Consider the following 57,671-nt stretch of genomic DNA (forward strand, 5'->3'; position numbering starts at 1 on the left):
GATCACCCCACAATTCTCTCAGACCGCTTCGCGCCTCCGTTCGCCCGTATCACTGGCTGATACAGGTCCCGGATGTCACACGTGCCCGATAGCTTTCCCATACACGTGGACGACAGCGGAGGGGGCCGCCGTGACCGAGGCGCGCACGGACGAGGAACCGGCGGATCTCACCGCTGCGGAACGCCGCATGTGGGAGGCGTTCCGCACCGGCAGCGTCTGCGATCTCAGCGCCCGCGCCGCCGACCGGGACGATCCGCACGCCGACCACGTCTGGGGGCCCGAGCGCAGCGTCCGCGCCAGGGTCGTCGCCCGGTTGCTGCTGCACGGGCCGCCGCCGGTGCCGGGCCGGGTGGCCTCCCTCAAGCTGCGCGGGATGCGGATCAGCGGGCGGCTGGAACTGTCCGGTGGCGCGGTGGCCCCGTACGTGGAGCTCCAGTCGTGCCGGTTCGACAGCGAGATCCAGCTGTCGGAGGCCCGCGTCGGCACGCTGCGGATGGTCAACTGCGCGATCCCGCGGCTGGAGGCCTCCCGGCTGCACACCGAGGGCGATCTGCACCTGCCGCGCTGCCGAGTGGCGCGCGGGATCCGGCTCACCGACGCGCAGATCGGCACCGACCTGCTGATCAGCCAGGCGGTGGTGCAGCGGGACAGCAAGGGCCGGGCGATCGCCGCGGACGGGATGTCCGTCGCGCAGGACTTACAGGGCGAGCTGCTGGAGACGTACGGCGAGGTGAGCCTGCGCGGCGCCAAGGTCGGCGTGTCGATGAACCTGCGCGGGGCCCGCCTGCGCAACCCGTACGGGCGGTACGCGCTGAACGCCCCGCAGCTGACGGTGGAGCGGACCCTGTACCTGACGTCCATCGCGCTGGACTACGCGGCGTACGGGGGCTCCTCCACTCCCCCGTACGGGCTGGGGCCGACGCCCACCCGCGGTCGGCGGGCCCAGCACTTCGAGTGCCGGGGCGGGCTGCGGCTGGACGACGGCCGCTTCGGCGACGCCATCGACTTCTACGGGGCACGTTTCGCCCTCGCCCCCGACCAGGAGCTGTCCCTGCGGCGGATCCAGACCCCTGAGTTCCGTTTCGTCGGCGAGCGGCCGGAGGAGGGCCGGGTGGTGGTGTCCGGGGCCAAGGTGGTCAAGCTCGTCGACACCTCCACGAGCTGGCCGGGCCCGGGCGGACTGTCCATCGAGGGGTTCGTCTACGAGAACCTCGCGCCCCGGGGTCACTTCCCGCTCTCCCGCCGCCTGGAGTGGGTGGCGGCGGCGACTCCCGAGTACTCGCCGGAGCCGTACGAGCGGCTGGCCGCCGTACTGCGGGCCAGCGGCGAGGACGCGGACGCCCGCGAGGTGCTGCTGGCCAAGCAGCGGCGCCGCCGGGACACGCTGCCGCCCTGGCCGAAGGCGTGGGGCTACCTCCAGGACTGGACGGTGGTGTACGGCTACCGTCCGGGCCGCGCCGCCCTGTGGATGGCGGTGCTGTGGGCGGCGGGGGCGCTGCTGTTCTCCCAGCTCGACCCGCCTGCGATCAAGCAGGACGAGCATCCGCAGTGGAGCGCCGCCCTGTACGCGCTGGACCTGCTGCTCCCGGTGATCGACCTCGGTCAGCAGGGGCAGTGGAAGCTGGAGGGCGGCTGGCAGTGGGGCGCGGCGGGCCTCGTCGTCATGGGCTGGATCCTGGCCACGACGGTGGCGGCGGGGGCCTCCCGGCTGCTTCGGCGGGGGTGACGGCGGCGGGGGTCGTCCGGCCGATCGCTCACATGCCGCCGTCCGCCCCTCAAACGCCGGACACCCGAGAGGGTTCGGGCGATTACCCTGTGCCTCGTGACCACCGTTCGCCTGCCCCTCTTCCCGCTGAACTCGGTGCTGTTCCCGGGACTCGTCCTCCCGCTCAACATCTTCGAGGAGCGTTATCGCGCCATGATGCGCGAGCTGCTGAAGACGAGCGAGGACGAACCGCGCCGCTTCGCGGTCGTCGCGATCCGCGACGGCCGGGAGGTCGCGCCGACCGCGCCCGGCCTGCCGGACCAGACGGCCCTGCCCGAGCGGGGCCCGGCGGCGGGCTTCGGCGCCGACCCGATCCAGGCCTTCCACCGGGTGGGCTGCATCGCCGACGCGGCGACCGTGCGGGAGCGGGAGGACGGCAGCTTCGAGGTCCTGGCGACCGGCACGACGCGGGTCCGCCTGATCTCGGTCGACGCCTCGGGCCCCTTCCTGACGGCGGAGCTGGAAGAGCTCCCGGAGGACGCGGGTGACGGCGCGGGCGTACTGGCCGAGGGCGTGCTGCGGGCCTTCCGCAACTACCAGAAGCGGCTGGCCGGCGCCCGCGAGCGGTCCCTGACCGGCGCGGAGCTCCCCGACGAGCCCTCGGTGGTCTCCTACCTGGTGGCTGCGGCGGCGGTGCTGGACATCCCGGCGAAGCAGCGGCTGCTCCAGGCCCCGGACACCGCGACCCGGCTGGCGGAGGAGCTGAAGCTGCTGCGCACGGAGACGGCGGTGATCCGCCACCTCCCGTCGCTGCCGGCGGTGGACCTGACCCGTGCCCCGACGAGCCCGAACTGAGTGCATACCGATGGCGAAGAAGTCGAAGCAGGCCGCAGGCACCCCGGCGATCGTCGCCCTGACGGCGGCGGGCGTCGCGTTCACCACGCACGCCTACGAGCACGACCCGGCGCATCCCTCGTACGGCGAGGAGGCGGCGCAGGCGCTCGGCGTCTCGCCCGCCCAGGTCTTCAAGACGCTGGTCGCGGACGTGGACGGCGTCCTGACGGTGGCGGTGGTGCCGGTCTCGGGGTCACTGGACCTCAAGGCCCTGGCGACGGCCGTGGGCGGCAAGCGGGCGGCGATGGCCGACCCGGCCCTGGCGGAGCGCACGACGGGCTACGTCCGCGGCGGCATCTCCCCGCTGGGCCAGCGCAAGCGCCTGCGCACGGTGATCGACGCCTCGGCCGCGGGCCACCCGACGATCTGCTGCTCGGCGGGCCGTCGCGGCCTGGAGGTCGAACTCGCCCCGTCGGACCTGACGACCCTCACCTCGGCCACCTTGGCCCCCATCGCCCGGGCGTAAGCCGCTTCCAGCCCGTCCGGCACAACCCAGCCCCGCCGGCGTTTGAGGCGCGGGGTCCGGGGCGGAGCCCCGATCTTTCAGCCCCGCCGGCGTTTGAGGCGCGGGGTCCGGGGCGGAGCCCCGATCTTTCAGCCCCGCCGGCGTTTGAGGCGCGGGTCCGGGCAGCGCCCGGCGGGGTCCGGGGGCGGAGCCCCGGGAAACGGAGAAAGGGCGGGGCGGGGACCGGCTCCGCGCAGCGGCGGACCCGCACCCCGGGAGGGTCAGGCGCGCGGGGACTCCGGCGTGGAGGGGGCGGAGTCGGCGGGCGGCGGCGCCTGGTAGTAGCCGGTCCAGCCGTACACCGGCTCGGGATCCGGATCCCGCGGAGTCCACAGCGCCGTCAGCCCGAGGTGCAGCAGCACGGCCGTCATCGGCCACGCCAGCAGCGCCCCGTGCGCGAGCAGCTCCAGCGGCGCGTCGAACGGGACCCCCTTGCCCGCCCTGGCCGCCGCGGCGACCAGGTCCGACGACGGCCCCAGCCACAGCCCGAACCGCCACCCCACCAGCGCGGCGAAGACGGACCCGACCGCGAGCCCGATCACCAGCGGCACACCGCCGGCCCGGCGCCACAGGAACGTGCCGACGGCGCTGAGCACGCCCAGCCCGAGCGACAGCAGGAAGAAGGTGCCGTCGGAGGCGATCCGCGCCTCGCTCTCGCTGTTGCGCAGGAACACGGCCTCCCCGTTGGAGACGTACTGCACCCGGGGGGCCAGCCACACCCACAGCAGGCCGAGGAGCAGTCCGGCAGCCCCGACGAGCAGGGCGACGACGGCCCCGTCCCGGATGTCCTCCGGGGTGATCGCCCCGGCGGCGGCACCCGGCTTCTCGGGCGGGAGCGGCGGCGGGTCGAGGGGGGACGGCGGGGTCACGGCTTCGGTCACCCCCACATCGTGCCAGGTGTGCCCGCGAGCGGCGTCGGCGGACCGCGTCAGCGGACGGCCGCCCGGCGGTACGCCCAGGTGGCGACGGCCAGCGAGAGGACCCCCACCGCCCCGCACACGCCCAGGTCGAGGGCGACGGCGGACCAGTCGGGCCGCGGAGCGAAGGTACGGGCGAACGCCTCGACCCCGTACGTGGACGGCAGCAGGTCCCGGGCCCACACGATCACGTCCGGCATCCGCTCCGGCGGGAGTACGCCGAGCAGCAGCGCCGCCGACATGCCGAGCTGTCCCGCGAGGGTGGCCAGCTCCTGCCGCGGGGCCAGCAGCCCCAGCGCCGCGCCGAGCCCGGCCAGCGCGGCCCCGGCCAGCGGTACGACGGCGGCCAGGATCCACAGCCCGCTCATCGGCAGCCCGAACAGCAGGCACCCGAAGACCGCGGTGACCAGGGTGCCCGGCAGGGTGAAGGAGGCGTACGCGGCGGCCGCGCCCAGCACCACCGAGGCGGGCGGCACCGGCAGGGTGGCGTAGTGGTCGAGTCCGCCGCCGGCCCGCAGCTGCCCGAAGTACTGGGCGAGCAGGTTCAGCGCGACGAAGGCGACGACGAGCACCGAGGAACCGGCGACGACGGCGCGGGCCTCGGAGCCCCCGTCGACCACGCCCCTCATCAGGATCATGATCCCGACGGATTGGAAGGTGGCGACGAACAGCAGCGGGATCCGTGCCACCCGGGCCCGGGACAGCTGGGCCCGGTACACGGCGGCCAGGGCGGGGAAGAACCGCGCGCCGGGCGCCAGCGGCGCGGGCTGCGGCGCCTGTGCGCGGCCTGCGGCGGCGTCGGTCGACGCGGCGCCCGCAGCGGGGGGCGGCACGGCGTCGGGCGCGAGCGCGGCCCGGACAGCCCCCGTCGAGCGGTCGCTCAAGACTTCACCAGCCCTTTCGTCCTGCCACCGAGGGCCAGGTAGACGTCTTCCAGGCTGGGGGTGGCCAGGGTGAAGTCGTCGAGCGCGGCGAAGGCCGGGCTCCCGGTGACCGAGGCCACCGCCGCCCTCGCCTCGTCCGGCGCCAGCCGGAGCACCCAGCGGCGCCCGGACTCGACGGCCCGGTCACGCAGCCGGGCGACCTCCGGGACCTCCAGCGGAGCGCCCTCGCGCCAGACCAGCTCCAGCCGGACCTCGCCCGCGACGGTGGCCTTCAGACCGGCCGGGGTGTCGCAGGCGATGACCTTGCCCTGGTCGATGACGGCGACCCGATCCAGGACGCTCTCGGCCTCGATGACGTTGTGGGTGACGAGCAGGACCGTGGCGCCGTGCTGCGCGCGGCGCCGGTCGACCGCGGACCAGACCGCGCGCCGGGCGACCGGGTCCATTCCGGTGGTGGGCTCGTCGAGGACCAGTACGGGCCGCTCCCCCACCAGTGCGGTGGCGAAGCAGGCGAGGCGGCGCTGGCCGCCGGAAAGTTTCTTCAGGGGCCGTCCGGCGATCGCGGTCAGTCCCAGTTCGTCCAGTACGGCGTCGCGCGCGGCGCGGGCCGTGCGGAGGTCGAGTCCGCGCAGTCGCCCGGTGGTCTCGGCGGCCAGCGCCACCGTGAGCTCGTCCAGGGCGGTGGATTCCTGTCCCAGGTAGGCGAGCAGCCGGGAGGCCCGCCCGGGGTGGCCCACGAGGTCGTGGCCGAGCAGGGTCACGGAGCCGGAGTCCGGCCGCATCAGGCCGGTGAGCTGGCGGACCAGTGTGGACTTGCCGGCGCCGTTGGGGCCGAGCAGGCCGAAGATCTCGCCGCGCCGGACGTCCAGGGAGATCCCGTCGTTGGCGCGGGTCTCGGGCAGGGCGGGGGCCCCGCGCCGGCCGCGTACCGCGGGATACGTCTTGACCAGGTCACGCACCGCGCAAATGACGTCCGGCGCTGCTCCCGCGGCTGTCGCCGTGCCTTCTCGCGCCTGTGCTGTGCCCGTACTCACGAGGGAGCAGCCTACGGGGTTCCCGCCCCTACTCGGCCGTCGGGGTCGGCGGGGCGGCATGGTCGACGGGGCCGGCTCCGGGTGCCGGGGCGGGTACGGCGGCGACGTGTTCGGCCGCGGCACGGACGTCGATCTCGCGCCAGAACCCGGCACGGATGGCGTACCGGTCGTGCTCGTCGATCTGGTCGTCCTTGTGCGCGAGCAGCCCGAACCGGGCCGCGTAGCGCAGCAGTTCGCCGTCGATCCGGTGCGGGATCCGCGGGTACATGGTGGCCAGCTTCTGCAGGTGGACGGTCTCCGGGAGCCGTTCCATCCAGCGCCGGGCGAACACCTGTCCCACCTCGAACGGGTCGCCGCCGACGGTGGTGATGTCCTCTTCCCGGTCCGCCCAGCGCTGTTCGGCGCTGGTGAGCTGGGCGAGGGTGGGCAGCGAGGCGGTCTCGGCGGGCTCGCCCAGCGGTCCGGCCCGGTCGATCCAGCCCTTGTCGGAGGACCAGCGCAGCGCGCTGGCGGGGGCGTGGGCTCCGCTCGGCCCGCTCTGCGGGGCGCTCTGCTGGCCGGGGGCGCGCAGGGCTCCGGCCAGGTCCTTGGGGGTGGGGACCGGCTTGCCCCCGGGCGTGGCGGGCGCCGGTACGGGGACCCCGTCGCGGTCCGGTTCCCCGGTGGCGGCGGTGCTGTTGCGGGCGGCCTCGGCGAGCGCCGCCTCGGGCAGCGGGGCCGAGAGGATGGCCGCGATGTCGGGGCGCGGTGCGGGCGGCGGGGAGCACAGGCCGGTGAGGTCCTTGGCGCGGACGGCCCGGGTGATCCAGGCCCGGTCCAGGACGCGGCGTTCGTCGGCCTCGGCGACGAGGTCCTCGGACTGGTTGTAGTCCCCGTCGGCGGCTTGAACGGCCCACAGGTGGACGGCGACCCCGTGTTCCTTGGCGGACATCAGGCCGGGCAGCAGGTCTCCGTCGCCGGTGACGAGGACCACGTCGGAGCAGGCGCGGTTGCGGGCGAGCTCGGTGAGCTCGGCGTGCATGGCGGCGTCGACGCCCTTCTGCGCCCAGCGGCCGTCGCTGCGGGTCAGGGCACCGAGCCGGACGGTGACGCGGGGCATGACGCGCAGCCGCCGGTGCTCGGGCTGGGGCACCCGGTCGGGTGCGCCGTCGAACCAGTAGATGCGCAGCAGGGGCTGTTCGGTGTCGGCCTCGGCCCGCTCGCGCAGGCCCTGGATGAGCGCGGCATGGTCGATGGTGATCCGGGAGCGGGAGGGCTCCCCGGCGAGAAGGCTGGCGGCGGCACCCAGCAGGTAGCCGGCGTCCACCAGGACGACGCAGCGGTCCATGCGTTCCACCCTCTTCCCTGGGGGTCCTCTGTGCTTTTCGGCGGGTTCCCCGAGTCTGCCCGACCCCAAGGGCGTTGAAGGCCGGAACTCGATCATCGGCGTGGCGGATCTCACTACGGGTGGAGTGAGAGGCACCGGCTACGCGCAGTAATGATCCAAAATGCGCGGTTTCTGGCCCTGTGTGAGTGTGAAGGCGGTCCTGGCCCCTAGACCCTCACGGAGGCTCCACCATGGCCAAGAACAAGAACCAGAAGCAGCCCGGCAAGCAGCAGCCCCGGTCGCAGGATCCGACCAAGGGCACCTCGGAGACCGAGTCGATGCCCTCCTCCTCGGCGCCGAGCCCGATGGACATGGCGCACAAGCGCAAGGAAAAGAAGTTCGGCCACAACTGACGGCCGTACCTGATGCGGAAGGGCCCGCCCGGTTCACCGGGCGGGCCCTTCCGCGCGTACTGCCGGGGTCGTGCCCCGGGCGGGCACTATCCGGCCAGGCAGGACGGCCCGAGCAGCACCTTGAGGTCGCCGAAGAGGGCGGGGTCGGGCTGTACGCGGTGCTTGTCGAGGCGGAGCACGGTCGTGGTCCGCGGCCCCTGGAGCTTGATCCGCACCTCGGTGTTGCCCCTGTGGTGGCGCAGGATCTCGCCCAGACGGGTCACCATCGGCGGCGTGACCTTGACGGTGGGGATGGTGAGGACCACCGGGGCGTTGGTGCCGGCCGAGGAGAGGTCGGGGACCATCATCTCCATGGCGACGAGGCGGGGGACGTCCTCGCGCTTGTCGAGGCGGCCCTTGACGAAGACGACGGTGTCCTCGACCAGCTGGGTGGAGACGAGCTGGTAGGTCGCCGGGAAGAACATGCATTCGATGGAGCCGGCCAGGTCCTCGACGGTGGCGATGGCCCAGGCGTTGCCCTGCTTGGTCATCTTGCGCTGGAGGCCCGAGATGATGCCGCCGATGGTGACGACCGCACCGTCGGAGTGCTCGCCGCCGGTCAGCTGGGAGATTCCGGCGTCCGTCTTGTCGGACAGCACGTGCTCCAGACCGAAGAGCGGGTGGTCGGAGACGTAGAGACCGAGCATCTCGCGCTCCTGGGCGAGCAGGTAGGACTTCTCCCACTCGACGTCGGAGAACTCCACGTCGAGGCCGAAGCCGGGCTCGTCGCCCGCGTTCTCGTCACCCATTCCGCCGAACAGGTCGAACTGTCCCTCGGCCTCCTTGCGCTTGACCGCGACCACGTTGTCGATCATCGACTCGTGGTGTGCGACCAGGCCCTTGCGGGTGTGGCCCATCTCGTCGTAGGCGCCGGCCTTGATCAGCGACTCGACCGTGCGCTTGTTGCAGACGACGGCCTCGACCTTGTCCAGGAAGTCGGGGAAGGAGGAGAACTTCCCCTTCGCCTTCCTGGTCCTGATGATCGACTCCACGACGTTCGTGCCGACGTTGCGCACCGCGGTGAGGCCGAAGAGGATCACGTCGTCGCCCTGGGCCGCGAAGTTCGGCTCGGACTCGTTCACGTTCGGCGGGAGCACCTTGATGCCCATGCGGCGGCACTCGTTCAGGTAGATCGCGGACTTGTCCTTGTCGTCCTTGACCGAGGTGAGCAGGCCGGCCATGTACTCGGCCGGAAAGTTCGCCTTGAGGTAGGCGGTCCAGTAGGAGACCAGCCCGTACGCGGCCGAGTGGGCCTTGTTGAAGGCGTAGCCGGCGAAGGGGACCAGGACGTCCCACAGGGCCTTGATGGCCTGGTCGCTGAAGCCCTTCTTCTTGGCCCCCTCCTCGAAGATGACGAAGTTCTTCGCCAGCTCCTCGGGCTTCTTCTTGCCCATCACGCGGCGCAGGATGTCGGCCTCGCCGAGCGAGTACCCGGCGATGATCTGGGCGGCCTTCTGGACCTGCTCCTGGTAGACGATGAGGCCGTAGGTGACGCCGAGGATCTCCCTGAGGGGCTCCTCCAGCTCCGGGTGGATCGGGGTGATCTCCTGCTGCTTGTTCTTGCGCAGGGCGTAGTTCGTGTGCGAGTTCATGCCCATCGGGCCCGGCCGGTACAGGGCCGAGACGGCGGAGATGTCCTCGAAGTTGTCGGGCTTCATCAGGCGCAGCAGGGAGCGCATGGGGCCGCCGTCGAACTGGAAGACGCCGAGGGTGTCACCGCGGCCGAGCAGTTCGAAGGTCTTGGGGTCGTCGAGCGGCAGGCCCAGGAGATCGATGTCGATCCCCTTGTTGGCCTTCACCATCTTGACGGCGTCGTCCATGATCGTGAGGTTGCGCAGGCCGAGGAAGTCCATCTTCAGCAGGCCGAGCGACTCGCAGCTCGGGTAGTCCCACTGCGTGATGGTGACGCCGTCGGTGTGCCGCACCCAGACGGGTACGTGGTCGGTGATCGTCTCGCTGGACATGATCACGCCGGCCGCGTGCACGCCCATCTGGCGGACCAGGCCCTCGACGCCCATGGCGGTGTCGATGACCTTCTTGACGTCCGGCTCGTTCTCGTACATCCCGCGGATCTCGCCGGCCTCGCCGTAGCGGGGGTGCTTCGGGTCGAGGATGCCGGAGAGCGGGATGCCCTTGCCGAGGACGTCGGCGGGCATGGCCTTGGTGAGCCGGTCGCCCATGGCGTACGGGTAGCCCAGCACGCGGGCCGAGTCCTTGATCGCGTTCTTGGCCTTGATGGTGCCGTACGTGCCGATCATGGCGACCTTGTCGGCGCCGTACTTCTCGGTCACGTACCGGATCACTTCGACGCGCCGACGCTCGTCGAAGTCGATGTCGACATCGGGCATGGAGACGCGCTCGGGGTTCAGGAAGCGCTCGAAGATCAGACCGTGCGTGATCGGGTCGAGGTCGGTGATGCCCATGGCGTAGGCGACGATCGAACCGGCCGCGGAGCCTCGGCCGGGGCCCACCGCGATGCCCTGGTTCTTGGCCCACATGATGAAGTCGGCGACCACGAGGAAGTAGCCGGGGAAGCCCATCGAGATGATGGTGTCCATCTCGTACTCGGCCTGCTGCATCCGGTCCTCCGGAATGCCTCCGGGGTAGCGGCGGTGCATGCCGCGCATGGTCTCCTCGCGGAACCAGCTGACCTCGGTGTGACCGTCCGGGATGTCGAACTTCGGCATCAGGTTCCGGAACTTGAACATGCCCTCGGTGTCGACCTGGTCCGCGACCAGCCGCGTGTTGGCGCAGCCCTCCTGCCAGGCGTCCGAGGAGTCGATCGCGTACATCTCGTCGGTGGACTTCAGGTAGTAGCCGGTGCCGTCGAAGCGGAAGCGGTCCGGGTCCGAGAGGTTCTTGCCGGTCTGGATGCAGAGCAGGGCGTCGTGGGCGACGGACTCGCTCGCGTACGTGTAGTGCGAGTCGTTCGTCACCAGCGGCGGGATGCCGAGCTTCTTGCCGATCTCCAGCAGCCCGTCGCGGACCCGGCGCTCGATCTCGATGCCGTGGTCCATCAGCTCCAGGAAGTAGCGCCCCTCGCCGAAGATGTCCTTGTAGTCCGAGGCGGCCTGCACGGCCTCGTCGAACTGGCCGAGGCGCAGCCTGGTCTGCACCTCGCCGGACGGGCAGCCGGTGGAGGCGATCAGGCCCTCGGACCACTTGGAGATGGTCTCCTTGTCCATCCGCGGCCACTTCGTCAGCCAGCCCTCGGCGTACGCGTCGGAGGACAGCCGGAAGATGTTGTGCAGACCGGTGGCGTTCGACGCCCAGATGGTCTTGTGGGTGTAACCACCGGAACCGGAGACGTCGTCCCGCTTCTGGTGCGGCTGGCCCCACTGGATACGCCGCTTGTTGCGGCGGGACTCGGGGGCGACGTACGCCTCGATGCCGATGATCGGCGTGATGCCGGCCTTCTGCGCCGTGTGGAAGAAGTCGTACGCGCCGTGCAGATTGCCGTGGTCGGACATGGCGATGTGCGTCATGCCCATCTCGTTGCACGCGTTGAACATGTCCTTCAGCCGCGCGGCACCGTCCAGCAGCGAGTACTGGGTGTGGACGTGCAAGTGCGTGAACGGCGGCTTTGTCACGGCGCGGGTCCTCCGGGGGGCGAGGTGAGGGGGCAGCTTCGAATCCTACGTCGGCCGGGTGACAGATCACGGGCACTGAGCGGTACGGTCGGGCGTTGCAGAACCAGGAGGGCCGACCCGGCGTCCAGTCGGTCGGAACCTGAAACAGCCCGTGCACCAGGAGGCACCCGCCATGGCGGTCCCCGAGACGACCGACGAGCAGCGCGCCGAGCAGATCCTCGACGTGTTCGACACCGCGTTCGGTGAGCTCCTCGCCGCCGACCCCGCTGCCTTCCAGGTCAAATTCCGCAAGATGGCGGCCTCGGCCTTCGCCTTCTACCGGGGCACGGCCTGCCTCTTCTACTCCGACCTGGAGCGGGACCGGCACGGCGGCCCGTACCTGGACGAGCGGACGGGCCGGGTGTGGATCCACGGCGATCTGCACGCCGAGAACTTCGGCACGTACATGGACTCCAACGGCCGGCTGATCTTCAACGTCAACGACTTCGACGAGGCCTATGTCGGCCCCTTCACCTGGGACCTGAAGCGGTTCGCCGCCTCGGTCGCCCTGATCGGCTACACCAAGGCGCTCAGCGACGACCAGATAAGCGAGCTGGTGCGGATCTACGCCGGCGCCTACCGCGAGCGGATCCACCGGCTGGCCGCGGGCGCCAAGCACGAGGAGGTGCCCTCCTTCACGCTGGACACCGCCGACGGCCCGCTGCTGGCCGCCCTGCGCTCGGCCCGCTCCCGGACCCGGTTCTCCCTGCTGGACTCCATGACGGAGATCCGGGACTACGAGCGCCGCTTCACCTCCGGCGGGGGCTCCATCGAGCTGGACGCCGCCACCCGCTACAAGGTGCTGGCCGCCTTCGACGGGTACCTGGAGACCCTGCCCGACGAGTCCCTGGTTCGGCCGGACTCCTACCGGGTCAAGGACGTGGTGGGGCGCCGGGGCGTCGGGATCGGCTCGGCGGGCCTGCCCTCCTACAACATCCTGCTGGAGGGGCACAGCGACGCTCTGGAGAACGACGTCGTGATCTACCTCAAGCAGGCGCAGACCCCGGCGGCCTCCCGGCACATCACGGACCGGGCGGTGCGGGAGTACTTCCGGCACGAGGGGCACCGTACGGTCATCTCCCAGCGCGCCCTGCAGGCGCACGCCGACCCGTGGCTGGGCTGGACGGAGCTCGACGGGGCGGGTCAGCTGGTGGCGGAGGTCTCTCCGTACGCGGTGGACCTGGACTGGTCGGACCTGGACGACCCGGAGGAGATCGCGGCGGTCGTCGCGGACCTGGGCCGGGCGACCGCGACCATGCACGGGGCGGCCGACGCGGACGAGAGCGGGCAGACGCTGGTCCCGTTCTCCACCGAGCGGGCCATCGACGCGGCGATCGCGGCCGACGAGGAGGGCTTCGCGGAGCTGCTCGTGGACTTCGCGCACGCGTACGGGGCCCGGGCGCGCGCCGACCACCAGATCTTCGTGGACCTGTTCCGTAACGGGCGTCTCACTCCCTGAACGTCTGTTCCACAGGAACGCATGGCAGACTCGCCGGGATGGACGTTTCCGGGACGGGACTCAGGGGGCTGCGGGCCGCGCTGTTCAGCGCGCTCGTCGTACTGCTCTCGTCCGGCTCGCACGTCCTGATGTCCCAGGTCCCGCTGCCGCCCGCGCTGGTGGGCGGGGCCTTCGCAGGGGTGTTCGCGATCGCCTACGCACTCGCGGGCCGCGAGCGGGGCTTCGCCCCCATCGCCGGGCTGCTCGTACCGCTGGAGCTGGCCGCCGACACCCTCTTCACCACCGGGCAGCACCTCTGCTACGGCCCGGCCGGCGGCCCCGTCGCGGGTCCGCTGCGCGCCATGGGCCTGGACGCCCTGTGCGGCGGCGCGCCGGTGGGCGGGCCGCTGACCGAGGTGACCGGGCCGGCCGGTGCGGCCGCGCTGCTGTCCTCGCCCGGGCCGTACACGCCCTGGCTGCTGCTCGGCGCCCACGTCTCGGTCGGACTGCTGGCCGCCGCCTGGCTGCGCCACGGCGAACGGGCGCTGGGCCGGCTGCTGCGGGCGGTGGCCGCCTTCGCGTTCCGGCCGCTGCTGCTGGCCGTGGCTTCGGTGGCGGTGGCTCGCCGACCGGCCTCGGCCCTGCTGCGGTCGGTCCTGCCGGGCGCCGGGGCGCGTACGCGCTTCCCCGCACACTCCGTGGGACGGCGGGGACCCCCCGTGCTCGGCGCGCTCGCCCGCGCCTGACGCACGTACGGCAGTCCCTTTCGCACGTCACACCCCACGGAGATCATGATGAGTTCACGCAACAGCCAGGCGAACAAGGCAGCGGCCCGCGAGCGGCTGCGCGCCGAGCGCGAGGCCCAGGCCAAGAAGGACAAGGTGCGCCGCCAGGTGCTCGTGGGCGGCGGGGTCGTGGCCCTGCTCGCGCTGGCCGGCGTCATCGGCTACGGGGTCATGAAGGCCAACGAGCCCGACTACTGGGAGAAGGCCGCCAAGGCCGAGCTGGTCAAGCCGAAGAACACCACGGGCGAGGACGGCACCACGGTCGTCATCGGCAAGGCCGACGCGAAGAAGACCCTGGAGCTGTACGAGGACTCGCGCTGCCCGGCCTGCGCCTCCTTCGAGCAGGCGGCCGGTGCGCAGGTCAAGAAGGACGTGGACGCGGGCAAGTACAAGCTCCAGTACGTCGGCGCCACCTTCATCGACAACGCCGTCAAGGGCGAGGGTTCGAAGAACGCGCTGAGCGCCCTGGGCGCGGCGCTGAACGTCAGCCCGGAGGCCTTCCTGGAGTACAAGGCGGCGCTCTACTCCAAGGAGCTGCACCCCGAGGAGACCGTCGACAGCTTCGCCAAGGACGACTACCTGCTGAAGGTCGCGGACACGGTCCCGGCGCTCAAGGGCAACGCCGAGTTCAAGAATGCCGTCGAGGGCGGTACGTACGACCGGTGGGCGCTGGAGATGTCGAAGGCCTTCGACAAGTCCGGGGTGAAGGGCACGCCGACCCTGAAGATGGACGGCAAGAAGATCGACACCCCGCAGACGGCGGAGCTGTTCACCGCTGCGATCGACAAGGCCCTGCAGGGCTGATTCCGGACGGTCCGGGATACGGTTTCCGGACATGCCGCTTGAACGGGCGGGCGAACTCCCAGAGTTCGCCCGCCCGTTGCATTCCGACACCTGTTCCCAGGGGTGTACCCGTCGGTAATGTGATGGTCCGTGACCAGTCAACTCCCCTCTTCCCGGGCCGCGGCAACCCCCCGCCGCCGTACGGTCGTCCTCGCCGCTGCGGCCACGGCCGCACTGGCCCCCCTCACCTCGCTGGGCGCCTCGGCCGCCCATGCCGCGGGCACCGCGCCCGCCTTCCTGCACGGCGTCGCCTCGGGCGACCCGCTGCCCGACGGGGTCCTGCTGTGGACCCGCGTCACCCCGACCCCCGAGGCAGTACCCGGATCCGGTCTCGGCCCGGCCACCCAGGTGGGCTGGGAGGTGGCCTCCGACAAGGCCTTCTCCCACGTGGTCGCCTCCGGTGCCGTCACCGCGAGCGCCGCCACCGACCACACGGTCAAGGTGGACGTCCGCGGGCTCCAGCCGCAGACGCCGTACTGGTACCGGTTCACCGCCGGCGCCGCCGTCTCCCCCGCCGGACGCACCCTGACCACTCCGGCCCACGAGACGACGACCGCGGGGGTCCGCTTCGGCGTGGTCTCCTGCGCCAACTGGGAGGCCGGCTACTTCTCCGCCTACCGCCACCTGGCCGCCCGCACGGACCTGCACGCGATCCTGCACCTGGGCGACTACATATACGAGTACCAGTCCGGGGGGTACCCGGAGGCGAAGTACGTCGTGCGCCAGCACGAGCCGAAGCACGAGATCGTCTCCCTCGCCGACTACCGCACCCGCCACGGCACGTACAAGACGGACGCCGACCTCCAGGCCCTGCACCACGCGCACCCGGTCATAGCCATCTGGGACGACCACGAGTTCGCCAACGACGCCTGGGCCGGCGGCGCCGAGAACCACACCGCGGGGGCCGAGGGCGAGTGGGCGGCGCGCGCGGCCGCCGCCAAGCAGGCGTACTTCGAGTGGATGCCCGTACGCGCGTCCGTCGCGGGGACCTGCTACCGGAGGCTGCGCTTCGGCACCCTGGCCGACCTGCACCTGCTGGACCTGCGCTCCTTCCGATCGCAGCAGACGAAGGTGGGCAGCGGCTCGGTGGACGACCCGGAGCGCACCATCACCGGGCGCGCCCAGCTGGACTGGCTCAAGTCGGGCCTCGCGGGCTCGCCCGCGACGTGGAAGCTGGTCGGCACCTCGGTGATGATCTCGCCCGTGGCCTTCGGCTCGCTGCCCGCGCACCTGCTGAAGCCGCTGACCAAGCTGCTCGGCCTGCCCGAGGGCGGCATCGCGATCAATGTGGACCAGTGGGACGGTTACACGGACGACCGCAAGGAGCTGCTGGGGCACCTGACGGAGCGCAGCGTCAAGAACACCGTCTTCCTGACCGGCGACATCCACATGGCCTGGGCGAACGAGGTCCCGGTGAACATGGCCACCTACCCGGGCTCGGGCACCGCGGCGACCGAGTTCGTCGTCACCTCGGTGACCTCCGACAACCTCGACGACATCCTGCACGTCCTGCCGGACACCCTCTCCCTGGTCGCCGAGTCGGCCGTCAGGGCCGCCAACTGGCACGTGAAGTGGCTCGACATGGACGCGCACGGCTACGGCGTGCTGGACGTGACGGCGGAGCGCTCGCAGATGGACTACTACGCGGTGTCCGACAAGCGGCAGCCGGGTGCCACATCCGCATGGACCCGGTCGTACCGGACGCTGAACGGGACCCAGAAGGTGGAGCGGGCCTATCAGCCCGTTCGCTGATCCACCGTCAATTCTCTCGCCGCATGGGGCGCCTGGTACATACCAGGCGCCCCATGTGCATCAGAAGCAACAAATCTTTTACGTAAGCCCCTTGACCTGAATATGTCATGAACACATAAGCTTCCCGCCAGCTGAAGAAGATCCTTCAGGCCACCACCCCCCACAACCCCCCACGCGAGGAGCACACGTGCGCGCTTCTGCCCGCATATCCCCCCTTCTCCGCCGCCGCCTGATGGGCACGGCCGTTCTGGCCGGAACCCTGGCGTTCACCCCGCTCGCCGCCCCCACCACGCTCGCGGCCGCCACGTCCCCCGCCGAGGTCTGCGCCGACCAGCCCGCCGCTTCCGGCGCCGCGAACGCCCGCGTCGCCCGCGCTCACGACGAGCACGCGGACGAGCCCAACGCGATCACCGACGCGCAGGCGAAGGCCATGGACGCCGACCTCAAGGCGAAGCTGGACAAGGCCCTCAAGAACCAGCCGCAGCGCAGCCTCGCCGCCGCCGAGGCCGTGGTGACCATCCCCGTGTACTTCCACGTCGTGCACTCCGGCACCACCGGAAAGCTGACGGCCACGGACGTAGGCAAGCAGCTCGCGGTCCTCAACGCGGCCTACGGCGGCCAGGGCACCGGCAACGTCAACACGAACTTCCAGTTCACCCTGGCGTCGACCGACTACACGGACAACGCGTCCTGGTACAACCTGGCCTCCGGCTCCCAGGCCGAGAAGGACATGAAGAACACCCTGCGCAAGGGCGGCCCGGGCGCGCTCAACTTCTACACCGCCAAGCTCTCCGGCGGCCTGCTGGGCTGGGCGACCTTCCCGACCTCCTACGCCTCCAGCCCCAAGATGGACGGCGTGGTCGTGCTCGACAGCTCCCTGCCGGGCGGCTCCGCGGCCAACTACAACGAGGGTGACACCGCCACTCACGAGGTCGGCCACTGGCTGGGGCTCTACCACACCTTCCAGGGCGGCTGTAACGGCAACGGCGACTACGTCTCCGACACCCCGGCCGAGAAGAGCGCCGCGTACGAGTGCCCGACCGGGCGCGACAGCTGCGCCAGCAAGCCGGGCGCGGACCCGATCCGCAACTTCATGGACTACACGTACGACTCCTGCATGTACCAGTTCACCGCCGGCCAGGTCGCTCGCATGTCGAGCAGCTGGACCGCCTACCGCGTGGGCTGACGACTGCGGCAGGGGCCCGGTCCGGCATCCGCCGGGCCGGGCCCCTGCCGTCTCTTCGCCTACAGGCTGTCGAGGAAGCCGATCGAGACCTTCCAGAGCTGCTCGGCCGCCTCGGCGTCGTAGTCCTCCAGCTCCGGGTCGGTGAACAGGTGCCCGGCACCCGGGTAGCTGTGGACCTCGACGTCGGCCCCCGCCCGCTGCATCCGCAGGTACCAGGCCGTCAACCAGTCGTGCGGCTCGAAGGGGTCCGGGTCCGCGATGTGCAGCTGCACCGGCAGCTCGTCCACCGAGGCGCCGTCCTCCAGGTCCGCCGTCCCGTGCAGGAGCAGCAGTCCGCGCGCCTTCTCGTCGGCCATCGCCAGGTGCTGGGCGACGGAACCGCCGAAGGAGAAGCCCGCGTAGACGAGCCCCTGGTCCGAGTAGGGGGCGGAGGCCAGCACCGCGCGCTTCAGCAGTTCGTCACGGCCGATCTCGTCCCGGTGGGCCATGCCCTCCTCGACGGTCCCGAAGGTGCGTCCCTCGAAGAGATCCGGCACCTGGACCTGGTGCCCGGCCGCGCGCAGCCGGTCGGCCGCCGCGTGCACCGCGGGCCGCAGCCCGTACGTCGAATGGAGAAGCATGATGTTCATGCCTCCATCGTGCCAGCTACGTTCATCCCCATGGAGATGGAGAACGTCCTGCGCCCCGTGACGGTCATCGGCGGCGCCCTGGTCGCCACCCTGATCGCGGGCCGGCTGCTCGACCTGCTGCTGCGCCGGGCCGATGCCCGGCACACCGAGACCCCGTTGTGGGGGCTGTTGCGCCGCTGCCGGCTGCCCTTCCAGGTCGTCCTGTGCACCTCGCTGCTCAGAGCCTCGTACCGGCGGGCGGGCATCCTCCCCGACCACCCCGTCGGCGTCGGCCGGTTCCTCACCCTCGTCCTGATCGCCTCCGCGGCCTGGCTGGCCGTGCGCATCGCGACGGCCGTGGTCGACTCGACGTACGCGCGCTACGCGGCCGCGACCGAGGACGACGCCCGGGTGCGCCGGGTCCGCACCCAGGTCACGCTGATCCAGCGGGTGGTCACGGCGGTGGTGGTCGTGGTCGCCGTGGCGGCGATGCTGCTCACCTTCCCGCCGATGCGGACGGTCGGCGCCTCCTTGCTGGCCTCCGCCGGCGTCCTCGGCATCGTGGCGGGCATCGCCGCCCAGGCCTCGCTGGGCAACCTGTTCGCCGGCCTCCAGATCGCCTTCGGCGACACCGTCCGCATCGGCGACACCGTGGTGGTCGACAAGGAGTGGGGCCGGGTCGAGGAGATCACCCTGACCTTCCTGACGGTCCGCACGTGGGACGAGCGGCGCATCACGATGCCGGTCTCGTACTTCACGAGCAAGCCGTACGAGAACTGGTCGCGCGGCGGCGCGCAGATGACCGGCACGGTCTTCTGGCACCTGGACCACAGCGCGCCCCTCGACCTGATGCGGGAGCGGCTCCTGGACATCCTCAAGGAGATCCCCGAGTGGGACGGCCGCGGTGGCGGGCTGGCCGTGACGGACACCACACCGCACACGGTCCAGGTCCGCGCGGTGGTCACGGCGAAGGACGCCGACGACCTCTGGACGCTGCGCTGCGCGGTGCGCGAACGCCTGATCGCCTGGCTGGTGGCCGAGCACCCGTACGCCCTCCCACGCATCGCCACCGCCCCGGCCGCCGAGGCCCCCTAGGGAGCCGTCGGCAGCAGCGCGGCCGCGCACTCCTCGGCGAGGTCCTCGGCGTGCGGCGGCAGCGGTTCGCCCGCGCGCAGGTGGCGGCGGACCACCGAGAGCGGCAGGTCGACCAGGGCCAGGGTGATGCGGTCCCGGTCCTGGGGACCGGTCGCGCCGAGCGACTCGGCGAGCGCGCCGAGGGCGGTGTACACGCGCTGATTGCCGGAATCCGCTCGCGCGGTGTGCTCCTCGGACCAGTCGGCGCGGCCGAACTCCCACGGGCCGTGGAGCAGGAGTGCCGCCTCCTCGGGGTGGGCGCGGCTCCACGCCACGACGTGCCGGGCGGCGGCACGGGCGGCCGGCCGCGGGTCCGGGTCGCTGTGCAGGCTGGCGAAGTAGCCCCGCTGAAACCGCTCGACGGTCCGCAGCCACACCTCGGCGAGCAGGGCGGTGCGCCCGGCGAAGCGGTGGTACATGGAGCCGCTGGGCGCGCCGATCGCCTGCGCGACGGCGGACATGCTCACACCGCCGGGTCCGCCCGAGGCGGCGAGCCGGACGGCGGCGTCGAGGATCTGGTCGGTGTCGAAGCGGGGTGGTCTCGCCATGAATCAGAGAGTACCCTCCAGATTATTAGAGACCTATCTCTAATAATCTGGAGGGGAGCATCCCATGGGTGTCTACAACGTGCACGAGCGTCTGATCGCGGCGAAGGGGAGCGAGGTCGGCGCACTCGTCGACACGCTGTCCCGCGGGGAGGACGACGCGCTGTGGCCCTGGCGCTCGTGGGAGAGCATGGAGCTCGACCGCCCCCTGGGGGTCGGGGCCGCGGGCGGACACGGACCGGTGCGCTACACGGTGGCCGCGTACGTGCCGGGGACCTGGGTCCGCTTCACCTTCACCGGGCCCCGTGGATTCCACGGTTTCCACGAGTTCGCCGTTCTGCCCGTCGATGCCGAGCGCACCGTGCTGCGGCACACCGTCGCGATGACGGTCCGCGGCCTCAGCCGCATCACCTGGCCGCTGGCCTTCCGCCCGGCGCACGACGCCTTCCTGGAGGACAGCCTGGACCGCGCCGAACTGGCGTGCACGGGCACGATCGCCCGCCCGGCCCGCTGGTCGCCCTACGTCCGCTTCCTCCGGGGACTCGAACGCCTCGTGTCCCGGCCCGCCTAGGCCCAGCCCTCAGGGGGCCCGCAGGCTGCGTACGTCCAGGTGCCGCAGCACCCGGTCCACGACCTCCGGGTCGGAGCCGGGTTCGCTGCGGGCGGCCAGGATCTCGTGGCGGGCGGCCGACATCATCTCGCGCTGGATCCGCTGGATGTCGCGCAGCCGCTCCACCCGCTTCGCGTACGCCTCGCGCCGTTCCTCGTCCACCATGTCGGGGCTGATCCTGGCCCCCACGTCGTACGCGCGCCGGTACAGCTGCTCGGTCAGGTCCTCCGGCAGGTCCTCCACCTCCTGGATCTCCCTCAGCCGCTGCTTGGCCGCCTTCGCCGCGCGAATCGCCAGAAGGCGCTCGGCATCCCGGTCGGCGTCCGTGTCGGCCTCCACCCCCAGCCGCCGCACCAGCCACGGCAGGGTCAGCCCCTGGCACACCAGGGTCGTCATGATCACCGCGAACGCGATGAAGATGATCTGGTCCCGCCCGGGGAAGGGCTCACCGGCGTCCGTCCGCAGCGGAATGGCCAGGGCCAGGGCCACCGAGGCCACCCCGCGCATCCCCGCCCACCACATCACCACGCTCTCCCGCCAGCTCAGCGGGATCTCCTCGTCGTAGTCGCGCCGCTGGTGCAGCTTCTGCGCGAGCCAGCCGGCCGGCAGCAGCCACACCAGCCGGACCCCGACCACCACCGCGACCACGATCGCCGCCCAGCCGGCCATCTCCCACGCGCGGTCCTTCGCCGTGCCGAAGACGTTGTGCAGCTCCAGCCCGATCAGGCCGAAGGCCACGCCGGTGACCAGCATGTCGACGACCTCCCAGAAGGTGTGACCGGCGAGCCGCCCCAGTACGTCGTCGGCGTCGCTCGCGTACTCGGCCAGGAACAGGGCCGCCGTGAGCACGGCCAGCACCCCCGAGCCCTGGAGCTCCTCCGCCACGACGTACGCGACGAAGGGCACCAGCAGCGTCAGCCCGATCTGCAGGGTGGCGTCACCGAGCAGGCCCATGAGCCGGTGGGTGGCCCAGCCGAGCGCGAGCCCGACGGCCACGGCCACCACGGCGGAGAGCACGAACTCCCCGAGCGCGTCGGGCCAGGAGAAGCCGCCGCTGACGACTGCGGCGACGGCCACGTGGTACAGCACGATGGCCGTCACGTCGTTGAAGAGTCCCTCGCCCTCCAGGATCGACACCATGCGGCGGGGGAGCCCCAGCGATCCGGCGACGGCGGTGGCGGCCACCGGGTCGGGCGGGGCGACGAGCGCGCCGAGCGCGACGGCGGCAGCGAGCGGCAGACCGGGCACGACGGCGTTGGCCACGGCGGCCACGGCCGCCGTGGTGACGAACACCAGGGCCACGGCCAGCAGCAGGATGGGCCGGACGTTGGCCGCGAACTGCCGCCAGGAGGTGCGCTGCACGGAGGCGTACAGCAGCGGAGGCAGCACCAGCGGCAGGATGAACTCGGGCGGGATCTCGACGTTCGGCACCGCAGGCACCAGCGCGAGGATCACCCCGCCGATGGTCATGAGGACAGGCGCGGGCAGTTTGAGCCGGTCCCCGAGCGGCACCGTGACCACGGCCCCGAGGAGGAGCACGAACAGCAGAGCTAGCTGATCCACTCCCCCACCCTGCCAGTCCGCTGCGCTTGGCGGTGCGGTGATGAACTGCGGGCCCCACGTGTCGGGGTTCCGCCCCGAACCTCTACGGCGCTCCGCGCCCGCGCCTCAATCGCCGGCGAGGCTACAGATAGCCCCGGCCTCCGGCAACGGCGCCGCACCGTTCCGGCTACGGCAGGGGGCGGCGCATGGCGCGGTGGGGGATGCCCGCGTCCTGGAACTCCGGGCCGTAGGCCGCGTAACCGAGCCGCTCGTAGAAGCCCAGCGCATGCGTCTGCGCGCCCAGGTCGACCGCGGTCAGCCCTCTCCGGGCCGCCTCCGCCTCGATCGCGCGGACCAGCCGCACGCCCACGCCCAGCCCGCGCGCGGCCTTCCGTACGGCCAGCCGCCCCAGCGAGCCCACGCCGTGCGCGCCGCCGGTCTTCGCCAGCGCAGCGTCGCCGTGCAGCAGCCGGCCCGTGCCCAGCGGCACTCCGTCCGCGCCCACGGCCAGGACGTGCACCGCGTCCGCGTCGTACGCGTCGTACTCGATCGATTCCGGCACCGACTGCTCGACCACGAAGACCTCGGACCGCACCGCGAAGCAGGACTTCAGGTCCTCCTCCGAGACGGCGACCCGGACCTCGACCGGCGAGGTCACTCGCTCTCCGCCCGGATCACGTCCAGGGCGTGCTGGAGGTCGGCCGGGTAGGTGCTCTCGAACTCGACCCACTGGCCGTCCGACGGGTGCTCGAAGCCGAGGCGGACCGCGTGCAGCCACTGCCGGGTGAGGCCGAGGCGCTTGGCGACGGTCGGGTCGGCGCCGTAGGTCAGGTCGCCGACGCAGGGGTGGCGGTGCGCGGACATGTGCACGCGGATCTGGTGCGTACGCCCCGTCTCCAGCTTGATGTCCAGCAGCGAGGCCGCGCGGAAGGCCTCGATCAGGTCGTAGTGGGTGACGGACGCCTTGCCGTCCTGGGTCACCGCCCACTTGTAGTCGGCGCTGGGGTGGCGGCCGATGGGCGCGTCGATCGTGCCGCTCATCGGGTCCGGGTGGCCCTGGACCAGCGCGTGGTAGCGCTTGTCCACGATCCGCTCGCGGAACTGGTTCTTGAGCGAGGTGTACGCGCGCTCCGACTTCGCGACGGCCATCAGGCCGGACGTGCCGACGTCGAGGCGGTGCACGATGCCCTGGCGCTCGGAGGCGCCGGAGGTGGAGATGCGGTAGCCGGCCGCGGCGAGGCCACCGATGACGGTGGTGCCGGTCCAGCCGGGGCTCGGGTGGGCGGCGACGCCCACCGGCTTCATGATCACGACGATGTCGTCGTCGTCATGGATGATCTCCATGCCGGGGACGGGCTCGGCGACGACCTCGACCGGCCGGGCCGGCTCGGGCATCTCGACTTCGAGCCAGGCGCCACCGTGCACGCGCTCGGACTTCCCGACGACACTGCCGTCGACCGACACCTTTCCCGCGGCCGCGAGATCGGCCGCCTTCGTCCGGGAAAACCCGAACATACGGGCGATGGCGGCGTCGACGCGCTCGCCCTCGAGGCCATCGGGAACGGGCAGGGTGCGGATCTCGGGAATCGTACTCACCCGTCGAGTATGCAGGACGGGGCGGACGCGCCGTCCCGCGATCAGTCCTTGTGGACGGTCCCGTCCGGGTCCAGCCCCTTGAAGGAGAGCAGGACGATCAGGATGCCGCCGCACACGATCGCGGAGTCGGCGAGGTTGAAGACGGCGAAATGGGCCGGCGCGATGAAGTCGACGACCGCGCCCCGGAACACGCCCGGCGAACGGAAGATCCGGTCGGTCAGGTTGCCCAGCGCGCCGCCCAGCAGCAGGCCGAGCGCGATCGCCCACGGCAGGCTGTAGAGCTTGCGGGCCAGCCGCACGATCACCACGATCACGGAGGCCGCGATGCAGGTGAAGATGATGGTGAAGGCCTCGCCGAAGCCGAAGGCCGCGCCCGGGTTGCGGACCGCCTCGAACTTCAGCAGGTCACCGATGATCTCGATCGGCGGCTGGTGCTCCAGCTTCGCCACGACCAGCATCTTCGTGCCGAGGTCCAGCAGGTAGGCGAGCAACGCCACGACGAGCAGAGCCGTGATCCGACGGCGCCCCTTGGGCCCGGCGGACTCAGGCTGGGTGTCGTCCCCGACCTCCGGCGTACCGATGATGCGCTCCGCCTCTGCCACGTGAGTCCCTCGAACTAGCTCGAACCAGGCTCCTCCTGGACCCTGACGGACACGAGGGTACGTCAGGGTCCCCACGCACCGCCTGCCCCACCTCGCCGGACCCTGCTACTGGGGGGAGAGACGACCTAGTGCCTCCGCTCCTGCTTCTGCTTGCAGTCCACGCAGAGCGTGGCCCGGGGGAAGGCCTGCATCCTGGCCTTGCCGATGGGCTGCCCGCAGTTCTCGCAGAGCCCGTAGGTGCCCGCCTCCAGCCGTTCCAGGGCCCGCTCGGTCTGCTCCAGCATCGAGCTGGCGTTCGCCGCGAGCGCCAGCTCGGACTCCCGGGTGATGTTCTTGGTGCCCGTATCGGCCTGGTCGTCGCCCGCACCGTCGCCGGAGTCCCGCATCAGGCCGGAGATGGCCACCTCGGAGGCGTCCAGCTCGGCCCGCAGTCGCAGCACCTCCGACAGGAGCTCCGTACGCGCGTCCTCGACCTCCTTGGGGGTCCAGGGGTCCTCCCCGGGCCGTACGGCGAGCTCGCCGGGGGCCAGGGCCGCCGTGGCCCGTGCCTTGGGGAGCCCGCTGGTGGCGGCCGCGGCCGTCTTCCTCGCCGCACCTGCGCTCTTCTTGGCAACCACTTTCCGGACTCCCGTCTTCTTCGCGGCATGCGCCGCCCCCTCGGCCCCGGCCTTCTTGGCCGTGACCGTCCGCTTCTCGACGGCGGTCGTCTTCTTGACGGCGGTCGCCTTCCCGTCCGGTGCGCGCGCGCCGGCGGCGGTCTTCCGGGCAGCGGCCGCCTTCTTGGCGGGAGCCGCGTCCTCGGAGCCCTCCGCCTTCCCGGCGGCCTTCCCGACAGCCTTCTTGGCAGTACTCCCGGCGGTCTTCTTCGCCACCATGGCCGCGGCCCCTTCACATACTGTGATCTTTGCTCGCGAATCGTGCCGGAACGATAAATCGACACCGGCCCCGCGGCAACGGGGCACGCATCCATCGAGGTCAACCTGCATCCGTTGTGCCCATCAGGAGCCCCGGTAATCCGCCCCTCCCGCCCCACCCGAGTCGAAACCGGCACCCCGGGCCCATTCGGGTCACGCCGGGGGCGTACGGGGGTCGCACGCGGACCCTCCCCGCGGCCCCGCCACGCCGGGCCGCGGGCCCCCGCAAGGGCCCCCGTAAACCGGTCTGCCGCGCACCCCCCGGGCCCGTACACTGGGCCCAGCGAAAGGCATGGACGGGGACGAGTAGCGTCGTACGCAGCCAGGAGCGACCCGGGGACGGTGAGAGCCCGGGGGCGAGCGCGATGTGAAGGATCACCCCTGAGCCGCCGGAAGAAAGCCCGCACGGGATCCCCGTACGGCGAGTAGAACCGGCTTCGCACCCCAATGAGGGGGCCATCGGATCCGTCCGACGGCCAAGGAGGGTGGTACCGCGGGAGCAGGCGTCCTGGATGGTCAGGAACGACTCTCGTCCCTCCGGACGGAAGTGACACCCCGCCGGAGGAAGAGTTCAGCCTCATGACCACACCGCCGCAGTACCGCCCGGTACCCGCCCAGGTCGACCTGCCTGCCCTCGAGCATGCCGTCCTCGACTTCTGGCGCGAGAGCAAGACCTTCGCCAAGACCCTGGAGCAGTCCGAGGGCCGCCCCGAGTGGGTCTTCTACGAGGGCCCGCCCACCGCGAACGGCATGCCCGGCGCGCACCACATCGAGGCCCGCGTCTTCAAGGACGTCTTCCCCCGCTTCCGCACCATGCGCGGCTACCACGTCGCCCGCAAGGCCGGCTGGGACTGCCACGGCCTGCCCGTCGAGCTCGCCGTCGAGAAGGAGCTGGGCTTCAACGGCAAGCAGGACATCGAGGCGTACGGCATCGCCGAGTTCAACGCCAAGTGCCGCGAGTCCGTGACCCGCCACACCGACGCGTTCACCGAGCTCACGACCCGGATGGGCTACTGGGTCGACCTGGACGACGCCTACCGGACCATGGACCCCGAGTACGTCGAGTCCGTGTGGTGGTCGCTGAAGGAGATCTTCAACAAGGGCCTGCTCACCCAGGACCACCGCGTCGCCCCCTGGTGCCCCCGCTGCGGCACCGGCCTCTCCGACCACGAGCTGGCCCAGGGCTACGAGACCGTCGTGGACCCCTCGGTCTACGTCCGCTTCCCGCTGACCTCCGGCCCCCTCGCGGGCGAGGCGGCGCTGCTGGTCTGGACGACGACCCCGTGGACCCTGGTGTCCAACACGGCCGTGGCCGCGCACCCCGAGGTCAGCTACGTGGTGGCCACGGACGGCAACGAGAAGCTGGTCGTCGCCCAGCCGCTGCTGGAGAAGTCCCTCGGCGAGGGCTGGGAGGCCACCGGCGAGACCTTCACGGGCAAGGAGATGGAGCGCTGGACGTACGAGCGCCCGTTCTCGCTCGTCGAGTTCCCGGCTCCGGCCCACTACGTCGTGAACGCCGAGTACGTCACGACCGAGGACGGCACGGGTCTGGTCCACCAGTCCCCCGCCTTCGGCGCCGACGACCTCGCGGTCTGCCGCGCGTACGGCCTGCCCGTCGTGAACCCGGTCCGCCCCGACGGCACCTTCGAGGAGGAGGTCCCGCTCGTCGGCGGCGTCTTCTTCAAGAAGGCCGACGAGAAGCTGACCGCCGACCTCGACGCGCGCGGCCTGCTCTTCAAGCACATCGCCTACGAGCACAGCTACCCGCACTGCTGGCGCTGCCACACGGCCCTGCTCTACTACGCGCAGCCGTCCTGGTACATCCGCACCACCGCCGTCAAGGACGCGATGTTGCGGGAGAACGAGAAGACCAACTGGTTCCCGGACTCCGTCAAGCAGGGCCGCTTCGGCGACTGGCTGAACAACAACATCGACTGGGCGCTGTCCCGCAACCGCTACTGGGGCACCCCGCTGCCGATCTGGCGCTGCGAGGAGAACCACCTCACCTGCGTGGGCTCGCGCGCCGAGCTCTCCGAGCTGTCCGGCCAGGACCACTCGAACCTGGACCCGCACCGCCCGTACATCGACGAGGTCACCTTCACCTGCACCCACGAGGGCTGCTCCCTGGAGGCCGTCCGGGTCCCGGAGGTCATCGACGCCTGGTACGACTCGGGCTCGATGCCGTTCGCGCAGTGGGGCTACCCGTACAAGAACAAGGAGATCTTCGAGAAGCGCTACCCGGCGCAGTTCATCTCGGAGGCCATCGACCAGACGCGCGGCTGGTTCTACACGCTGATGGCGGTCGGCACCCTCGTCTTCGACAAGTCCTCCTACGAGAACGTGGTCTGCCTGGGCCACATCCTCGCCGAGGACGGCCGCAAGATGTCCAAGCACCTGGGCAACATCCTCCAGCCGATCCCGCTCATGGACCAGCACGGCGCCGACGCGGTGCGCTGGTTCATGGCGGCCGGCGGCTCCCCCTGGGCGGCCCGCCGCGTGGGCCACGGCACGATCCAGGAGGTCGTCCGCAAGACCCTCCTCACGTACTGGAACACGGTCGCCTTCCAGGCCCTGTACGCCCGTACGTCGAACTGGGCGCCGTCCGCCTCCGACCCGGCCCCGGCCGACCGCACGGTCCTGGACCGCTGGCTGCTCTCGGAGCTCCACACGCTCGTCGCCGAGGTCACCGACGCGATGGAGACGTACGACACCCAGCGCGCGGGCAAGCTCCTCTCCGCCTTCGTGGACGACCTGTCGAACTGGTACGTCCGCCGCTCGCGCCGCCGCTTCTGGCAGGGCGACGCGGCCGCGCTGCGCACCCTCCACGACGTGGTCGAGACGGTCACCCGGCTGCTCGCGCCCCTCACGCCGTTCATCACGGAGCGGGTCTGGCAGGACATGGTCGTCCCGGTCACGCCGGACGCCCCGGAGTCGGTGCACCTGTCGTCGTGGCCGGTGGCGGACCGGGCGGCGATCGACCCGGCCCTGTCCCAGCAGATGCAGCTGGTCCGCCGCCTGGTGGAGCTGGGCCGGGCGACGCGCGCCGAGTCGGGCGTCAAGACCCGCCAGCCGCTCTCCCGGGCCCTGGTCGGGGCGGTCGGCTTCGACGCCCTGTCCCCGGAGCTCCAGTCCCAGATCACGGAGGAGCTGAACGTCTCCTCCCTGGCCTCCCTGTCCGAGGTCGGCGGGTCCCTGGTGGACACGACGGCGAAGGCGAACTTCCGGGCACTGGGCAAGCGCTTCGGCAAGGGCGTGCAGGACGTGGCGAAGGCCGTGGCCGCGGCCGATGCGGCGGCGCTGTCACTGGCCCTGCGGTCCGGCACCGCCTCGGTCGAGGTGAACGGCGAGCAGGTCGCCCTCACCCCGGAGGAGGTCATCATCACGGAGACCCCGCGCGAGGGCTGGTCGGTGGCGTCCGACTCGGGCGCGACGGTCGCCCTGGACCTGGAGATCACCCCGGAGCTGCGGCTGGCGGGCCTGGCCCGTGACGCGATCCGCCTGATCCAGGAGGCCCGGAAGAACTCCGGCCTGGACGTCGCGGACCGGATCGCGCTGCGGTGGTCCTCCGCGGACGCGGGGATCGTCACGGCCCTGACGGACCACGCGGCCCTGATCGCGGACGAGGTCCTCGCCACGGACTTCGCCCAGGGTCCGGCCGACGGCACGTACGGCGCCGAGTTCACGGACCAGCCCCTCGGCCTGACGTTCCGCCTCCGCAAGGCCTGACTCCGGCCCCGAGCGGCCCGTACCTCCCCCTCCGGGGCGGTACGGGCCGCTCTTGCTTTTCCCCACCCCGCCCTTTCACCGTTTCCTGGGGCTCCGCCCCGGACCCCCGGAGCCGGGCCGCACCCGGGCAGCAAAACGGGCCGGGCCCGAGGTTCCGTAGAACCTCGGGCCCGGCCCGTAGAGCGCGGCTGCCGACCGCAGAGACGGCGGCGGCGCCTAGTTGTCGTCCTCGTCGATCAGGAAGCCCCGCATCGGCGACGGCGCCTGCATCGGCTGCGGCGCAGCCGGCCGCACCGGAGCCATCGGCTGGGTCATCGCCGGGGACATCTGCTGCTGGTTGCCGCCGTAGGACGGGGCACCCATCGGGGAGGGACCGCCCATGGGGGACGGGCCACCCATCGAGGGACCGCCCATGGAGTGGCCCATCGCGCCGGCCGGAGCCATCGAGGGCGACGGCGACGGCGGCAGCGCGGGACCGGCCGGGTTGCGCGGCGGGGCCAGGGAGTCGTCGGCCTGGGTCTCCAGCTGACGCAGCTGCGACTCCAGGTAGGACTTCAGACGCGTACGGTATTCACGCTCGAAGCCCCGCAGGTCCTCGACCTTGCGCTCCAGCGTGGCGCGGGCGGACTCCAGGGAGCCCATCGCGACGCGGTGCTTCTCCTGGGCGTCCCGCTCCAGCGCGTCGGCCTTGGCGCGGGCGTCCCGCTCCAGGCCCTCGGCGCGCGACCGGGCCTCGCCGACGATCTTGTTGGCCTCGGAGCGGGCCTCCGCGATCGCCTGGTCGGCGGTCTGCTGCGCCAGCGACAGGACGCGGGCGGCGCTGTCGCCGCCGGGGCCCTGCTGCGGGAGCTGCGGCTGCTGCATCTGCTGCATCTGCTGGCCCATCGGCTGCATCTGCTGCCCCATCGGCTGCATCTGCTGGCCCATCGGCTGCATCTGCTGGCCGAGCGGGTTCTGGCCGCCCATCGACTGCTGCTGCATCTGCTGCTGCTGCTGGCCCATGCCCTGGGGGCCACCCATGGGGTGCTGCTGCATGGGGCCGCCCATGGGGCCGCCCATCGGGCCGGGGCCCTGCTGGCCCTGGCCGCCGGGGCCCGGCGGGAGCTGCGGCGCGCCACCCGGCAGCTGGGGCGGGCCCATCTGCGGGTTCTGCTGCTGCGGCGGGCCGGATATGGCCGCGGGCACGGGGGCACCGGGGCCGCGCTGGTCCTGGGGCTCGGGCTTGCGCATGCCCTGCTGCTGCTGGTTCTGCGCGGCGGCACGCGTGGCGGCAGCCAGCTTCGCGCGCAGGTCCTCGTTCTCGCGCAGCAGGCGCGTCAGTTCGGACTCGACCTCGTCGAGGAAGGCGTCGACCTCGTCCTCGTCATAGCCTTCTCGGAGGCGGACGGTTGTGAACTGCTTGTTCCGCACGTCCTCGGGAGTCAGCGGCATGTCTTCTTCACCTCTACGTAGTCGTCGGCAGTCGGCAAGACCGTATCGGGATCGTCCCCGCGCGCGCGGAGAAGTTCATCGTTCATACGCTTCTCGCAGCACCGCTGACGAGACTGATGAGGATGTAAACGATGATCATCAGAACGAAGAAGGACAGGTCGAGTGCCACGCCCCCGAGACGCAACGGCGGAATGGCCCGCCGAAGAAGCTTGAGCGGTGGATCGGTGACAGTGTAGGTGGCCTCCAGAACGACCACCATCGCCTTGCCGGGTGTCCATGAACGTGCGAACTGGAACACGTAGTCCATGACCAGTCGGAAGATCAGCACGATGAGGAAGCACATCAGCGCGATGTAGACCACCTGTAGTGCGACGCCCATCCCGCGCTTCCCTCTCCCCGTTTCCCGCTCTGTTCCCGGTCCCGTATCTGACGGATCGGTCTAGCTTTGGTTGAAGAACCCGCCCTCCGCGATGCGAGCCTTGTCCTCCGCCGTGACATCGACGTTAGCAGGCGACAGCAGGAACACCTTCTGTGTCACGCGTTCAATGCTGCCGTGCAGACCGAACACGAGTCCGGCGGCGAAGTCCACGAGACGCTTCGCATCCGTGTCGTCCATCTCCGTGAGGTTCATGATCACCGGAGTGCCCTCACGGAAGTGTTCCCCGATGGTACGGGCCTCGTTGTAGGTCCGGGGGTGCAGCGTCGTGATGCGGTACGGCTCCCGCTCGGAGACGACCTTGGGCATGATCACGGGGGCGTTCTTCTCCAGGTTCGTGCGATCAGGTGTGATGGATGCCACGGGGGCGATTCGCGCAGGACGTCCGTTTTCCACCGGAATTGGGATGGGCTCACGCTGCGCCGGAGGCTGTACGGCTCGTACCGGTTCGTCCGATACGGGCGATTGGTGCACGGGCTGCTGTCGGCGATCCCGCTCCCGAGCCCGCTCCATCTCCGGCTCGGGCTCGAACTCGTCGTCGGGGTCGTACCCCGGGTTGTCGTACCGGTCGTCCTCCACGAGGCCGAGGTAGACCGCCATCTTGCGCATCGCGCCGGCCATTCTCCGAGTCCTCCGCTCTGTGGTGGATCGCCCTGTCGCAGGTGCCGCCGTGTCACGAATGTCACCAACTGCCCGCGATCCACGTGGTCTGCCCGCTCATCAGCGGGAATGACCATATTTTCTGCTGTGGTCCGACTTTCTTCGCGACGTTACCCGAGCCGGGGTCTCGCGCCGAGTACCGCAGTGCCGACGCGTACATGTGTCGCACCGGCCACAACGGCCTGTTCCAGGTCTGCGCTCATCCCGGCCGACACCATCGTGGCAGCCGGATGGTCCACGCGCATGCGGGATGACAATTCCATCAACCGCTCGAAAGCGGCCTGTTCGCGTCCCGCGTAGTGGCCGGACAGCGGAGCGACCGTCATCAGGCCGTCGATGCGCAGTCCGGGGGCCCCGGCGACGAGGTCCGCCAGTTCCGCGAGCTGCTCCGGCGCCGCCCCTCCCCGGGTCCCGCGCTCCCCCGACTCCGCGTCGAGGGCGATCTGCACGAGGCAGCCGAGCTCGCGGTCGGCGCTCACCGCGGCCGCCGAGAGGGCGGTCACGAGTTTCGGTCGGTCGACCGACTGCACCACGTGTGCGTATCCCGCCACAGAACGGACTTTGTTCGTCTGCAACTGGCCGACGAAGTGCCAGCTGAGCGGCAGATCCGAGCAGGCCGCGGCCTTGGGGGCGGCATCCTGGTCCCGATTCTCCGCAACATGACGGACACCCAGCTCCGCCAGCAGTCGTACGTCGCTCGCGGGGTAGGTCTTGGTGACCACGATGAGCGTCACCTCGTCCCGCGCCCGTCCCGCCCCCGCGCAGGCGGACGAGATACGTTCCTCCACCCGCGCCAGGTTCTCGGCGAGCTGCGCCTTACGATCCGTCATTCTTCTTTTCCCCCGGGAGTCCGGGGGTCGCCCCCCGGGAATCCTCCGTCAACCAGACATAACCGGCAAGCCGCCCGGTCACCCGGTCGCGGCGGTACGAGAAGTGGTCCCGCGACTCCAGTGTGCAGACCGGGGAGCGGCTGCTGTTCACCACCCCCGCCTCCGCGAGCTGGGCGTGCACCCCGGCGACCACGTCCACGGCCGGTGTCCCCCAGCCGGTCTCGGCCCGGGCGGCGGGGACCACTTCGGCCACCGCCTCCCGCATCTGCGCGGGCACCTCGTAGCAGCGTCCGCAGACCGCGGGTCCCGTACGGGCCAGGATCCGACCGGGGTCGGCCCCGAGAGCGACCATCGCCTCCACCGCGGCGGGCACCACCCCTGCGACCAGCCCCGGCCGCCCCGCGTGGGCGGCGGCCGCGACCCCGGCGACGGGGTCGGCCAGCAGGACGGGCGTGCAGTCGGCCGTGAGTACCGCCAGGGCGAGTCCCCGACGGGCGGTCACCACCGCGTCCACCGCGGGAACCTGCTGCTCACCGCCGTCGGCGTCCGCGCCCCAGGGCCCGTCCACCACCGCCACGTCCCGGCCGTGCACCTGGTTCATCCAGACCACCCGGTCCGGGGCGAGCCCCAGGGAGCGCGCCGCCCGTGCCCGGTTCGCGAGAACGGCGGCCGGGTCGTCTCCGACCGCGCCGCCGAGATTGAGCTCCTCGTACGGAACGGCGCTCACCCCGCCCCACCGGTCGGTGAAGGCGAAGTGGGCGCCGCCCACGTGATGCTGCTCCGGTGTCACTTCAAGAAGTCCGGGACATCCAGCTCCTCGGCCGGGCTGTCCTGGTACGGGCGGGCCGTGGGGACCTGCGGCGCGGGGGCCTGGACCTCGACCGGAGCCGCCTCGACCGGAGCCGGGGGCTCCTCACGGGGGGTGACCGAGCCGAGTCCGCCGAAGGCCGGGCGGGCCGGCTCGGCGGCGCGGACCGGAGCCGGGGCCGGCTCCTCGCGCTTGGTGGACGCGGCGCCGATGACGTTGTCCCGGCGGGCCGGGGGCTGTCCGCCGTCGAACCCGGCCGCGATGACGGTGACCCGTACCTCGTCGCCGAGCGCGTCGTCGATGACGGCGCCGAAGATGATGTTCGCCTCGGGGTGAGCGGCCTCGCTGACCAGCTGCGCGGCCTCGTTGATCTCGAAGAGACCGAGGTCCGAGCCACCGGAGATGGAGAGCAGCACGCCGCGGGCGCCGTCGATGGACGCCTCGAGCAGCGGCGAGGAGATCGCCATCTCGGCCGCGGCCACCGCGCGGTCGTCGCCGCGGGCCGAGCCGATGCCCATCAGGGCCGAGCCCGCCTCGGACATCACGGACTTGACGTCGGCGAAGTCGAGGTTGATCAGACCCGGGGTCGTGATGAGGTCGGTGATGCCCTGGACGCCCGAGAGCAGGACCTGGTCGGCCGACTTGAAGGCGTCGAGCACGCTGACCTGGCGGTCCGAGATGGACAGCAGCCGGTCGTTGGGGATGACGATGAGGGTGTCGACCTCTTCGCGGAGCTCGGCGATGCCGTCCTCCGCCTGGTTCGCACGGCGCCGGCCCTCGAAGGTGAACGGCCGGGTGACCACACCGATCGTCAGGGCGCCCAGCGAGCGCGCGATGTTGGCGACGACGGGTGCGCCGCCGGTGCCGGTGCCGCCGCCCTCACCGGCGGTGACGAAGACCATGTCGGCCCCCTTGAGGACCTCCTCGATCTCCTCGCGGTGGTCCTCTGCCGCCTTGCGACCGACGGCCGGGTTGGCGCCGGCGCCGAGGCCACGGGTGAGTTCCCGGCCGACGTCGAGCTTGACGTCGGCGTCGCTCATCAACAGCGCCTGGGCGTCCGTGTTGATGGCGATGAACTCGACGCCCTTGAGACCGACCTCGATCATTCGGTTGATGGCATTGACACCACCGCCGCCGACACCGATGACCTTGATGACTGCGAGGTAGTTCTGCGGTGCTGCCACGTCGAAGGCCTCTCGCCTCGAGTTACGTGTCGCCGCCTCGCGGGCCTGCGTTGCGACGACTGATGCCGAAATAGGGACGGTCCGAACGCGCCGACCCGAACCCTCACCCTGAAGTTTAGGGTTAGGGGTGTGTCTGTTCCTCGGACTCTTCCGAACAGGACACTAAGTCGACAAGTAGCGCGTGTTCAACGAACACGCCGAACCTCCCGTTTTTCTTTTCACCCTATGTGATCACCCGTATCGCTGGCCAACCAGGGTGCGCCGCTGTTGGACCGGACGTCAACTCCCGGACACAGCAGGGGCGGTGGGGACGCTCACGTCGAAGTGACCGGCCTTGGGCGCGGCCTTCAACAAAGCGTTCAGCGCGCGCCCCTTCGCGTCGCTCTGTTCGCCGCTCCCCCACGTCACGGAGCGCCCGCCGGTCAGCTCCAGGACGACCGAATCGTAGGAACCCACCTTGACCTGCACGGTTTGCTCGGCGATCGGTTCCGGGAGGGCGCCCGCGACGAGCACGGCCTCGTGCAGCAGCCGCTCCTCGTCGAAGCGGCGGGCACTCGGCGATCGACCGGCGTTCAATTCGAGGACCGGAACACCCGCGGGCGCTTTCGGAACAGTGTCGAATCGCACACCCGATGCGTCCACTTCCACGAAGTCGGAGTCCTTTTTGATGAGCAGGACGGGTTTGCGTTCCGTCACTTTCAGACCGATCCCGTGCGGCCAGGCCCGCACCACATCGACCGAATCGATGCGGGGCAGCCTGCCGCGGACGCGGGCCTCGATCTCGTCGGTGTCCACGCTCACCAGCGGCGCTCCGACGGGAACGGCGGCCGCGCCGAGGACCTGCTCGGAGGTGAGCACGTCCATGCCGGCGGCGGAGACCTTCTCGACGCGGAGCCAGGAGGAGCCGTAGAGGACCCAGGTGCCGCCCGCGACGAGGAGCACCGCTGCGGCCAGGGAGGCCAGCACGGGCCCCCGGCGCAGGCGTGCGCCGGGGCCCCCGGGGCCGGGCCTGCGGGCCGACTTGGTGCCCTCCGGGCCCTTCGGGGCCTTGGGGCGCTTCGGTGGCTTGGGCGGCTTGGGAGCGCCGGCGCCCTTGCGGGCGGACGGGCCGGACCGATCAGAAAACGGTGTTCCGCGCTGTGCGGTCGTCCCTCCGGCCACTCCTGTGCCTCCTACGTCTGCGCTACCCGCCTCAGCGGGACCTGTGGGCCGCGATCGCCTCGTACACCATGCCGACCAGGAGCTCGTCGGCGTCCCGGCGGCCGAACTCACCGGCGGCGCGGGACATCTCGTAGAGGCGGTGCGGGTCGGACAGCACCGGGAGGACCTGGCTGAGCACCCAGTCGGGCGTCAGCTCCGCGTCGTCCACGAGCAGGCCGCCGCCGGCCTTGACCACCGGCTGGGCGTTGAGCCGCTGTTCACCGTTGCCGATCGGCAACGGGACGTAGGCGGCGGGAAGCCCCACGGCGGAGAGTTCGGCGACGGTCATCGCACCCGCGCGGCACAGCATCATGTCGGCGGCGGCGTACGCGAGATCCATCCGGTCCACGTACGGTACCGGCACATACGGCGGCATCCCGGGCATGTTGTCGACACGCGGCAGTTCGTTCTTCGGCCCGACGGCGTGCAGGATCTGGATTCCGGAGCGCTGGAGGGTCGGCGCGACCTGCTGGATCGTCTCGTTGAGGCGACGGGCGCCCTGCGAGCCACCGGAGACCAGCAGCGTGGGCAGGTTGGGGTCCAGGCCGAAGGCGGCGCGCGCCTCGGGGCGGACCGCGGCCCGGTCGAGGGTCGAGATCGAGCGGCGCAGCGGGATGCCCACGTAGCGGGCCCCGCGCAGCTTGCTGTCGGGGGTGGAGACCGCGACGGCGTGCGCGTACCGGGAGCCGATCTTGTTGGCCAGTCCGGGCCGGGCGTTGGCCTCGTGGACGATGATCGGCACCCCGAGCCGCTTGGCCGCCAGGTAGCCGGGCAGTGCCACGTACCCGCCGAAGCCGACGACGCAGTCGGCCTTGGTGCGGATGAGGATCTCCTCCGCGGCCTTGATGGTGCCGCGCAGCCGCCCGGGGACGGTGATCAGTTCCGGGGTCGGCTTGCGGGGCAGCGGTACGGCGGGGATCAGCCCCAGCTCGTAACCGCGTTCCGGCACCAGGCGGGTCTCAAGTCCGCGCTCCGTGCCGAGGGCGGTGATGCCCACTGAAGGGTCCTGCCTGCGCAGGGCGTCCGCGAGGGCGAGCGCCGGCTCGATGTGGCCGGCGGTCCCCCCACCGGCGAGTACGACATGCACCGAAATTCACCGCTCTCCGGACGGACGCTTCTTGACGCGCCGTCTCATCGACTTCCATCTCACCCCGGTCCGCCGCCAGCCGGTCTTCGGCTGCCGCATCGCGAGGGCCGCGCGCGCCGCCGGCTCCTCCCTCGCGAAGGCGATGAGCAGTCCGACCGCGAACATGGTCGGCAGCAGGGCTGACCCTCCGTAGGAGAACAGCGGGAGCGGGACTCCGGCGATCGGCAGCAGGCCGAGCACCGCACCGATGTTGATCACGGCCTGGGCCGTGATCCAGGTGGTCACGCCTCCCGCGGCAAACCGTACGAAGGAATCCTCCGTGCGTCCGGCCACGCGGATACCCGCATAGCCTAGGGCCGCGAACAGGGCGAGCACCGACAGTGTCCCCGCCAGACCCAATTCCTCCCCGGTGATGGCGAAGATGAAGTCGGTGTGGGCTTCGGGTAGTTGCCCCCATTTTTCCACACTTGCACCCAGGCCGGAACCGAACCAGCCGCCCGATGCGAGGGCGTAGATCCCGTGAACGGCCTGCCAGCAAAGGTCGTTCTTGCCCGGTTCTGTCGCGCCGAGGCACTCCAGCCGGTCCATCCGGTGCGGGCTCGTCTTGATGAGCAGTGCGACGATCGCACCCGCGAAGGCGAGCACCCCGACGAACATCCGGGTCGGGGCCCCGGCCAGCCAGAGCAGACCGAAGAGGATGGCGCCGAGGATCATCGCGGTGCCCATGTCCCCGCCCAGCATGATCAGCCCGAGCAGCAGGAAGGCCACCGGGACCAGCGGCACCAGCAGGTGCTTCCACTGGCTCAGCAGCCCCTTGTCGCCCTTGCGTGCCAGCAGGTCGGCGCCCCACAGGATCAGTGCCAGCTTGCCGAACTCGCTGGGCTGGAGCATGAACGGACCACCGAGGGAGATCCAGTTCTGGTTGCCGTTGATCGAGACGCCTATCCCCGGAACCTGGACCAGGACCATCAGGAAGAGCGTGCCGGCGAGCACCGGGTACGAGAGCGCGCGGTGCAGTTTGACCGGCATCCGGGAGGCGGCCAGCAGGAGTGCGCCGCCGATGAGGGCGGCCAGGAACTGCTTCTTGAAGAAGTACGCGTCACCGAGGCCGAGCTGGAGGGCCTTGATCATCGACGCGGAGTACACCATCACCAGACCCAGCACGGTGATGAGCAGCGAACTGCCGAAAATCAGGTAATAGGCCGTGAGCGGGCGGTCCCAGGCCTTCTGCAACTGCCGCTGCGTACGCCGCAAGCCGGCCAGCGGCCCGCGCCCGGCGGGCCGCTTCGAACCCACCGCAGGGCGTTTGCGGCCCTGCGCCTTCACGGCGGACGGCCGCCGCCCCGGCAGCATCTGCTTGGCCGGCATCTGTGATCTTCCCCTCCACTCGTACGAGGCGAGCAGCCGGCCGGAGGGAACCTGTCCCGGAGCTCCCGGCCTAGGCCGTGTCCGCAGCGTTCTCGGCGGCCAGTTCGCGCACTGCGTCGGCGAATGCGTCCCCACGCTTGTTGTAGTTCGCGAACATGTCCATCGAGGCGCAGGCAGGTGCCAGCAGGACCGTGTCGCCGGGCTCGGCGAGCGCGGCGGCTTCCCGGACCGCTGCGAGCATCGCCCCAGTGTCGGTCCGGTCGAGGTCGACGACCGGGACCTCGGGGGCGTGTCGCGCCAGCGCCTCGGCGATGAGCGCCCGGTCGGCGCCGATCAGCACCGCGCCGCGCAGCCGCTTCGCGGACTTCTGCACGAGCTCGTCGAAGGTCGCGCCCTTGGCCAGGCCCCCGGCGATCCAGACGACCGGCTCGAAGGCCGCGAGGGAGGCCTCGGCCGCGTGCGTGTTGGTGGCCTTGGAGTCGTCGATGTAGGTGACCGAGGCGACCTCGTCCACGTACGCGACGCGGTGGGCGTCCGGACGGAAGTCGCGCAGCCCGTCGCGGACCGCGCGCGGCTCCACGCCGAAGGCGCGGGCCAGGGCGGCCGCGGCGAGCGCGTTGGCGATGTTGTGCGGGGCGGGCGGGTTGACGTCCTTGACCTCGGCGAGCTCCTGGGCGTTCTTCTGCCGGTTCTCGACGAAGGCCCGGTCGACGAGGATCCCGTCGACGATGCCGAGCATGGAGGGGCCGGGGGCGCCGAGGGTGAATCCGATCGCCCGGCAGCCCTCCTCGACGTCGGCCTCGACGACCAGGTCCTCGGTGGCCCTGTCGGCCACGTTGTAGACGCAGGCGACCGTGTTGCCCTCGTAGATCCGGCCCTTGTCGGCCGCGTAGGCCTCCATCGAGCCGTGCCAGTCGAGGTGGTCCGGGGCCAGGTTGAGCACGGCCGCCGAGTGGACGCGCAGCGAGGGCGCCCAGTGCAGCTGGTAGCTGGAGAGTTCCACGGCGAGCACGTCGTACTCCTGCTCGCCGAGCACCACGTCGATGATCGGCGTGCCGATGTTGCCGACGGCGGCGGTGCGCAGGCCCGCGGCCTTCAGGATCGACGCCAGCATCTGCGTGGTGGTGGTCTTGCCGTTGGTGCCGGTGATCGCGAGCCAGGGCGCCGGGTCCTTGCGGGGCGCCGAGGCGTCCGCCGCGCCGGAGCGCGCGGCGCGCAGCTCCTGGCCCACCTCGCGCAGCTGCCAGGCGATCTCGACGTCCCCCACCACGTCCACACCGGCCGCGGCGGCGGCCTCGAACAGCGGGCTGTCGGGCTTCCAGCCGGGCGAGGTGACGACCAGTTCGGTGCCTTCGGGCAGGACCTCTCCCGCGTGGCCGCCGTCCTCCAGGCGGCCGAGGCGGACGGTGATGCCCTCCGCTGCGAGTTCGGCGGCCCGGGCGCGCTGCGCGTCGCCGTCGCCGTTGTCGACGACGGTCACCACTGCGCCGAGGCCGGCCAGGGCGCGGGCGGCACTGATGCCGCTCACGCCGAGACCGGCGACGGTGATGTTCTTGTCCTGCCAGGCCGTCACTTGTCGGCTGCCCATCCCGCGTAGAAGAGACCGAGACCCACGATCACGCACATGCCCTGGATGATCCAGAAGCGGACCACGACGAGGACCTCGGACCAGCCCTTGAGCTCGAAGTGGTGCTGGAGCGGCGCCATCCGGAAGACGCGCTTGCCGGTCATCTTGAAGGAGCCGACCTGGATGACGACCGACATCGTGATGAGTACGAAGAGGCCGCCGAGGAGCGCCATCAGGAACTCCGTGCGGGAGCAGATGGCCAGGCCCGCGAGCGCGCCGCCGAGGGCGAGCGAGCCGGTGTCACCCATGAAGATCTTGGCGGGCGAGGTGTTCCACCACAGGAAGCCGAAGCAGGCGCCCATGAGGGCGGAGGCGACGACGGCGAGGTCGAGCGGATCGCGTACCTCGAAGCAGGCGTTCGGGTTCGTGAGGTCGGCCGCCATGGCGCAGGACTCCTGGAACTGCCACACGCCGATGAAGGTGTAGGCACCGAAGACCATCACGGCGGCGCCGGTCGCGAGACCGTCCAGACCGTCGGTGAGGTTCACGCCGTTGGACATCGCCAGGATCATGAACAGCGCCCAGACCACGAACAGCACCGGGCCGATCGACCAGCCGAAGTCCGTGACGAACGACAGCCTGGTGGAGGCCGGGGTCAACCCGCGCGAGTCCTTGAACTGGAGGGCCAGCACCGCGAAGGCGATGCCGACGATCAGCTGGCCGGACATCTTCGCCTTGGCCCGCAGACCCAGCGAACGCCGCTTGACGATCTTGATGTAGTCGTCCAGGTACCCGACGATGCCCATGCCCGCCATCAGGAACAGGACGAGCAGGCCCGAGAAGCTCGGTTCGCTGCCGGTGAGCACCTTCGTCAGGGCGTACGCGATGAGCGTCGCCAGGATGAAGGAGATACCGCCCATCGTGGGCGTGCCCTTCTTCCCGGCGTGGCCGCGGGGGCCGTCGTCGCGGATGAACTGGCCGTAGCCCTTGCGGGCCAGAAGCTTGATCAGCAACGGGGTACCGACAACGGTGAGGAACATGCCGATGACACCGGCGAACAGGATCTGCCTCATCGGTCGGCGACCTCGCCCTCGACAGTGCTGTCGAGCAGCGCCTGGGCCACCCGCTCCAGACCGGCCGACCTGGAAGCCTTCACCAGCACGACGTCACCCGGGCGCAGTTCACTGCGCAACAGGTCGACCGCCGCCTGCGCGTCGGACACGAGCACCGACTCCTCACCCCACGAACCCTCGTTATATGCGCCCAGTTGCAGCCAGGAGGCTTCCCTGCCCCCGACTGCGACGAGCTTGCTCACGTTGAGCCGGACGACAAGTCGTCCGACCGCGTCGTGCTCGGCGAGCGCGTCGTCTCCGAGCTCGGCCATCGGGCCGAGCACCGCCCACGTGCGTCCCCCGTTCGCCCTGCCGGCACCGCCCATCGCGGCGAGCGCGCGCAGTGCGGCCCGCATGGACTCGGGGTTCGCGTTGTAGGCGTCGTTGACGATCGTCACACCGTCCGCCCGCTCGGTGACCTCCATCCGCCACCGGGACAGCGTGCCCGCTCCGGAGAGTGCCGTGGCGATCTCCTGTGCGGACATGCCAAGAACATGGGCGACGGCGGCCGCGGCGAGCGCGTTCGACACGTGGTGCTCACCGTACAGCCGCAAGGTCACGTCACTGCACCCGGTCGGTGTGTGCAGTGTGAAGGAAGGCTGTCCGCTGTCCGTCATCCGGACTTCGGTGGCCCGGATCTCGGCGTCGTCGGCCTCGCCGAACAGGACCGTACGGGCCTTCGTGCGCGCGGCCATCCCGCGAACCAGCAGGTCATCGGCGTTGAGCACGGCGACGCCGCCCTCCGCCTCGGCCGGCAGCGCCTCGACCAGCTCCCCCTTGGCCTGCGCGATCTGCTCACGGCCGCCGAACTCGCCGATGTGGGCGGTGCCGACGTTGAGGACCAGACCGATCCGCGGGGGCGTCAGTCCGGTGAGGTAGCGGATGTGGCCGATGCCGCGGGCGCCCATCTCCAGGACCAGGTGCTGGGTTTCCTCGGTGACGCGCAGCGTCGTGATCGGCAGGCCGATCTCGTTGTTGAGGTTCCCGGGGGTCCACACGGTCGGCGCGTGGTGCTGGAGCACCTGCGCGATGAGGTCCTTGGTGGAGGTCTTGCCTGCGGACCCGGTGAGGGCCACGACGTCGGTGCCCAGGCGGGTGACCACGGCCCGGGCGAGCGCTCCGAGGGCGGCCACCACATCGGGGACGACGACGGCCGGTACGCCGACGGGCCGGGTGGCGAGGACGGCCACGGCTCCCGCGGACACCGCGCGTTCGGCGTAGTCGTGGCCGTCCACCCGCTCGCCCACGAAGGCGGCGAACAGGCTGCCCGGCGCGACCTCGCGGGAGTCGTAGACCACGGGACCGGTGACCTGGACGGACGGATCCGGTATGTCGTGGGGCCGCCCGCCGGTGATGTCGGCGATCTCGGCGAGGGAAAGGGCGATCACTGGTTCACCTCGGCCTGTCGGACCTGAATCTTCCGATCGAGCACGGCCTGGTGCTCGATCGCGGCACGGAGCACCGTGCGGTCGTCGAAGGGGCGGACGACACCGGCGGTGTCCTGGCCCTGCTCGTGGCCCTTGCCGGCCACCAGCACGGTGTCACCGGGCCGGGCGCGGGCGACGGCGGCCGCGATGGCCGCGGCCCGGTCGGCGTCGACGAGGACGGTGCCCCGCTCGGCGGGCGGTACGGACACGGCGCCCTCGAACATCGCGGCGAGGATCGCGAGCGGGTCCTCGGAGCGCGGGTTGTCGGAGGTCAGTACGGCCACGTCGGCGAACCGGGCGGCCGCGGCGCCCATCGGGCCGCGCTTGGTGGTGTCGCGGTCGCCGCCGCAGCCGAGCACGATGTGCAGCTTGCCCTCGGTGACCTCGCGCAGCGCGCGCAGCACCGATTCCACGGCGTCCGTCTTGTGCGCGTAGTCGACGACGGCGAGGTACGGCTGTCCCGCGTCCACCCGCTCCAGCCGGCCGGGGACCCCGGGGACCGCGGCGACGCCGTCGGCGGCGGTCTGCGGGTCGAGGCCGGCGGCGGCGAGCGTGACGATCGCGGCAACGGTGTTGGCCACGTTGAACGGGCCGGGCAGCGGCGCGGTGGCCCGTACGCGCTGTCCTTCGGGGCCCAGCAGGGTCAGGGTGGAGCTCGCCGGTCCGAACACCACGTCCTCGGCACGCCAGTCGGCGGCCGGGTCGCCCGCGGCGGAGAAGGTGACGACCGGGACGGTCGCCTCCTTGGCCAGGCGGCGGCCGTACTCGTCGTCGAGGTTGACCACGCCCAGGCGGGCCCGGCGGGCCGTGAAGAGCCCCGCCTTGGCCTGGAAGTAGTCCTCCATGTCGGAGTGGAACTCCATGTGCTCCGGGCTGAGGTTGTTGAAGACGGCGACGTCGAAGACGCAGCCGTCGACCCGGCCGAGCACCAGTGCGTGGCTGGAGACCTCCATGGCCACGGCCTCGACCCCGCGTTCGCGCATGACCGCGAAGAGGGCCTGGAGGTCGGTGGCCTCGGGGGTGGTCCGCTCGGACTTGATGCGCTCGTCGCCGATGCGCATCTCGACGGTGCCGACCAGCCCGGTGCTGCGGCCCGCCGCGCGCAGACCGCCCTCGACGAGGTACGCCGTGGTGGTCTTGCCGGAGGTACCGGTGATGCCGATCTGGAGCAGGTCCTCGCCGGGGCGGCCGTAGATCGCGGCGGCGAGCTCTCCCATCCGGCCGCGCGGGTCGTCGACCGTGAGGACCGGCAGGCCGGTCGCCGCGGCGCGTTCCGACCCCGCGGGGTCGGTCAGTACGGCGGCGGCGCCGAGGCCGGCCGCCTGGGCGGCGAAGTCGGCGCCGTGGGTCCTGGCTCCCGGAAGGGCCGCGTACAGGTCACCGGGGCGGACCGCACGGGAGTCGTGCGTGATGCCGGTGATCTGCGCCGCACCGGGCGCGGGGATGCCCAGCAGGGTGGCCAGCTCGCCCAGCGGGCTCGGGCTGGCGGACGCGGGCCGGGGCGCTCCCGGCGGCGTTGCCGGGACTTTCTGGGCGGTTCTGGGCTGATCAGCGTGGGGCACGGCGGTGAGCGTACCGGGCGCGGCGGGCCGCCCGCGAAGTGAGGGCCCGGCCTCGGCTTCGCCGGTCGTCCGGTTCCCGGGTTTCGGGGTGATCGTTGTCACTGATGGTGCCTCACGCTTTTCTGGCGGGCCGGTCGGGGCTGTGGGTCACTGACCGGGCTGCGGACTGGGCTGCGGGGCGGGCTGCGGGGCGGCGTCGTAGGTGACGGGAAGCCCGGCGGGTGCGGTTCCCGTGGGGGCCACCTGGAGGGTCTTGAGCGCGAACTCCATGACCTTCCTGTAGATGGGGCCGCAGATCTGGCCGCCGAAGTAGCTGCCCTTCGTGGGGTTCTGGATGGCGCAGTAGACGGTGATGCGCGGCTTGTCGGCGGGGGCGAAACCGGCGAAGGAGGCGGTGTAGCCCTTGTAGCGGCCGGTGGCCGGATCCACCCGGTTGGAGGTGCCGGTCTTGCCGCCGACCCGGTAGCCGGGGATCTTCGCCTTGGTGCCGGTGCCCTCCTGGTCGTCGACGACGGATTCGAGCATCTGGGCGAGGGTCTTGGCGGTCTCCGGGCTGATCACGCGGTTCGTCTCGGGCGCCGGGGCCGGGGTGAAGCGGCCGTCGGGGCCCTTGGTGCCGCGGACGAGGGTCGGCTCGATGCGGACCCCGCCGTTGGCGATCGTCGAGTACACGGAGGCCGCCTGCATGGCGTTCAGGGACAGGCCCTGGCCGAAAGGGATCGTGTACTGCTGGGAGGTGGACCAGTCCTGGGGCGCGGCGAGGATGCCGCGGGACTCGCCGGGGTACTCCAGGCCGGTGGGGCGGCCGATGCCGAACTTGGTCAGGTAGGAGTGCAGGACCTTGTTGGCCTCGGGCTGGGTCGGGCCGAGCTGACCGGTGGCCAGGATGGTGCCGATGTTGGAGGACTTGGCGAGGACGCCGTTGAGGGTCAGGTACCAGGTCGGGTGGTCGATGTCGTCCTTGAACAACCGGTCGCCGCGGTGCAGCCGGTTGGGGACCTCGACGCGGGTCTCCGGGGTGGCCTTCTTCTCCTCCAGCACGGCGGCCATCGACATCACCTTGGCGGTGGAGCCGGGCTCGTACACGTCCTGGAGAGCGGCGTTGCCCATGGCGGCGGAGCGGGCCCGGGTCAGGTCGTTGGGGTCGAAGCCGGGGGCGTTGGCCATGGCCAGTACCTCGCCGGTGAGGGTGTCCTGGACGATGACGTAGCCGCGGTCGGCCTCGGACTTCTGGACCTGCTCGGCGATGGCGCTCTGCGCCGCCCACTGGATGTCCCGGTCGATGGTCAGCTGGATGTCCGTGCCGGGCACGGCGGGCTTCTCGCTGGATCCGGCGGTGGGGACGCGGCGGCCGCCGGACTGGGCGTAGGTGACCTCGCCGTCCTTCCCGGACAGCTTCTTGTCGAGGGAGGACTCCAGTCCGCCGCCGCCCCTGCCGTCGGCGTTGACGTAACCCAGTATCCCGGCGGCGAGGTCGCCGTTCGGGTACACGCGCTTGCTGCTGTCCTCCTTGAACACACCGGCGAGGACGTTCGCACCGGGACCGTTGTTCCGCTTGTCGGCCGCCGCCTTGTCCGCGAAGACCCGCTTGAGGTCCTTGATCTGGTTCCAGACCTGGGGGGTCTGGCGCTGGGCGAGGACGACGTACCGGGAGTTCTTGGCGCTCAGCCGGTCGGTGAGCTCCTTGGCGTCCTTGCCGAGGATGGGCGCGAGGAGGGCGGCGGCCTGCTGCGGGGCGTCCGGCGCCTTGCTGTCCTGCGGGGTGAACATCTTCGGGTCGGCGGTGATGTCGTACGCGTCGACGCTGGTGGCGAGGGCCACGCCCCGGCGGTCGGTGATCTCACCGCGCTCGGCGGCCAGCTTGACGCTGGTGTAGCGGTTCTTGGAGGCCTCGGCGGAGAACGCCGAGGCGTCGACGGCCTGCACCTGGAGCAGCCGGACCACGAAGGCCAGCATGACGAGGGTCAGGCCGACGCTGACCAGGCGCAGCCGGGGGCGCGGGCTGCCGAGCCGGATCGTGTGCGGGGTGCGGGGGCCCGCCGGCCGCCGGGTCGCCGGGCGCGAGGCCGGGCGGGCGTTCGCCCGGGCCCGGTCGCCGGGCCGGGGTGGCCGGGCCGGCCCGGGCACCCGCCGCCGGGGCGGCTCCTGCGGGCTCACGCGGCCACCGCCGCGATGCCGGGGCTCCGCCCCGAACCCCGCTCCTCGAACGCCGGAGGGGCTGGATGGGAACGGTGGATCACGGCGTCACCTTCCGGGGGTCTGGTTTGGCTGCGGGGAACCACTGGTCGCGGGGGGTGCGGCGGAGGGCACCGGCTGGCCCGGAGCCGCCGCGGGGGCGGGGGCCGACGCCGCCGGTGCGCCCGAGGGTCCGCTCGCCGGTGCGGCCGGGGATCCGGCTGCGGCGCTGGGGGTCGGGGTCGGCGACGGCGGGGCCTCGGCCGGGGCCGCGCTGCCGGCGATCCTGCCGTCCGGGCCGATGAAGACCGGGCTGCCGCCGGGGACCAGGCCCAGCTCGTGGGCCCGGCGCTGGAGTGCGTCGGGGGCCGAGTGGGCGTCCACGTCGCGCTGCAGCGCCTGTTCCTCGTCGGTGAGGGCGGTGGTCTCCTTCTTCAGCTTGGTCAGCTGGAAGGAGCCCTCGTTCAGCGCCGAGTTCAGCAGCAGCAGGCTGATCAGGCCGCCGCCGAGCAGGGCCACGACCAGCAGGACGAACGGCATCCGCGCCGCCTGCCCCCCGGGACGCGGGCGGGCCGGGCGGGCGCCGAGCGCCCGGCCGAGGCGGACCGCCTGCCCGCGGGTCAGCGTGGCGACCTTCCCGGCCTTGGTCACAGTCGCGCCTCCCGGATGCGTTCGACCCCGCGGAACCTCGCCGGGGCGGCCCGCCGGTTCTCGGCGATCTCCTCCTCGGTGGGCAGTTCGGCGCCGCGCGTGAGCAGCTTCAGCTTCGGCTGGTACTTCTCCGGCACCACCGGCAGGCCGGGCGGGGCCGTGGAGGTCGCGCCGGCCGCGAAGACCTGCTTGACCAGGCGGTCCTCCAGCGAGTGGTACGAGAGCACCGCGATCCGGCCGCCGACCGCGATCCGGTCCACCGCCGCCGGGATGGCCCGCTCCAGGCCCGAGAGCTCCCCGTTGACCTCGATCCGCAGCGCCTGGAAGGTCCGCTTCGCCGGGTTGCCGCCGGTCCGCTTGGCGGCCTGCGGCAGGGAGTCGCGGATCAGCTCGACCAGCCGGGCGCTGTTGGTGAAGGGCTCCTTCTCCCGCTCCCGGACGATCGCGGACACGATCCGCTTGGCCTGCTTCTCCTCGCCGTACTGGCGCAGGATCCGGACGAGTTCGCCCGGCGCGTAGCTGTTGAGGACCTCGGCGGCACTGATGCCGGTCGTCTGGTCCATGCGCATGTCCAGCGGCGCGTCCTGGGCGTACGCGAACCCTCGGTCGGTCTCGTCCAGCTGCATGGAGGAGACGCCCAGGTCGAAGAGGATGCCCTGGACGGCCGGGATGCCGAGCCCGTCGAGGACCTCCGCGAGGTCGGCGTAGATCGCGTGGACCAGGGTGGCCCGGTCCCCGAAGGGCGCGAGCCGCTCGCCGGAGAGCCTCAGGGCCTCCTTGTCGCGGTCGAGGCCGATCAGGTGGGCCTCGGGGAACCGGGTCAGCAGGGCCTCGCTGTGGCCGCCGAGGCCGAGGGTGCAGTCGACGACGACGGCCCCGGGCCTCTCCAGCGCCGGGGCCAACAGGTCCAGGCACCGCTGGAGCATCACCGGGACATGTCGGGACTCGCTAGTCAAAGCGCCCTCTCAGATAACGGCGCGGCAGGCGTACGCACCCCCGCCTCCCCGCATCCGCGACCGACGCCTGGGAAGGTGGCGCCGGCCGGCCGGTGAGCGGGAGAGGGCCGGGCCGTACGTACGCGCCGCGCACGCGGAGTGTTCATCGGGGGCCGGGCGGCCGGTCAGGGCCGGGCTCCGGCCGGTTCGCGTCACTTTAGTGCAACGGTCGCCGCGGTCAACGAACCGCCCCGCGCGGCGTGCACGGCTCTCGGATCGAACCGGCAAATGCCGCGAATCACCCGGACGGCCGCCTCACCCCCACCCCTGTGGGTTAGCTCACAACAAGCCTCGTTGACGTTCTTTGTCCGCTCTCACGCGAGGCCGAGGGCTGCGGTGACCACTAACGTCGTACCCATGACGACTTCCGCATCCCTGCCTGCAGAGTCCGCGCCCGAGGCATCCGTCGGCGGATCCGTCACCGACCGACTGGTCGAGGCGAATCAGCGCTACGCGGCACAGTTCTCCGACCCCGGCATGGACGCCCGGCCCGTCCTCAAGGTCGCGGTCGTGGCCTGTATGGACGCCCGTCTCGACCTGCACAAGGCCCTCGGCCTGGAACTCGGCGACTGTCACACGATCCGCAACGCGGGCGGTGTGGTCACCGACGACACGATCCGCTCCCTCACCATCAGCCAGCGGGCGCTGGGCACCCGCGCGGTGATACTCATCCACCACACCGGCTGCGGTCTCGAAAACCTGACCGAGGACTTCCGGCACGAGCTGGAGGACGAGGTCGGTCAGCGTCCCGCATGGGCCGTCGAGGCCTTCCGGGACGTGGACCAGGACGTCCGCCAGTCCATGCAGCGGGTCCGCACCAACCCGTTCCTGCCCCACAAGGACGATGTGCGAGGCTTCGTCTTCGATGTGCACACCGGGCTCCTGCGGGAGATCGATCCCAGCTCTTGAGTGACACAAGGCCTTAACGCCGTCAAGAATGCGGGGTGGCACCACCCGGGATCCTCCCGGGACGGTGTCCGTGTTTCGGGGTGGGCCGGTTCATGCGCCAAGGGCGTCGGCCCTGGGAATGGGCCGAGGAGAACCAGGTGACGACGTACGACGACCGAGCGAGCCTCGCGGATCTGACCAGCACGGCGGAGCGGGTGCGCCAGTCGGTCGAGAGCGTGATCGAGGGCAAGCCCGAGGTCGTTCGCCTCGCGCTGACCGTGCTGCTCGCCGAGGGACACCTGCTGATCGAGGACGTACCCGGCGTCGGCAAGACGATGCTCGCCAAGACGCTCGCCAAGTCCATCGACTGCTCGGTGCAGCGCATCCAGTTCACCCCGGACCTGCTGCCCTCCGACATCACCGGCGTCAGCATCTACGACCAGCAGCGCCGCGAGTTCGAGTTCAAGCCGGGCGCGATCTTCGCGCAGATCGTCATCGGTGACGAGATCAACCGCGCCTCGCCCAAGACCCAGTCCGCCCTGCTGGAGTCGATGGAGGAGCGCCAGGTCACCATCGACGGCACCACCTACGCGCTGCCCAGCCCCTTCATGGTCGTCGCCACCCAGAACCCGGTGGAGATGGAGGGCACGTACCCGTTGCCCGAGGCGCAGCGCGACCGCTTCATGGTCCGCGTCTCCGTCGGCTACCCCAGCCCCGAGGCCGAGCTCCAGATGCTCGACGTGCACGGCGGGGTCTCCCCGCTGGACGACCTGACGTCCGTCGCGCACTCCCACGAGATCGTCAAGCTCATCGAGGCGGTCCGCGAGGTGTACGTGGCCGAGCCCGTCCGGCGCTACGTCGTCGACCTCGTCTCCGCCACCCGCAGCCACCCCGACCTGCGGCTCGGCGCCTCGCCACGGGCCACCCTTCACCTGCTGCGGGCCGTGAAGGCCTCCGCCGCGCTCGCCGGCCGGGACTACGTCCTGCCCGACGACGTCCAGACCCTGGCCGGCCCGGTCCTCGCGCACCGGCTGCTGCCCACCGCCCAGGCCCAGCTGAACCGCCGCACCGCCGAGCAGGTCGTCGCCGACATCCTGCAGCGCACCCCCGTCCCGGCCGCGCACGCCCGCGGTGAGATGCCGCCCGGCGCGGGCATCCGGGGCTTCTGATGAGCGCCGGTGCCCCGCGCGGCGCCGGTGGCCCGGGGGACGGCGGCGGACTGCGCGCGTCACTGTCCGGGCTGACCACCCGCGGCCGCTCGTTCCTGGCCGCCGGAATAGCCGCCGCTGCCTGCGCGTACGTCCTGGGCCAGGGCGAGCTGCTGCGGGTCGGCCTGCTGCTCGCCCTCCTGCCGCTGATCTGCGTCTACGCCCTGCACCGCACCCGCTACCGGGTCTCCGGCAGCCGCCGGCTCAGCCCGGACCGGGTCCCCGCGGGCACCGAGGCCCGCGTGCAGCTGCGCATGGACAACGTGTCCCGGCTGCCCACCGGCCTGCTGATGCTCCAGGACCGGGTGCCCTACGTACTGGGCCCGCGCCCCCGCTTCGTACTGGACCGGGTCGAGCCCGGCGGGCACCGCGAGGTGTCCTACCGGGTCCGCTCCGACCTGCGCGGCCGCTACCCGCTCGGCCCGCTCCAGCTGCGCCTGTCCGACCCCTTCGGGCTGGTCGAGCTGACCCGCTCGTTCAGCACCTACGACACCCTCACCGTCATACCGCGCACCGAGCCCCTGCCGCCGGTCCGCCTGACCGGCGAGTCCAACGGCTACGGCGACGGCAGCCGCCGTTCCCTGGCCCTGGCCGGCGACGACGACGTGATCCCCCGCGGCTACCGGCGCGGCGACGACCTGCGCCGCGTGCACTGGCGTTCCACCGCCCGCTACGGCGAGCTGATGGTCCGCCGCGAGGAGCAGCCGCAGCGCAGCCGGGCCACCGTCCTGCTGGACACCCGGCGCCTGGCCTTCGACGGCGCCGGCCCCGACTCCGCCTTCGAGTGGGCCGTCTCGGCGGCCGCCTCCAGCCTGGTGCACGTCCTGGAACAGGGCTTCTCCGTCCGGCTGCTCACCGACACCGGCGATTCGGTGCCCGGCGAGGGCGGCGGCGGTTTCTCCTCCGGCGGGCAGGAATCGGCTGAGGCCGCCGGGCTGATGATGGACACCCTCGCCGTCGTCGGGCACTCCGACGGGGCCGGGCTCTCCCGCGCCTACGACGCGGTGCGCGCCGGGGGCGGCGGTGGCTTCGGCGGAGGCGGCGGTGACGGGCTCCTCATCGCCTTCTTCGGCGACCTGGACGACGTACAGACAGAACTGGCGGCCAGGATGCGCCAGCGCACCTCGGGCGCGGTGGCCTTCGTACTGGACTCCGCGAGCTGGGGCGGACAGCCGGCCCCGGGGCATGCCGTGCCCCCGCTGGAGGAACGGCTGCGCAGACTGGGCGACGCGGGCTGGACGGCACTGGCCGCCCCGCCCGGCGTGGCCTTCGGCGAGCTGTGGCGCCGGGCCGGGACCGCGCGCGTCGCTACGGGAACCACCGGAGGTCGGGAATGAGCGGGCGGGCGAAACTGACGCTGTTCGCGGCACTGGCGACGCTGCTCACCGCGTGGTCGCTGAGCCCGCTGGTGGACTCGCAGGCCTGGCTGCTCCAGGCCGGGCTGCTGCTGATCGTGCAGAGCGCGGTGGGCGCCGGGGCCCGGCGGGTTCCGCTGGCCCGGACGCTGACCGTGGCCGCTCAGCTGCTGGTGTCGCTGCTGCTGCTCGCGTTCCTGTACGCCGGCAAGGGAGAGTCCACCGGGGACGGGCCGTTGGCGTACCTGGTGACGGACTTCGGCGCGCTGTTCGGTCAGGGCGTCCGGGACGTGGGCGAGTTCGCGATCCCGGCCCCGCTGACGGACGGCATCAAGCTGCTGCTGGTGTCCGGCGTGCTGCTGATCGGGCTGGCGGTGGACACACTGGCGGTGACCCTGCGCACGGCCGCCGCGGCCGGACTGCCACTGCTCGCGCTGTACTCGGTGGCCGCGGGCCTGTCCGGCGGCGGGGACGCCTCCTGGATCTCCTTCCTGCTGGCGGGCTGCGGCTACCTGTTGTTGCTGCTGTCCGAGGGCCGGGACCGGCTCGCCCAGTGGGGCCGGGTCTTCGGCGCGGCTCCGCGCCGGGGCGCCGCCGACTCGGGCCTCGCGGGCGGGGCCGGCGGCCGGGCGACGGCCCCCGTGAAGTTCGGGCGGCGGATCGGCGCGGTGGCCCTGGGGCTGGCGCTGGTGGTGCCGGCCGTACTGCCCTCGCTCGGCGGCGGGCTGCTGGGCGGCACGCAGGAGGGCGACGGGAGCGGCAGCGGTCCCGGCGGGACGATCACTGCGGTCAACCCGCTGGTCTCCCTGCAGAGCAACCTGAACGCGCAGGACAACCGCGTGATCCTGAAGTACCGGACGAACAACCCGCAGCAGAGCGAGCAGTACCTGCGGATCCTGGCTCTGGACGAGTTCAACGGCGTCAAGTGGGAGGCCTCCGGGCGGCCCCTGATCGACGTGCCGGAGCGGCTGCCGGACCCGCCGGGGCTCGGCACCCAGGTCCGCGGCACCGCGACGGAGGTCACCACCTTGGTCAACGCGGCGGACAACTACACCCAGCGCTACCTCCCCATGCCCTATCCGGCGACGTCGGTGGCGATCCGCGGCAAGTGGCGGTTCGAGCCGGCGGGCCGGTCCCTGGTCGGCGACCAGCTGGGCAGGGACCGCTTCCAGAACGTCCAGGGCGCGGAGTACGAGGTGCGCAGCCTCCAGCTGAACCCGACGCCTCAGCAGCTCCAGCGGGCCGGGGAGCCCGAACCGGCGATCCGGGACGAGTACACGAAGCTCCCGGACAACCTGCCGCCGGTGGTCGCCGAGACGGCCCGCCAGGTGACTCAGGGGGCGAGGGACGACTACGCGCGGGCCGTGAAGCTCCAGGACTACTTCGCCGTGAACGGCGGGTTCCGCTACAACACGCGGACGGCCTCGGGCACGGGCCCGCAGGCGGTCGCCCGGTTCCTCGCCGACAAGGAGGGCTTCTGCGTCCACTTCGCCTTCTCGATGGCGGCGATGTCCCGCTCGCTGGGCATCCCGTCCCGGGTCGCGGTCGGCTTCACCCCCGGCGAGAAGCAGTCGGACGGCAGCGTGAACGTGTCGATGCGCGACGCGCACGCCTGGCCCGAGCTGTACTTCCAGGGCGTGGGCTGGACCCGCTTCGAGCCGACGCCCCGCTCCGGCATCAACATTCCGGACTACTCGCGGGCGCAGACCCCGGCCACCCAGCCGTCCGCCCCGGCGCCGCTGCCCTCGCAGAGCGCGGTGCAGCCGTCGACGGCTCCCACCGGGACCCCCGAGTGCCCGCCGGCCCTGAAGAAGCTCGGCGAGTGCGGCCCGGTGACGCCCGCGCAGAGTGCGGGCCCCGATGACGGGCTGTCGGTGACGACGGTCCTGGGCTGGGCGGCGCTGGTGGTGGCGGTGCTGGGGCTGCCGCTGCTCCCGCTGCTGTGGCGGACCCGGCTGCGGGCCCGCCGCCTGGCGACCGGTGAGGTCCTGACGGCCTGGCGGGAACTGGGCGACGCCGCCTGGGACGTGGGTGTGGCCCCGGACGAGGCACTGTCCCCGCGCCGGGCGGCGAGCCGGATCGTGGACCTGGGCCGCCTGGATCCGGAACCCGCGGCGGCCGTGCACCGGGTCGCCGGTGCCGTGGAACGGGCCCTGTACGCACCCCCGGGCGCGGAGGTCTCGTACCCGGAGCTGGCGCAGGACGTACTGCTGGCCCGTACGGGGCTGCTGGAATCCGCGGACCGGCTGCCCCGGCTGCGCGCCCTGCTGCTGCCGCGCTCGGCGACCCGTATCTCCTGGGCGCTCTCCGCCCGCTGGGCAACGGTGGCCGGGGCGGTCTCGACCCGCCTCGCGTCCCTCCGCTCCCGTCTGCCCCTGCGCAGCCGCGGCTGAGGTGCGCAGTTTCAGCCTCGCCGGCGTTCGAGGCACGGGGTGCGGGGCGGAGCCCCGGCAACGGCGGCGCGGACGACCGCGCAGAACCGCCGACCCCACAGACGTGAAACGGCGAGGCTCGATCCCCCCGAGCCCCGCCGCATCACGTACTGCATCACCGGTCCGCCGATCCCCCGTCCCGGTCACGGGAGGAGGTACCCGGTCCGCTCCGCAGCCCCGTGTCGGCGGTGCGGACCGGGTCTCCTGTCCGTTGCTCCCAGTCTGGCGTCTGCGCAGGTGGGAGCCCATCCGCGTACGTACTCATTTCCGCGCCTAGGTACGGATACTCAGCCGTCGCGGCCGGCCCCACCAGTTCTACGGGGCGGCGCGCCCCCGCGGCACCGCCGACTGGGGTACCGCGCCGGGTTCGCCGGGGTTCAGCGGTTGCCGCTGACCCGGCCCCGCAGCAGCAGCGACAGTGCCGAGTGCACGTCGTCCAGGGACCGCTCGCTCTGGAAGGACTGCCAGTCGAGGGCGGCCACCAGCACCATCCCGACCATCGCGGCCGCCGTCAGCGGCACGTCGATCTCGGCGCTCAGCTCACCGCGCTCGACGCCCTCCCGCAGCACCTTCTCGACGACGGCGACGGCCTCCTGCCGGACCACCATCAGCGTGGACTGCCACGCGCGGTTGGTGCGCCACAGCTCGGCGACGTACAGCTGGGTGAAGGCCGGGTACCGGTCGATGAAGACCAGTCCCGCGCGGATCATCGCGTCCAGCGCCTCGACCCGGCTGCCGCCGCGGGCCTCCGTCTCCTCGGCCGCCGTCCGCAGCGAGACGGTCAGCAGGCCGACGCCGTGCCGCAGCAGCTCCTCGAAGAGCTCGTTCTTGCTCGCGAAGTTGTAGTAGACCGTGCCCTTCGCGACTCCCGCCCGCTCGGCGATCTCATCGACCGTGGTCGCGGAGAAGCCCTGCTCGGCGATGAGCGTCACGGCCGCTTCGTAGAGCTTCTGCCGGGTGGCCGCACGACGGCCCCCGCCGGTACCCGTACCGGTGCTGCTGCTTTCCATGGCGCTGATTGTCACAGGTCAACACGTCCCTACAGGCTCAGTTCGGGGTGCAGTCGGTCCATGGTCCACACCTGCTTGCCGCGGGCGGCGAGCGCGGTGAGGGCGAGGGCACCCACGGTGAAGGCCAGCAGGACCGCGCTGCCCTGCCAGACCGGGGCGAGGTCGCCACCGGTGATGAGGCGCCGCAGGCTCTCGACGATGTACGACATCGGCAGGTACGGGTGGATCCAGTTGAAGAAGTCCGGGCTGGTCTGGACGGGGTACGTACCGCCCGCCGAGGTCAGCTGGAGCATCAGGACGGCCAGCACCAGGATGCGGCCGGCCGCGCCGAACTTGGCGTTGAGCCACTGGACGATCGCCGCGAAGCAGCCGGTGACCAGCATCAGGAAGGCGATGGTCAGGGCCGGGTGGGCCATCTTCAGGCCGAGGCCGGGCGCCCAGTGCAGTACGGACATCAGCAGAGCCACCTGGGCCGCGCCGAGGCCCGCCACCGGCAGCCAGCCGGCGAGGGCGACCCGCCAGGGCGAGGCGCCGGCGGCCAGGGCCCGCCGGTTGAGCGGGGCGATCAGCATGTAGGCGACCATCGCGCCGACCCAGAGGGAGAGCGGGATGAAGTACGGGGCGAAGCCGGTGCCGTAGTTGGGCGCCTTGTGCAGGGACTGGTTGGCGAGCTGGATCGGGTCGGCCATGACCTGCGTGCGCCGGTCGCGCTGCTGCTGGTCGTAGTCGGGGATCTTGCCGGCACCCTCGTGCAGGCCGCCGGCGAGCTCCCCGGTGCCGTCGACGAGCTTGTACATGCCGCCGTCGAGGCGGTGGGCGCCGTCGCCGAGCTTGCCGACGCCGTCGCTGAGGGCGCCGGAGCCGGTGGTGGCGGAGCCGAGGCCGGTGTGCAGCTGGGCCATGCCGGTGGAGACCTTGTGGGCTCCGGTGTTGAGGGCGTTGACCTTGGCGACGGCCGCGTCGAGGTCACCCGCGAGCTGGGGGGCCTTGTCGACGAGCTCGCGGGCCTTCTTCTCCAGATCGGTGAGCTGGGTGCGGAGCTTGCCGACGTCACCGTTGGCGTTCTTGACCAGCGCGCTGACGTCCCCGCTGAGCTCGGCGGCCTCGGCCGCGTCGTCCCTGACCTTCTTCAGGTCGGGGCAGGAGGCGAGGTGCGGTTCGCCGCCGGGGGTGACGCAGTGCTTGGTGTAGTAGGCGTCCGCGCCGGTGGCGGCCTTCTTGGCGGCGGCCGCGGCGGCGGGGGCCTTCTCGGTGAAGGTGGCGAGGTGGTTGTTCACGACCTTCGCGCTGTCGGCGACCAGCTCGGCGGTGTCCGCCAGGTTCTTGGGGTCCTTGACGAAGGGGCGGGCCTTGTCCGCAGCCCCGTTGACCTTGTCGGCGAGGGCCTGGGTGCCGTCCGCGACGTCCTTGGAGCCGGTCTCCAGCTTGCCGGCCGCCGAGTTGAGCTTCTTCAGGCCGGTGTTGAGCTCGCCGCTCTTCTCCCCCGCCGTGTCGAGGCCGTCGGCGAGCTCCTTCGCGCCCTCCTTGGCCTTGCCGGCGCCGTCCTTGAGCTTGTCGGCGCCGTCGGCCGCCTCGGCGGTCTTGTCGTGCAGGTCGGAGAAGTTGACGAAGATCTTGTCGAGGAAGCCGCGGGAGGCGTTGGCGGACGCGGCGGAGCGGACCTCGGCGAAGACGGAGCGGGAGATCGAGCCGACGATGTAGTTGTTGGCGTCGTTCGTGCGGACCTGGAGGGCTCCGGTGGTGGGGTCCTCGCCGGAGCTGGAGGCGATCTTCGCGCTGAAGTCGGCGGGCATGGTCAGGGTCAGGTAGTACGAACCGTCCTCCAGGCCCTTGGCCGCCTCATCGGCGCTCACGTCGTGCCACTCGAAGGACTTCTTGCTGGCGTGCAGCTTCTTGGCGATCTCGGCACCGGCGTCGAGGCGCTTGCCGTCGACGGTCGTGCCCTTGTCGGCGTTGACGAGGGCGACGGGCACCTGGTCGAGCCGCTTGTACGGGTCCCAGAAGGACCACAGGTACAGGGCTCCGTAGAGCAGCGGCAGCAGGAGCAGCGCGACGAGAGCGGCCCGGGGCAGCTTCCCCCGCCCGAACCGCTTCAGCTCAAGCGCGGCCAGCTTCGGCGAGCGCATCGTCCGCCCCCTTCGTGTCGTCGTTCGTGTCGTCGTTCGTGGTGTCGTTCTTCGTGTCGCCCTCGGCGCCGGCGGGCTCGGCGGCTTCGACGGGCGCGTCCGGTGCGTCCTGCGGTGCGTCCGGCGCGTCCGGGTCCACGGGACCGGTCCGCAGGACGAGCGCGTCGGCCGGCGCCTCGCTGCACACCGCGAGGACGGTGATCCCGCGGGCGGCGACCGAGCGGAGCAGGGCCCAGGCCTCGGCGCGTTCGGTGTCCGACAGCTTGAGGTCGAGGTCGTCGAGGGCCAGCAGGCCCGGGGAGCCGAGCAGCGCGATGGCGACGGACAGCCGTACGGACTCCAGGCGTTCCAGGTCCCGTACGGAGGTCCGCTCGCCCTTGGGCAGCGCGGCGAGGTCCAGTCCGGCCGCCTCCAGGGCACTGGCGATCCGCGCCTCGGCGGCGGCCCGGCGCTCGGCCCGGGGCCGCAGCATGGCGCGGACCGGAGCGCCGTAGTGACGCTGGAGCAGGGCTCCCTCGCGCAGTTGTTCCGCGACGGTGAGGGCCTGGTCGAGGTCGGTGACCCCGGAGACCGGGCCGAGGGCGGCGATGCGGCGGACGGCCGACATCTTCTTGGGCAGCTGGTGGCCGCCGACCTCGGCGTGTCCGGCGGTGGGCTTCATCCGCCCGGTGAGGGCGAGGAGCAGGCAGGTCCGACCACTGCCGGAGGGGCCTTCGACCGCGATGAGCGAGCCGGGCGCCGCGTCGATGCCGACTCCTCGGAAGGCCCAGCCGCGCGGGCCCTTGAGTCCGAAGTCCTCGGCCTTGACGGCCGCGCCGTGCGGGCTGTCCACGCCGTCCCCCTTCTTTTTGAACTGACCGGTCAGTTCAAAAACTAGCATTCTTCTCGACATCCGGTGCGCAGGAGGGGGGAGTTACTGGCCATCTGCCCGCAAAAGCGCAGGTCAACCGGATTGTCAGTGGTGCCCGTCACGATGGGGGCAACGCATCGACAGGAGGTTCGTCATGGCCACACCGTCCCCGTCCCCTGTCCACCCCGTCCTGCGGAAGTCGACGGCCCCACCGGCTGCCCTCGACCTGCTCGCCAAGGCCCACAGCGGCCTGGCCGAGGCCGTCCGGCTGACCCGCCCCAACGAGCGCTACGCCACCGCCCACCTCGCCGCACTGCGCACCGCCGCGGCCGTGCTCGCCGCGCGCGGCCGGCCCGAGCCGGTGAACCCGCGGCGGCGGCCCCGGATCCGCAGCGCGTGGGAGGTGCTGCCGGAGATAGCGCCGGAGCTGACCGAGTGGAGCGCACTCTTCGCCTCCGGCGCCGCCCGCCGGGCCAGGGCGGAGGCGGGAATAGCGGACGCGGCGAGCAGCCGGGACGCGGACGATCTGGTGCGCGCGGCCTCGATGTTCCTGCGGCTGGTGGAGCGGATGCTGACCGTCCGGGCGGCGGCGCAGCCCCTGTCGCAGACGTTGCCGCAACCACGCCCGGAGCATCCGGACGCGGGATGAGCTGCCCGGTCGCGGTAGGCAATAGGGTGGGCAGCGACCGCTCACCCTTACCG

Annotated in this window: 49 protein-coding genes (1 of these 49 running past the window's edge); 17 read left to right on the forward strand and 32 right to left on the reverse strand. The window is 71.7% G+C overall.

What is annotated here, in order from left to right; genetic code table 11:
* Positions 1-6, reverse strand: the 5' portion of a protein-coding gene (gene hisD, locus IE257_RS00665; protein ID WP_189963461.1) for a histidinol dehydrogenase. Its footprint begins 1,317 nt before the window's first position; the window shows 6 of its 1,323 coding nt (coding positions 1-6); the start codon lies at positions 4-6; its stop codon lies off the left edge, out of view.
* Positions 7-130: 124 nt separating this feature from the next.
* Here hisD and IE257_RS00670 point away from each other — a divergent pair, with 124 nt between their 5' ends.
* The 3 genes from IE257_RS00670 to ybaK all read left to right on the forward strand — a co-directional run bounded on the left by IE257_RS00670 (position 131) and on the right by ybaK (position 3,065).
* On the forward strand, positions 131-1,726 hold the full coding sequence (locus tag IE257_RS00670) for an oxidoreductase (RefSeq protein WP_372453038.1): 1,596 nt from the start codon (positions 131-133) through the stop codon (positions 1,724-1,726).
* Positions 1,727-1,822: 96 nt separating this feature from the next.
* Positions 1,823-2,560, forward strand: a complete 738-nt coding sequence (locus IE257_RS00675) for an LON peptidase substrate-binding domain-containing protein (RefSeq protein WP_189963463.1) — start codon at positions 1,823-1,825, stop codon at positions 2,558-2,560.
* 10 nt (positions 2,561-2,570) lie between these two features.
* On the forward strand, positions 2,571-3,065 hold the full coding sequence (gene ybaK / locus IE257_RS00680; RefSeq protein WP_189963465.1) for a Cys-tRNA(Pro) deacylase: 495 nt from the start codon (positions 2,571-2,573) through the stop codon (positions 3,063-3,065).
* A gap of 260 nt (positions 3,066-3,325) precedes the next feature.
* On the opposite strand, the gene IE257_RS00685 is transcribed toward ybaK, so the two are convergent.
* From IE257_RS00685 to IE257_RS00700, 4 genes are read right to left on the reverse strand one after another with little or no spacing between them, the layout of a single operon-like run.
* Positions 3,326-3,985: a hypothetical protein gene (locus tag IE257_RS00685; protein WP_229920035.1), complete on the reverse strand. Its 660-nt coding sequence runs from the start codon at positions 3,983-3,985 to the stop codon at positions 3,326-3,328.
* Positions 3,986-4,032: 47 nt separating this feature from the next.
* Positions 4,033-4,905 carry an ABC transporter permease gene (locus IE257_RS00690; protein ID WP_189963467.1) on the reverse strand — a complete coding sequence of 291 codons (873 nt, stop codon included), beginning with the start codon at positions 4,903-4,905 and terminating at the stop codon, positions 4,033-4,035.
* The gene (locus IE257_RS00695) at positions 4,902-5,939 is read right to left on the reverse strand and encodes an ABC transporter ATP-binding protein (protein ID WP_229920036.1); all 1,038 of its coding nucleotides are present in this window, start codon (positions 5,937-5,939) and stop codon (positions 4,902-4,904) included. The genes IE257_RS00690 and IE257_RS00695 overlap by 4 nt, the downstream gene beginning before the upstream one ends.
* 28 nt (positions 5,940-5,967) lie before the next feature.
* Positions 5,968-7,266 carry an NYN domain-containing protein gene (locus tag IE257_RS00700; RefSeq protein ID WP_229920037.1) on the reverse strand — a complete coding sequence of 433 codons (1,299 nt, stop codon included), beginning with the start codon at positions 7,264-7,266 and terminating at the stop codon, positions 5,968-5,970.
* A gap of 230 nt (positions 7,267-7,496) precedes the next feature.
* On the opposite strand from IE257_RS00700, the gene IE257_RS00705 reads away from it, so the two are divergent.
* Complete coding sequence (locus IE257_RS00705) at positions 7,497-7,658, forward strand: hypothetical protein (protein ID WP_189963471.1); 162 nt, start codon at positions 7,497-7,499, stop codon at positions 7,656-7,658.
* 86 nt (positions 7,659-7,744) lie between these two features.
* Here IE257_RS00705 and dnaE read toward each other — a convergent pair whose 3' ends face one another.
* Entirely contained in the window at positions 7,745-11,287 is a 3,543-nt protein-coding gene (gene dnaE / locus IE257_RS00710) for a DNA polymerase III subunit alpha (protein WP_189963473.1), read from the reverse strand.
* A gap of 172 nt (positions 11,288-11,459) precedes the next feature.
* On the opposite strand from dnaE, the gene IE257_RS00715 reads away from it, so the two are divergent.
* From IE257_RS00715 to IE257_RS00735, 5 genes are all read left to right on the forward strand, one after another.
* Complete coding sequence (locus IE257_RS00715) at positions 11,460-12,785, forward strand: DUF2252 domain-containing protein (protein ID WP_189963475.1); 1,326 nt, start codon at positions 11,460-11,462, stop codon at positions 12,783-12,785.
* A 38-nt stretch (positions 12,786-12,823) separates the two neighbouring features.
* Positions 12,824-13,510: a hypothetical protein gene (locus IE257_RS00720; RefSeq protein ID WP_189963477.1), complete on the forward strand. Its 687-nt coding sequence runs from the start codon at positions 12,824-12,826 to the stop codon at positions 13,508-13,510.
* Between the two features lie 48 nt (positions 13,511-13,558).
* A complete protein-coding gene (locus tag IE257_RS00725) occupies positions 13,559-14,353 on the forward strand; it encodes a DsbA family protein (protein ID WP_189963479.1) in 795 nt (264 codons plus the stop codon).
* A 129-nt stretch (positions 14,354-14,482) separates the two neighbouring features.
* Positions 14,483-16,144, forward strand: coding sequence for an alkaline phosphatase D family protein (locus tag IE257_RS00730; protein WP_189963485.1), 1,662 nt, complete (start codon positions 14,483-14,485; stop codon positions 16,142-16,144).
* 232 nt (positions 16,145-16,376) lie between these two features.
* Positions 16,377-17,330: a zinc metalloprotease gene (locus IE257_RS00735; protein ID WP_189964669.1), complete on the forward strand. Its 954-nt coding sequence runs from the start codon at positions 16,377-16,379 to the stop codon at positions 17,328-17,330.
* A 59-nt stretch (positions 17,331-17,389) separates the two neighbouring features.
* On the opposite strand, the gene IE257_RS00740 is transcribed toward IE257_RS00735, so the two are convergent.
* Entirely contained in the window at positions 17,390-17,959 is a 570-nt protein-coding gene (locus IE257_RS00740) for a dienelactone hydrolase family protein (RefSeq protein ID WP_189963488.1), read from the reverse strand.
* A gap of 36 nt (positions 17,960-17,995) precedes the next feature.
* Between IE257_RS00740 and IE257_RS00745 the strand changes: the two genes are divergently transcribed.
* The gene (locus tag IE257_RS00745) at positions 17,996-19,033 is read left to right on the forward strand and encodes a mechanosensitive ion channel family protein (protein ID WP_189964671.1); all 1,038 of its coding nucleotides are present in this window, start codon (positions 17,996-17,998) and stop codon (positions 19,031-19,033) included.
* Here IE257_RS00745 and IE257_RS00750 read toward each other — a convergent pair.
* On the reverse strand, positions 19,030-19,620 hold the full coding sequence (locus tag IE257_RS00750; protein WP_189963490.1) for a TetR/AcrR family transcriptional regulator: 591 nt from the start codon (positions 19,618-19,620) through the stop codon (positions 19,030-19,032). The genes IE257_RS00745 and IE257_RS00750 overlap by 4 nt on opposite strands.
* 64 nt (positions 19,621-19,684) lie before the next feature.
* Between IE257_RS00750 and IE257_RS00755 the strand changes: the two genes are divergently transcribed.
* Positions 19,685-20,188 carry an SRPBCC family protein gene (locus tag IE257_RS00755; RefSeq protein ID WP_189963492.1) on the forward strand — a complete coding sequence of 168 codons (504 nt, stop codon included), beginning with the start codon at positions 19,685-19,687 and terminating at the stop codon, positions 20,186-20,188.
* Between the two features lie 9 nt (positions 20,189-20,197).
* On the opposite strand, the gene IE257_RS00760 is transcribed toward IE257_RS00755, so the two are convergent.
* From IE257_RS00760 to IE257_RS00780, 5 genes are all read right to left on the reverse strand, one after another.
* The gene (locus IE257_RS00760) at positions 20,198-21,790 is read right to left on the reverse strand and encodes a Na+/H+ antiporter (protein ID WP_189963494.1); all 1,593 of its coding nucleotides are present in this window, start codon (positions 21,788-21,790) and stop codon (positions 20,198-20,200) included.
* A gap of 166 nt (positions 21,791-21,956) precedes the next feature.
* A complete protein-coding gene (locus tag IE257_RS00765) occupies positions 21,957-22,427 on the reverse strand; it encodes a GNAT family N-acetyltransferase (RefSeq protein ID WP_189963496.1) in 471 nt (156 codons plus the stop codon).
* Positions 22,424-23,365: an RluA family pseudouridine synthase gene (locus IE257_RS00770; protein WP_189963497.1), complete on the reverse strand. Its 942-nt coding sequence runs from the start codon at positions 23,363-23,365 to the stop codon at positions 22,424-22,426. Before IE257_RS00770 ends, IE257_RS00765 begins: the two co-directional genes overlap by 4 nt.
* A 41-nt stretch (positions 23,366-23,406) precedes the next feature.
* A complete protein-coding gene (gene lspA / locus IE257_RS00775; protein ID WP_229920092.1) occupies positions 23,407-23,949 on the reverse strand; it encodes a signal peptidase II in 543 nt (180 codons plus the stop codon).
* A 143-nt stretch (positions 23,950-24,092) separates the two neighbouring features.
* Positions 24,093-24,842: a TraR/DksA family transcriptional regulator gene (locus tag IE257_RS00780; RefSeq protein ID WP_189963502.1), complete on the reverse strand. Its 750-nt coding sequence runs from the start codon at positions 24,840-24,842 to the stop codon at positions 24,093-24,095.
* Between the two features lie 618 nt (positions 24,843-25,460).
* Here IE257_RS00780 and ileS point away from each other — a divergent pair.
* Positions 25,461-28,607: an isoleucine--tRNA ligase gene (ileS, locus tag IE257_RS00785; protein WP_189963504.1), complete on the forward strand. Its 3,147-nt coding sequence runs from the start codon at positions 25,461-25,463 to the stop codon at positions 28,605-28,607.
* A 216-nt stretch (positions 28,608-28,823) separates the two neighbouring features.
* On the opposite strand, the gene IE257_RS00790 is transcribed toward ileS, so the two are convergent.
* The 16 genes from IE257_RS00790 to rsmH all read right to left on the reverse strand — a co-directional run bounded on the left by IE257_RS00790 (position 28,824) and on the right by rsmH (position 47,061).
* Positions 28,824-30,038 carry a DivIVA domain-containing protein gene (locus IE257_RS00790; protein WP_189963505.1) on the reverse strand — a complete coding sequence of 405 codons (1,215 nt, stop codon included), beginning with the start codon at positions 30,036-30,038 and terminating at the stop codon, positions 28,824-28,826.
* 82 nt (positions 30,039-30,120) lie between these two features.
* Complete coding sequence (locus tag IE257_RS00795) at positions 30,121-30,417, reverse strand: YggT family protein (RefSeq protein ID WP_189963507.1); 297 nt, start codon at positions 30,415-30,417, stop codon at positions 30,121-30,123.
* Positions 30,418-30,477: 60 nt separating this feature from the next.
* Positions 30,478-31,095, reverse strand: coding sequence for a cell division protein SepF (locus IE257_RS00800; protein WP_030031797.1), 618 nt, complete (start codon positions 31,093-31,095; stop codon positions 30,478-30,480).
* A 149-nt stretch (positions 31,096-31,244) separates the two neighbouring features.
* Positions 31,245-31,964, reverse strand: a complete 720-nt coding sequence (locus tag IE257_RS00805; RefSeq protein WP_189963509.1) for a YggS family pyridoxal phosphate-dependent enzyme — start codon at positions 31,962-31,964, stop codon at positions 31,245-31,247.
* Positions 31,951-32,754, reverse strand: a complete 804-nt coding sequence (pgeF, locus tag IE257_RS00810) for a peptidoglycan editing factor PgeF (RefSeq protein ID WP_229920038.1) — start codon at positions 32,752-32,754, stop codon at positions 31,951-31,953. The genes IE257_RS00805 and pgeF overlap by 14 nt, the downstream gene beginning before the upstream one ends.
* A complete protein-coding gene (gene ftsZ, locus IE257_RS00815) occupies positions 32,751-33,956 on the reverse strand; it encodes a cell division protein FtsZ (protein WP_052872570.1) in 1,206 nt (401 codons plus the stop codon). Before ftsZ ends, pgeF begins: the two co-directional genes overlap by 4 nt.
* Before the next feature lie 279 nt (positions 33,957-34,235).
* Entirely contained in the window at positions 34,236-35,117 is an 882-nt protein-coding gene (locus IE257_RS00820; protein ID WP_308277907.1) for a cell division protein FtsQ/DivIB, read from the reverse strand.
* Positions 35,118-35,148: 31 nt separating this feature from the next.
* Complete coding sequence (gene murG, locus IE257_RS00825; protein ID WP_030010979.1) at positions 35,149-36,243, reverse strand: undecaprenyldiphospho-muramoylpentapeptide beta-N-acetylglucosaminyltransferase; 1,095 nt, start codon at positions 36,241-36,243, stop codon at positions 35,149-35,151.
* Positions 36,244-36,249: 6 nt separating this feature from the next.
* The gene (gene ftsW, locus IE257_RS00830; protein WP_189963511.1) at positions 36,250-37,611 is read right to left on the reverse strand and encodes a putative lipid II flippase FtsW; all 1,362 of its coding nucleotides are present in this window, start codon (positions 37,609-37,611) and stop codon (positions 36,250-36,252) included.
* 70 nt (positions 37,612-37,681) lie between these two features.
* Positions 37,682-39,199 carry a UDP-N-acetylmuramoyl-L-alanine--D-glutamate ligase gene (gene murD / locus IE257_RS00835; protein ID WP_189963513.1) on the reverse strand — a complete coding sequence of 506 codons (1,518 nt, stop codon included), beginning with the start codon at positions 39,197-39,199 and terminating at the stop codon, positions 37,682-37,684.
* Positions 39,181-40,251: a phospho-N-acetylmuramoyl-pentapeptide-transferase gene (gene mraY, locus IE257_RS00840; protein ID WP_189963515.1), complete on the reverse strand. Its 1,071-nt coding sequence runs from the start codon at positions 40,249-40,251 to the stop codon at positions 39,181-39,183. Before mraY ends, murD begins: the two co-directional genes overlap by 19 nt.
* A complete protein-coding gene (locus tag IE257_RS00845; protein WP_189963517.1) occupies positions 40,248-41,678 on the reverse strand; it encodes a UDP-N-acetylmuramoyl-tripeptide--D-alanyl-D-alanine ligase in 1,431 nt (476 codons plus the stop codon). Before IE257_RS00845 ends, mraY begins: the two co-directional genes overlap by 4 nt.
* Positions 41,675-43,381 carry a UDP-N-acetylmuramoyl-L-alanyl-D-glutamate--2,6-diaminopimelate ligase gene (locus tag IE257_RS00850; protein WP_189963519.1) on the reverse strand — a complete coding sequence of 569 codons (1,707 nt, stop codon included), beginning with the start codon at positions 43,379-43,381 and terminating at the stop codon, positions 41,675-41,677. The genes IE257_RS00845 and IE257_RS00850 overlap by 4 nt, the downstream gene beginning before the upstream one ends.
* 45 nt (positions 43,382-43,426) lie before the next feature.
* Entirely contained in the window at positions 43,427-45,436 is a 2,010-nt protein-coding gene (locus IE257_RS00855; RefSeq protein WP_189963521.1) for a peptidoglycan D,D-transpeptidase FtsI family protein, read from the reverse strand.
* Positions 45,437-45,523: 87 nt separating this feature from the next.
* On the reverse strand, positions 45,524-46,105 hold the full coding sequence (gene ftsL, locus IE257_RS00860) for a cell division protein FtsL (protein WP_372453035.1): 582 nt from the start codon (positions 46,103-46,105) through the stop codon (positions 45,524-45,526).
* The gene (gene rsmH, locus IE257_RS00865) at positions 46,102-47,061 is read right to left on the reverse strand and encodes a 16S rRNA (cytosine(1402)-N(4))-methyltransferase RsmH (RefSeq protein ID WP_189963523.1); all 960 of its coding nucleotides are present in this window, start codon (positions 47,059-47,061) and stop codon (positions 46,102-46,104) included. Before rsmH ends, ftsL begins: the two co-directional genes overlap by 4 nt.
* Positions 47,062-47,394: 333 nt before the next feature.
* On the opposite strand from rsmH, the gene IE257_RS00870 reads away from it, so the two are divergent.
* From IE257_RS00870 to IE257_RS00885, 4 genes are all read left to right on the forward strand, one after another.
* The gene (locus IE257_RS00870) at positions 47,395-48,009 is read left to right on the forward strand and encodes a beta-class carbonic anhydrase (RefSeq protein WP_189963525.1); all 615 of its coding nucleotides are present in this window, start codon (positions 47,395-47,397) and stop codon (positions 48,007-48,009) included.
* Positions 48,010-48,146: 137 nt separating this feature from the next.
* Positions 48,147-49,157, forward strand: a complete 1,011-nt coding sequence (locus tag IE257_RS00875; RefSeq protein ID WP_189963527.1) for an AAA family ATPase — start codon at positions 48,147-48,149, stop codon at positions 49,155-49,157.
* Positions 49,157-50,533 (forward strand): DUF58 domain-containing protein, encoded by a 1,377-nt coding sequence (locus IE257_RS00880; protein ID WP_189963529.1) that lies wholly within the window; start codon positions 49,157-49,159, stop codon positions 50,531-50,533. Before IE257_RS00875 ends, IE257_RS00880 begins: the two co-directional genes overlap by 1 nt.
* A complete protein-coding gene (locus IE257_RS00885) occupies positions 50,530-52,944 on the forward strand; it encodes a transglutaminase TgpA family protein (RefSeq protein ID WP_189963531.1) in 2,415 nt (804 codons plus the stop codon). Before IE257_RS00880 ends, IE257_RS00885 begins: the two co-directional genes overlap by 4 nt.
* Before the next feature lie 416 nt (positions 52,945-53,360).
* Here IE257_RS00885 and IE257_RS00890 read toward each other — a convergent pair whose 3' ends face one another.
* From IE257_RS00890 to IE257_RS00900, 3 genes are read right to left on the reverse strand one after another with little or no spacing between them, the layout of a single operon-like run.
* Positions 53,361-53,993 (reverse strand): TetR/AcrR family transcriptional regulator, encoded by a 633-nt coding sequence (locus tag IE257_RS00890; protein ID WP_052872560.1) that lies wholly within the window; start codon positions 53,991-53,993, stop codon positions 53,361-53,363.
* Between the two features lie 29 nt (positions 53,994-54,022).
* A complete protein-coding gene (locus IE257_RS00895) occupies positions 54,023-56,119 on the reverse strand; it encodes a YhgE/Pip family protein (protein ID WP_189963535.1) in 2,097 nt (698 codons plus the stop codon).
* On the reverse strand, positions 56,091-56,951 hold the full coding sequence (locus tag IE257_RS00900; protein WP_189963537.1) for an ATP-binding cassette domain-containing protein: 861 nt from the start codon (positions 56,949-56,951) through the stop codon (positions 56,091-56,093). The genes IE257_RS00895 and IE257_RS00900 overlap by 29 nt, the downstream gene beginning before the upstream one ends.
* A 172-nt stretch (positions 56,952-57,123) precedes the next feature.
* Here IE257_RS00900 and IE257_RS00905 point away from each other — a divergent pair, with 172 nt between their 5' ends.
* Positions 57,124-57,618 carry an SAV_6107 family HEPN domain-containing protein gene (locus IE257_RS00905; RefSeq protein WP_189963539.1) on the forward strand — a complete coding sequence of 165 codons (495 nt, stop codon included), beginning with the start codon at positions 57,124-57,126 and terminating at the stop codon, positions 57,616-57,618.
* The last annotated feature ends 53 nt before the right edge of the window (positions 57,619-57,671 follow it).

Source organism: Streptomyces avidinii, from assembly GCF_014650695.1.
Classification (GTDB): domain Bacteria; phylum Actinomycetota; class Actinomycetes; order Streptomycetales; family Streptomycetaceae; genus Streptomyces; species Streptomyces avidinii.

Excerpts from the sequence above, each read along its gene's own strand:
- IE257_RS00700 (WP_229920037.1), bottom strand. The coding sequence starts at position 7,266 with ATGGACCGCTGCGTCGTCCTGGTGGACGCCGGCTACCTGCTGGGTGCC.
- IE257_RS00905 (WP_189963539.1), top strand. The coding sequence starts at position 57,124 with ATGGCCACACCGTCCCCGTCCCCTGTCCACCCCGTCCTGCGGAAGTCG.
- IE257_RS00800 (WP_030031797.1), bottom strand. The coding sequence starts at position 31,095 with ATGGCCGGCGCGATGCGCAAGATGGCGGTCTACCTCGGCCTCGTGGAG.
- IE257_RS00790 (WP_189963505.1), bottom strand. The coding sequence starts at position 30,038 with ATGCCGCTGACTCCCGAGGACGTGCGGAACAAGCAGTTCACAACCGTC.
- ybaK (WP_189963465.1), top strand. The coding sequence starts at position 2,571 with ATGGCGAAGAAGTCGAAGCAGGCCGCAGGCACCCCGGCGATCGTCGCC.
- IE257_RS00795 (WP_189963507.1), bottom strand. The coding sequence starts at position 30,417 with ATGGGCGTCGCACTACAGGTGGTCTACATCGCGCTGATGTGCTTCCTC.
- IE257_RS00725 (WP_189963479.1), top strand. The coding sequence starts at position 13,559 with ATGAGTTCACGCAACAGCCAGGCGAACAAGGCAGCGGCCCGCGAGCGG.
- IE257_RS00715 (WP_189963475.1), top strand. The coding sequence starts at position 11,460 with ATGGCGGTCCCCGAGACGACCGACGAGCAGCGCGCCGAGCAGATCCTC.
- mraY (WP_189963515.1), bottom strand. The coding sequence starts at position 40,251 with ATGAGGCAGATCCTGTTCGCCGGTGTCATCGGCATGTTCCTCACCGTT.
- ftsW (WP_189963511.1), bottom strand. The coding sequence starts at position 37,611 with ATGCCGGCCAAGCAGATGCTGCCGGGGCGGCGGCCGTCCGCCGTGAAG.
- ileS (WP_189963504.1), top strand. The coding sequence starts at position 25,461 with ATGACCACACCGCCGCAGTACCGCCCGGTACCCGCCCAGGTCGACCTG.
- IE257_RS00890 (WP_052872560.1), bottom strand. The coding sequence starts at position 53,993 with ATGGAAAGCAGCAGCACCGGTACGGGTACCGGCGGGGGCCGTCGTGCG.
- IE257_RS00805 (WP_189963509.1), bottom strand. The coding sequence starts at position 31,964 with ATGACGGATCGTAAGGCGCAGCTCGCCGAGAACCTGGCGCGGGTGGAG.
- IE257_RS00735 (WP_189964669.1), top strand. The coding sequence starts at position 16,377 with ATGGGCACGGCCGTTCTGGCCGGAACCCTGGCGTTCACCCCGCTCGCC.
- IE257_RS00885 (WP_189963531.1), top strand. The coding sequence starts at position 50,530 with ATGAGCGGGCGGGCGAAACTGACGCTGTTCGCGGCACTGGCGACGCTG.
- IE257_RS00705 (WP_189963471.1), top strand. The coding sequence starts at position 7,497 with ATGGCCAAGAACAAGAACCAGAAGCAGCCCGGCAAGCAGCAGCCCCGG.
- IE257_RS00880 (WP_189963529.1), top strand. The coding sequence starts at position 49,157 with ATGAGCGCCGGTGCCCCGCGCGGCGCCGGTGGCCCGGGGGACGGCGGC.
- IE257_RS00720 (WP_189963477.1), top strand. The coding sequence starts at position 12,824 with ATGGACGTTTCCGGGACGGGACTCAGGGGGCTGCGGGCCGCGCTGTTC.
- murD (WP_189963513.1), bottom strand. The coding sequence starts at position 39,199 with ATGGGCAGCCGACAAGTGACGGCCTGGCAGGACAAGAACATCACCGTC.
- IE257_RS00755 (WP_189963492.1), top strand. The coding sequence starts at position 19,685 with ATGGGTGTCTACAACGTGCACGAGCGTCTGATCGCGGCGAAGGGGAGC.
- IE257_RS00895 (WP_189963535.1), bottom strand. The coding sequence starts at position 56,119 with ATGCGCTCGCCGAAGCTGGCCGCGCTTGAGCTGAAGCGGTTCGGGCGG.
- IE257_RS00740 (WP_189963488.1), bottom strand. The coding sequence starts at position 17,959 with ATGAACATCATGCTTCTCCATTCGACGTACGGGCTGCGGCCCGCGGTG.
- IE257_RS00750 (WP_189963490.1), bottom strand. The coding sequence starts at position 19,620 with ATGGCGAGACCACCCCGCTTCGACACCGACCAGATCCTCGACGCCGCC.
- IE257_RS00780 (WP_189963502.1), bottom strand. The coding sequence starts at position 24,842 with ATGGTGGCGAAGAAGACCGCCGGGAGTACTGCCAAGAAGGCTGTCGGG.
- IE257_RS00745 (WP_189964671.1), top strand. The coding sequence starts at position 17,996 with ATGGAGAACGTCCTGCGCCCCGTGACGGTCATCGGCGGCGCCCTGGTC.